This is a genomic window from Pacificibacter marinus, from assembly GCF_018860505.1.
Classification (GTDB): Bacteria; Pseudomonadota; Alphaproteobacteria; order Rhodobacterales; family Rhodobacteraceae; genus Celeribacter; species Celeribacter marinus_B.
Genome location: NZ_JAHKPU010000019.1, coordinates 173015 through 229594 on the forward strand (window position 1 = coordinate 173015; position 56580 = coordinate 229594).

A 56580-nucleotide genomic window follows, 5' to 3' on the forward strand; every position below is an offset into this window, starting at 1 on the left:
GCCTCAGCATACAGACCCACGCACAAGGTACACGCAGGTCTGTTGGGGTCATGAGGTCTTAGGCATTAGGCCTTATCGTGGGGTCTCATCGTGCCTCAGGACACAGGGCCAGAACACAGAGGTCATAACACGGGCTCAAGCCGCCGCAGGAGCGGTTTTCCAAACAGGAAATGGATCAGGCAAATCTTGCCATTGTTCTGCGATAAAGTCCTCGTCTTCGACCAAGGCCGCGTCCAAAGCTGCAATCAATGCGGCCTTGTCCATATCCGCCCCGATGAACACCAGTTCTTGCCGACGATCCCCGAAGGGTTCTTGCCAATGTTGTGCAAAATACTGAACGCCCTGTTCATGGGTTGGCCAACGATCTTGCGGCACTGTCGCCCACCACTGCCCCAGCGGTTTCACCGTGCACAGCGTGCCTGCCAGTGAATATTCCAGCAACCAATCGGGGCGTGTTGCCACCCAAAAATGCCCCTTGGCACGCAACACGCCCGCCAAATCGCTTTGCAGTAAATCATAAATTTTCTGCGGCTGAAACGGACGGCGCGCGCGGTAGACAAAGGACGAGACCCCGTATTCTTCGGTCTCTGGGATGTGATCCTCGAACCCGTAAAGTTCTTTGGCCCAAAGCGGATGATCATAGGCGGTTTCGAAATCGAACAGCCCCGTGTCAAAAATACGATCGGCCGGTACATCGCTGTAATCGGTCTCAATGATCTGCGCGTCAGGATTGAGTGCGGTGATAATGGTGCGCGCAACCCTAAGACGTTCCGGCCCTGCGGCGCTGATTTTGTTCAGCACGACCACGTCGGAAAACTCGATTTGATCCACCAGCAAATCCACCAGCGTGCGCTCGTCTTCCTCGCCCAGCGACTCGCCGCGATCACGTAAGAAATCTTGACTGCCGTAGTCTTTAAGCAGGTTCACCGTATCGACCACCGTCACCATGGTATCCAGCCGCGCCACGTCCGCCAAGCTGTTGCCGTCCTCGTCACGAAAATCAAACGTCGCGGCCACGGGCAGAGGCTCGGAAATGCCCGAAGATTCGATCAGCAGATAATCAAACCGATCCTCTTTGGCCAAGGCGCGCACTTCCATCAACAAATCGTCGCGCAGAGTGCAACAGATGCAGCCGTTCGACATCTCGACCAGCTTTTCTTCGGTCTGGCTGAGGTTTGCCCCGCCGTCGCGCACCAGATCCGCGTCGATGTTCACCTCAGACATGTCGTTGACAATCACGGCGACGCGACGCCCTTCGCGATTATTTAGGACCGCATTGAGCAGCGTCGTTTTGCCTGCCCCCAAGAATCCGGACAACACGGTCACTGGCAGGCGCTTATCTATTGCTGGCATTTTTATTCCTCACGTAAGTTGATATGTTATAACATATCAATCAAAGCCAAAGTAACAATCCCTATTCTGATCCTAATATGGAGCTAAAAACACGAAAACCGTTACCGCTAACACCCAAAGTGACCTTATGTTAGCGCTCAATTGTTGACGCCTCGTTCTGGGGTGTTATCAAGCCTGTGATTGGCCTGTAACCAACCTCTTTCAAAAGGGACGCCCACATGAGCACCATCATTGATATCCTCGGTCGCGAAATTCTTGACAGCCGCGGCAATCCAACTGTCGAAGTCGACGTTATCTTAGAAGACGGCACAATTGGCCGCGCTGCTGTGCCCTCTGGTGCCTCAACTGGCGCGCATGAAGCGGTTGAGAAACGCGATGGCGACAAAGCCCGCTACCTTGGCAAAGGCGTTTTGGAAGCTGTCGCAGCCGTGAACGGCGAAATCGCCGAAGCGCTTGTTGGCATGGACGCCACAGAACAAGAAGCCATCGACGCCGTGATGATCGAACTAGACGGCACACCAAACAAAGCCCGCTTAGGCGCCAACGCGATCTTGGGCGTGTCTTTGGCTACGGCTAAAGCCGCTGCTGACTATTCCGCCTTGCCGCTTTACCGTTACATCGGTGGGTCTTCTGCACGCGTATTGCCTGTGCCTATGATGAACATCATCAACGGCGGCGAACACGCGGACAACCCGATCGACATCCAAGAATTCATGATCATGCCAGTGTCGGCTGCGAACATCCGCGAGGCCATCCGCATGGGCGCTGAAGTGTTCCACACGCTGAAAAAGGAACTCACAGCAGCCGGTTACAACACGGGTATCGGTGACGAAGGCGGCTTTGCCCCTGCGATCAACTCCGCACGTGAAGCCCTTGATTTCATCATGAAATCCATCGAAAAAGCAGGCTACACCCCAGGCAAAGACATCTACCTTGCCCTCGATTGTGCCTCTTCTGAGTACTTCGAGAACGGCAAATACGAGCTTAAAGGCGAAGGCAAATCTTTGTCCTCTGCTGAAAACGCTGACTACTTGGCTGCCCTGTGCGACGACTACCCGATTATCTCTATCGAAGACGGTATGGACGAAGACGATTGGGACGGCTGGAAACTTTTGACCGACAAAATCGGCGATAAAGTCCAGCTTGTGGGCGATGATCTTTTCGTGACAAACCCAGTGCGCTTGGCAGATGGTATCAAGCAAGGCGTGGCCAACTCTATGCTGGTCAAAGTGAACCAAATCGGCTCTTTGTCTGAAACATTGAAAGCCGTCGATATGGCCCACCGCGCGCGCTACACCAACGTGATGTCGCACCGCTCCGGCGAAACCGAAGACGCAACTATCGCTGATTTGGCTGTCGCCACAAACTGTGGTCAGATCAAAACAGGGTCGCTTTCACGCTCTGACCGTATGGCGAAATACAACCAGCTGATCCGCATCGAAGAAGAACTCGGCGCAACAGCAGAATACGCCGGCACATCCATCCTCAAGGCCTGAGGCCGCGAGCCGCGGCAGGCATTATTGGTGCCATGCTGAAAGCCTGCGTTTTCTACCGTGCTGAAACGGATTGACCAAACACAAAAGCCCCGCCAAATTGGTGGGGCTTTTGCTTTGGCTTTCTAGACGTCAGATTGCGTCACAAAGGCTTAGTCACCTTATCTGCCACAAACGACCGGTGCTGCACCGCCAGCCACATGATTGCGCAGATGATCCCGACAGAGAGCAGCAGAATGCCGTAATTGCGGATCAGATCGTGCGAGCTGGTCGATACAAGCTGCACGCCGACGGCTCCCATCAAAGTCCCACCAAATTGAATAAGCGCTGCCGCCGACCCCGTGTCCTTATCTTGCTGATCCAACAATAGGTTAGCCCCAGGTATCCGCAAAACAATGACGGAGGTGGTTGTCACGGCGGCCCCTGCTGCGAATATCCACAAAGACTGTGCCGCAAAGACCAACATCACCAAACCACTGAGAACTATCACAGCAAAACAGCTCAAAATGATTGATTGAACGCGGATGAAACCAGACAGACGCATGTAAATCATCGGCCCAAGACTCGCACAGGCCGCATTGAACGCGAAAATAAAGCTAAAGGCCTGCTCGGACAGACCAAAACCGTCGATATAAACATAAGCCGCCGTGCCCAAAAAGGCCATCAAACACATCGGCACCAGCGAGAAGAGCAACAACAGGTAAGCGAAGCGCGGGTTCATCAACACAACCGCCAAACGGTTCCATGACTTCGCAATTGGCGCTGTAGATTTTTCTGTCACAGTTTCACTGTACAAGGACACAAGCACGCCCGCGAGGCAGCCAAACAGCGCCAGCACCACAAACACCATACGCCATGACGCGATTTGCAACAAAAACGCGCCAAGTACAGGCGCAACCATTGGTGCAATGATCACCAAAGACATCACCGTTGCCATCACCTTTTCGCGCTCGCGCCCGTCGTACAGATCTTTAACAATAGCTGTCCCGACCACAGTCACCCCACCGCCCGACAGCCCTTGTATCACACGAAACCCGATCAGGCTTTCGATGTTAAACACCACGGCGCAGAGCAGACTGGACACAATGTAAATCGCCAACGTGGTGAACAAAATCGGCTTGCGCCCCGTTCTTTCGCTCAATGGTCCCCAAAACAACATGCCGACCGCAAAAGCGACCATAAACGCCCCAAGGGTCATGTTGACCATAGCGTGACGGGTCTCAAAACCTTCCGCCATCTGCGGCAAGGCGGGCAGATACATATCCATCGTCAGTGGCGGAAAGGCTCCTAAAATAATCAACAAAAACAGCGTCCCACGCCGCCCTAATTTTGGCTGCTCAACATTCATTATAAAATATCCTATTTCGCTGATCCTATTTTTCAGATCAACCTGCGCCGAGTTCTAAGCAACACATGCTGCGTCGTCCAGACATCGACACGCAATGGCAAACGGGCCGTATAGCAAAGCACAAAGGCGGTTTCACAAATAAATCACAAGCGCGCTGCCAGTTCACAACTCCACGGGGAAAAATCTAAACTTTTCCCCCTAACTGCAACCCGTTCAATTCCAAAAGGAAAAGGACGAGGACGCAATCACATCATCTTGAATGGCTTGCGTCATCACCGTCCAATCAACGGACAGGCTGTCGGATGCGGGCAAGGTCTCTGGGGGTGTGCTGAGGGCATAGGCGGTGATTTTGTATTCATGGCGCGCGCCCGCAGGTGAACAGGGTGGCGTGTAGCCGGTAAAGCGCCCGTCTTTATCCGCCCCCTCATCGCCCAAAGACGCAGGATTGCCGCGCGGCAAATCGGTAGTCTCGGGCGGGATGTTCCACAGCAACCAATATTGGCTCGGCGCATCGACACCCTCAACCCTACCCCGCGGATAATGCTGCATAATCACGGCTAGGCTTTCGGTCCCCTCAGGCATGCCAGACCACGCCAACGGTGGCGACAATCCATCGCCGCCATCGCGCGAACATTTCATGTCGGCAGGCAAATCGCCACCATCCGCAATTGCGGGGCTTGTCAGGATGAAAGTGTCTTGGGCCAAGACCGGACCTGCTGCTGCGGCGGCGGTGCAAAGCGATATCGCAACAAAGCTGAAATCAATTCGGAGCATAGTCATCTGTTGGGTATCCTTGGCAAAACGCAGAACTGCGGGAAAGTTGACATAAAGATGATACGCGCACATCGCGGTTTTCCGTCGCAAATACCCGCAGCAGGCTCCACACTGCGACAAGGTCGCTGCACCAATGCAGCCAAAGATCTTTAAAACATGTAAACCGAGACCCGCGCCAAGGTTTAAACTGTTTAAACCTCACGCCGAATTGTCGTTAAACCTTTGCCCCGTCTGGCGTGGAGACCTGTCCCCCGCCCACAGCCGCCGCAACCCCGGTGGTGCTTGAGCAGCTCGTCGGCAAACCACGTTTGACCCGCACGGCAAGGTAAGCAAAGGCCTGCGCTTCCAACATGTCGCCGTCCAAATCAACGACTTCGATCGGCTCCACAGGGCAATCCAAAGCGGCAGCAATCATCGCCATCATCACAGCGTTTTTGCGCCCGCCACCAGAGACCAAAATCCGCTTGGGCGCGCTTGGACAATGCTCCATCCCTTGCGCGACAGAGGCTGCGGCCATAGCAGTCAACGTGGCTGCGGCATCTGCATCACTCAAGGTTTTCACTTGCGACAACACATTATGAAAATCATTTCTATCCAGTGACTTAGGGGGAATTTTTGCAAAATACGCATGACGCGAGAACGCGTTCAAAAGGTCTATATCCACGGTTCCTTGAGCGGCCAGATCACCGTTTTCGTCAAAAGATTTACCAAAGCGCACCTGCATCAAATCGTTGATCGGCGCATTGGCTGGCCCCGTATCAAAGGCCAAAACAGCATCAGTCTCAGCCGGATTGACTATAGCCGGATTGACCCACGTCAGATTGCCCACGCCGCCTAAGTTCAAAAAAACCAACGGTGTCTGCGCATCAATATAGCGCGCGCAGGCATGGTGGAAAAACGGCGCCAGCGGCGCACCTTGCCCCCCCATCGCCACATCATTCGAGCGAAAATCCCACACAACGGGCACATCAAAAATCTGCGCCAAAACCGCGCCAGAACCAGCTTGATAGGTGCCTAAACCTCGTGGATCATGCGCGAAGGTTTGACCGTGAAATCCAATACAATCAAAGCCTTGCAACTCACTCAAAGCCTGTGCATGGGCTGTTTCGATCAATTCGACGGCCTCATCAGAGGCTTTCCAAAGACCTAAATTGGCACGCAAAATTCCCTGTTCAGCCTTTGAATAGGGGCGAAAAAAACTGTCGCCAAATTCGAAAATCGTCTCGCCATCGGTCAAGACGAGCGCCACATCAACGCCGTCAAGCGAGGTGCCAGACATGCAGCCGGCGACCCAAATTGGCTCTGCTTTGTTTTTCACGGCCATGACACTCTTTCCCTTTGGCGTTTGGCCAGATATATCAGGCATTGCTAACCCTTCAAATGGATAAAAATTGCAATGACATACCACCCCAAATCAGACTTTATGGCAGTGATGATCGAGCGCGGCTTTCTCGCCGATTGCACAGACTATCAAGGCCTTGATGAAGCCCTGAGCAAAGGTGTTGTTTCAACCTATATCGGCTATGACGCCACTGCGGCCTCGCTACATGTAGGGCATTTGCTAAACATCATGATGCTGCGCTGGCTGCAAAAAACGGGTCACCAGCCGATCACTTTGATGGGCGGCGGCACCACGAAAGTGGGCGACCCAAGTTTTCGCGCTGATGAACGCCCGCTTTTGACTGACGCAAAGATCAACGAAAACATCAACGGTATGCAAAAGGTCTTTGCGAAATACCTGTCGTACAATGATGACACGCCCACAGGCGCGAAGATGTTGAACAACGCGGAATGGCTGGATGGGTTGAACTATCTTGAATTTCTGCGCGACATCGGCAAGCATTTTTCGGTCAACCGGATGCTGTCATTTGAAAGTGTAAAATCACGACTTGATCGCGAACAATCGTTGTCGTTCCTCGAATTTAACTACATGATTTTGCAGGCTTATGACTTTTTGGAACTCAACCGTCGTTACGGTTGTTTGTTGCAAATGGGCGGGTCGGATCAATGGGGCAATATCATCAATGGTATTGACCTGACACGCCGCGTTTTGGACCACGAAATCTATGGGCTGACCTCGCCTTTGTTGACCACATCTGATGGCAAAAAGATGGGCAAATCTCAAGGTGGCGCCATTTGGCTGAATGATGAAATGCTCAGCTCTTATGAGTTCTGGCAGTTCTGGCGCAATACGACGGACGCGGACACAGGACGGTTCTTGAAGCTTTACACAGAGATTCCAGTTGACGAATGTGATCGTCTGGGCGCGTTGCAAGGGTCTGACATCAATGAGGCCAAGATCATTTTGGCCAATGAAGTGACCGCCCTTTTACATGGGCGCGCAGCGGCTGAGGCAGCTGAAAAGACCGCACATGAAGTTTTCGAGAAAGGTGGCACGGGTGATGACCTGCCAACGCTTGAATTGAGCGCAGATGACATTGGCGATGGCATTTCCATCGTGCAATTGTTTGTACGTGCGGGCCTGTCTGGCACGGGTAAAGAAGCCAAACGCCTGTTTGCAGACAACGGTGCGAAAGTAAATGATGCAGACCACAAAGACGCTGGCGTCTTGGTGACAGTTGCGGATTTGGCAAGCCCGATGAAGCTATCGGCAGGTAAAAAACGCCATGCGTTGATCGTTCTAAAATAGAACTTATCGAACATTTAGATCGAATTGGGGCTGCATTTGCGGCCCCTTTTTGCATTTACACAACATCAACGCAAAAGGCCCCGCAGATGCGAGGCCCCTTACATATCTTTTCGCAAAATCGTTTAGTCTGTGACCGTCACAGAGACCATTTTGTCAGGATCGCCAATGACAGCGCCGTTGGCGCCACGACCTTTTTTGATCGCATTCACAACATCCATGCCTTCGGTCACGCGACCAACAACGGTGTACTGACCGTTAAGGTGCTGCGCGGGTTCGAACATGATGAAGAACTGCGAATTGGCGGAATCTGGGTTCTGACTGCGAGCCATACCCACGACGCCTGTGTCGAAGTTTTCGTTTGAAAACTCAGCTTTCAAATCAGGATAGTCCGATCCGCCCATGCCCGCACGGGACATGTTGAAATCTGCGCCGCCGGTTTTCCCGAATTGCACGTCACCTGTTTGCGCCATGAAGCCATCGATCACGCGGTGAAACACCACGCCATCATATGCGCCCTCAGAGGCCAGTTTGGTGATCTGCGCGACATGACCAGGGGCCACATCTTCAAGCAAATCGATTTTGATCACGCCATTGCTTTCGCCCGCAACAGTGATCTCAAGACCTGTCGCAAAGGCAGGGGCACTTGCGAGCAAAGCCAAAGCTGCAACAGTTGATTTAAACATCAGCAGCCACTTTCACAGAGATCATGCAATCAGGGTATTGAGCAGGCTCGCCGCGGGTGATTTTGTCGACAGCCTCCATGCCAGAAATCACACGGCCATAGACAGTGTACTGGTTGTTGAGGAAGTGGTTGTCGGAAAAGTTGATGAAAAACTGCGAGTTCGCAGAATCAGGGTTCTGGCTGCGCGCCGCACCCAATGTACCACGATCATGTGGCAAGCTGGAAAATTCTGCTGGAACGTCAGGCAAATCAGAGCTGCCTGTGCCCGCACGGCGGATTTGGAAATCTTTGTTTTGGTTGCCAAACTGAACATCGCCTGTTTGCGCCATAAAGCCCTCAATCACGCGGTGAAAGACAACACCGTCATATGCACCAGAGCGTGCGAGTTCTTTCATGCGTGCACAGTGCTGTGGAGCAACATCAGGCAAAAGCTCAATCACGACTTGGCCGTGCTCAAGCTCAACAAGGATTGTGTTTTCTGGGTCTTTGATATCGGCCATGGTGTGGTTCCTTATCTGAAAAATATATCTGTTTGGCGCGCAACCTAAGGTGCAAAACCGCCAAGGGAAAGGGCAAGTTTGCGTGAACGGCTTTGGTTGGCCCGATATGCACCCATTGACCTTGAACGCGAGGGCGGGCAAACAAGAAGAAATTCATCAAACGCCCCCGCGCAAGGATACCCTCATGGCTTGGAAAACGCTCGACGACATGGATTTGAACGGCAAAATTGTGCTCACACGTGTGGACATTAATGTGCCTATGAAAGACGGACGCGTCACTGACGCATCGCGTATTGAGCGCATCAAACCAACGATTGACGAAATCGTTGCAAAAGGCGGTGTGCCCGTGATGTTGGCCCACTATGGTCGCCCGAAAGGCGCATATGTGGCTGAACTGTCTTTGTCGCATGTTTTGCCTGCGGTGAATGAAACGCTGGGCCGCGATGTGACATTTATCGAGAAACCGTCTCGCGAGGCGCTGGAGGCTTTGCCTGCAGGGTCCGTTGTTTTGGTTGAGAACACCCGATTCACCAATATGGAAACAGACAACGACCCCAAAATGGCGCAGTTTCTGGCCTCACTTGGTGACATCTTTTGCAATGACGCGTTTTCTGCGGCCCACCGCGCTCATGCCTCGACCACTGGCGTCGCGCATTTGCTGCCCTCTTGTGCTGGTCGCTTGATGCAGCAAGAACTGTCTGCCTTGGAATCCGCTTTGTCCAAACCTGAGCGCCCCGTTGTGGCCGTTGTTGGCGGCGCGAAAGTGTCGACCAAGCTGGACCTGTTGAGCAACCTTGTGCGCAAAGTCGATCATTTGGTGATTGGCGGCGGCATGGCCAATACGTTTTTGGCGGCGCAAGGCATCGATGTGGGCAAGTCCTTATGCGAGCACGATTTGGCAGATACCGCACGCGACATTTTGAAAAAAGCGGATGAGGCAGGCTGCGAGATTATCCTGCCTGTGGATGTGACCATCGCTTGGGAATTTGCGGCAAACACCAAACATGAAACGGTGGATGTGGCCGCCTGCCCTGCTGACGCGATGATTTTCGATGCAGGCCCCAAATCTGTTGAACGGATCAATGCGGTGATCGCCGCCTCCAAGACCTTGATCATGAACGGACCTTTGGGCGTATTCGAGCTAGAGCCCTTTGGCACGGGCACCTTTGCGATGCTGGCTGAAATTGCCAAGCAAACCGATGCAGGCGCTTTGATTTCTGTGGCAGGCGGTGGTGACACTGTGGCGGCAGTGAATGCGGCAGGTGTGGCAGATAGCTTTACATATATTTCGACCGCAGGCGGTGCTTTCCTTGAATGGATGGAAGGCAAAGAACTTCCAGGTGTGGCCGCGCTTGGCTAAGCCTTTTGCACGATCAAGACTTTCAAAGACGCCTGCCTCACATCGAGTGCAGGCGTTTTTTATTGGCCTGACCGCAATGATCGAACACATATCTTTTTTAGAAACGATGAAAGGACCGACCTGTTAGCGCCAACACGCACCGCGTTAGCGCAACCATTTCTCATGTTAGCGCGACCACAATTGCACGAAAATCAAAGCCACGCTAATCACAGCATAGACCCATGACCAGTCCCGCCGACGGGACTCAGATGAATGAGGAATCTCCATGTCGATCCAAGAAATGACAGCCAAAATCCGCGACGGCCAAGGCTTTATCGCAGCCCTTGATCAATCAGGGGGATCTACTCCAAAAGCACTGGCGCAATACGGGATCGAACCTAACGAATACAATGGCGACGAACAAATGTTCGACATGATCCACGCCATGCGGTCGCGCATCATGCAGTCCCCTGCCTTTACCTGTGACAAAGTCATCGGCGCGATCTTGTTTGAAATGACAATGGATCGCCAAGTGGCTGGCAAACCCACCCCGCAATATCTGTTCGAAGAAAAGGGTGTTGTGCCGTTTTTGAAAATCGACAAAGGCTTGGAAGCCGAAGCTGATGGCGTGCAGTTGATGAAGCCAAACCCCGGTCTGGATGAGCTTTTGGCGCGCGCAGAAAGTTTAGGTGTGTTTGGCACGAAAGAACGCTCTGTCGTTAATGCGGCCAATCCAGCGGGCATCAAAGCTGTCGTCAAACAACAGTTCGAGATCGGCGAACAGGTGATCAAAGCGGGCCTGATGCCAATGCTTGAGCCTGAAGTGACCATCACAATCGCAGACAAAGCCGAAGCCGAGGCGATCTTGCGCTCTGAAATTTTGGCCGAGCTGGACGCGCTAGATGAAAGCAAACAGGTGATGTTGAAACTGTCACTGCCGACTGAGGCGAATTTCTACAAACCCCTGATCGACCACCCACGGGTGTTGAAAGTTGTGTCTTTGTCTGGTGGCTATTCACGCGAAGAAGCCAACGCCAAGCTGGCTAAGAACACCGGCATGATCGCGTCGTTCTCGCGCGCGTTGATCCAAGGGCTGAACGCCAAACAAGCGGACAGTGATTTTGATGCCATTCTCGGCACAGCGACAACGGAAATCCACGCGGCCTCTGTCGCGGGCTAAACCCACTACATATAGACATTGCAAAGGGGCGCGGCGCGATATGCTGCGCCCCTTTTGCGTTTTGCATATCGTATCTCGTAACAGATTGATTCAACGGCATGAATCCAACGTCAAAAAAATGAAAAAGTGATTCGAAAAGGGATTCACAAAGCGATTCGCCTATGACATAGTCCCTCTACGGATCACCCATAAGAGGTGGCCGTGGCAGTAACTACAGGTAACACTCCTATCATGGCGTCCATCCGCAAACGTCCTTCTATCGCTGTTCTGATATATACAGCCATAATCGTCACACTTGGCGGTTACTTCACCTTTGCCTCTGTGCAGGGTGAGTACGGGCTGTTCCGCCGCATTCAAATTGAGGCGGAGCTTGAAGACCTACAAGCGAAGAGTGCGACACTTGCGGCAAATCTTGAAGTTATGCGCAACAAAACGTTGCGTATGTCTGATGGCTATTTGGATCTGGATCTTCTCGACGAGCAAGCGCGAGATGTTCTGGGTTATGTCCGCGCCGATGAGTTGGTCATTCGCTAAGGGTGCATCTAAAGCGTTGCAAGTTAGACGTGAGTCACATGTTTAACTTGAAGCGCAAGCAACAAAATGATGTTGCGCACGCTTCGAAATCAAGCCGTGACTCGGCTTCGTTTCGAAACACTTTAGAGCACGCTTAGCGAACCCAATCCCCTCCACTACCCAACCCAAGCAAGCCCGCATCACAGCTAAGGCACATGAACTGCTTGCCATAACGCACATCAGATCATAGCCTTGCATGGAACGCATAGCAGCTGCACGCAGCGCATAGTAAATTCTTGATGCAATTGCAGGCAGAACTCTATATAATATAGTTTAACACTAAACTATATCTGCGACTTTGGAGGAGGAAGCCGTATGGCGCCCAAAAAGACCACCGCAAATACCGCGAGCAAAGCGAACGTTTCAAAAGACGAATTGCTCACGTATTACAAGGACATGCTCCTTATTCGCCGCTTTGAAGAAAAGGCAGGCCAGCTCTATGGCATGGGCCTGATCGGCGGCTTTTGTCACCTCTACATCGGCCAAGAAGCCGTTGTTGTCGGGCTTGAGGCCGCGACCAAAGAAGGCGACAAACGTATCACATCTTACCGCGATCACGGGCACATGTTGGCTTGCGGCATGGATCCAAACGGCGTTATGGCCGAATTGACCGGTCGTGAGGGTGGTTACTCCAAAGGCAAAGGCGGCTCCATGCACATGTTCTCGAAAGAGAAACATTTCTATGGTGGCCACGGCATCGTTGGCGCGCAAGTGCCGCTTGGTGCTGGCTTGGCGTTCTCTGATAAATACAAAGGCAATGACAATGTGACTTTCGCCTACTTCGGCGATGGCGCGGCCAACCAAGGTCAGGTTTACGAGACCTACAATATGGCGCAGCTTTGGGACTTGCCGGTGATTTTCGTCATCGAGAACAACCAATACGCCATGGGCACATCTGTTCAGCGCTCAACCAAATCCCCATCCTTATGGGAACGTGGTGCAGCTTACGGCATCGCAGGCGAAGAAGTCGACGGCATGGATGTGCTGGCGGTGAAAGAAGCCTCTGAAAAAGCTGTGGCACATTGCCGTGCGGGCAAAGGCCCGTATATTTTGGAAGTGAAAACATACCGTTACCGCGGTCACTCCATGTCTGATCCGGCCAAATACCGTTCACGCGAAGAAGTGCAAAAGATGCGCGAAGAACGTGATCCGATTGAAGCGATCCGGTCTTTGTTGCTCACAGGCAACCACGCCACTGAGGACGATCTCAAGGCCATCGATAAAGAGATCAAAACCGTGGTCAACGCCTCTGCCGAGTTTGCCAAAGAGAGCCCAGAGCCCGCTTTGGAAGAACTCTGGACAGACATTTACGCCTAATTCGAGGGAGGAATTCACTCATGGCTATTGAACTACTTATGCCCGCCCTCTCTCCGACAATGGAAGAAGGCACACTTGCGAAATGGCTCGTCAAAGAAGGCGACACCATTTCATCCGGCGATATCATCGCTGAAATTGAAACCGACAAAGCGACGATGGAATTCGAAGCTGTGGACGAAGGCATCATGGGGAAAATCCTCGTGGCTGAAGGCACAGAAGGCGTCAAAGTCAATGAGGCCATCGCGATCATGGTCGAAGAAGGCGAAGACGCATCGAACTTGAGCGCCTCTGCTCCTGCGGCAACAGCACCTGCTGAAGCAGCCCCAGTTGAGGCAGCCGCCGCACCTGCTGCTGCAGCGGCTCCAGCCTCTGCACCAACACCTGTTGAGCCTGATTACCCTGAAGGCACAGAGCTGAAATCCACCACAGTGCGCGAAGCATTGCGCGATGCGATGTCCGAAGAAATGCGCAAAGACGACACCGTGTTCTTGATGGGCGAAGAAGTGGCCGAATACCAAGGCGCTTACAAAATCTCCCAAGGCATGCTGGACGAATTCGGCGCAAAACGCGTCATCGATACGCCAATCACCGAGCACGGCTTTGCCGGTATCGCAACTGGCGCGTCTTTTGGCGGGTTGCGTCCAATCGTGGAATTCATGACATTCAACTTTGCCATGCAAGCGATCGATCACCTGATCAACTCTGCCGCTAAGACATTGTACATGTCCGGTGGTCAAATGGGCGCGCCTATGGTGTTCCGTGGCGCAAACGGCGCTGCCGCTCGCGTTGGTGCTCAGCACTCACAATGTTACGCCGCTTGGTACATGCAAGTGCCTGGTCTGAAAGTGGTCATGCCTTACTCGGCTGCTGACGCCAAAGGCCTGATGAAAACAGCGATCCGCGACGACAACCCTGTGATCTTCCTTGAGAACGAAATCATGTACGGCAAATCATTCGATGTGCCTGTGATGGATGACTTCACCATTCCGTTTGGCAAAGCGAAAATCGAACGCGCAGGCGACGATGTGACCATCGTATCCTTTGGCATCGGTGTTGGATATGCGTTGGAAGCGGCTGAGAAATTGGCCGAAGAAGGCATCGCGGCTGAGGTCATCAACCTGCGGACTTTGCGTCCAATGGATACCGAAACTGTGCTGGCCTCTGTGCGCAAAACCAACCGTTGTGTGACTGTTGAGGAAGGCTGGCCACAAGGATCTGTCGGCGGATATGTCAGCAATGTGATCATGCAAGAAGCGTTCGATTACTTGGACGCGCCAGTGATCAATTGCACAGGTAAAGACGTGCCGATGCCCTATGCTGCGAACCTAGAAAAACATGCTTTGATCACCATCGACGAAATCGTTGATGCGGTTAAATCTGTAACCTACCGTTAAGGAGACTGACACATGGCTATCGAACTTCTCATGCCCGCGCTTTCTCCCACAATGGAAGAAGGTACATTGGCCAAATGGCTGGTGAAAGAGGGTGATACAGTCAATTCCGGTGACGTGATCGCCGAGATCGAAACCGACAAAGCCACGATGGAATTCGAGGCCGTCGACGAAGGTGTGATCGGCAAGATCACCGTCGCCGAAGGCACCGAAGGCGTTAAGGTCAACGCGCAGATCGCGATTTTGCTCGAAGAGGGCGAAGATGCCTCTGTTATGGCAGATGTTGGCGCGGCAGCTCCGGCTCCTGCGCCCGCAAAAACAGCGGCCCCCGCTGAAGCGCCAGCACCAGAAACGGCTGTTGCAACCCCTGCCCCATCGGCACCTGTTGCAGCCACAGGCGAGCGCATCTTTGCCTCGCCTTTGGCACGCCGTATCGCAGCTCAAAAAGGCTTGGACCTGACAGGCATCGCGGGCTCTGGCCCCAAAGGTCGCATCGTCAAAGCTGACGTTGAAAATGCGACAGCAGCACCAAAAGCCGCAGAGACCACACAAGCAGCTGCCGCACCCGCGCCAGCCGCTGCCCCTGCGGGCCCATCAGCGGACGCTGTTGCGAAAATGTACGAAGGTCGCGCGTTTGAAGAAATCAAACTCGACGGCATGCGCAAAGTTATCGCTGCGCGCTTGTCCGAAGCGAAACAGACCATTCCGCACTTCTATCTGCGCCGCGACATCAAACTTGATGCGCTGCTCAAATTCCGCTCTCAGTTGAACAAACAGCTGGAAGCACGCGGCGTGAAACTGTCAGTGAATGACTTTATCATTAAAGCCGTTGCCAATGCGTTGCAGCAAGTGCCCGAGGCCAATGCTGTTTGGGCAGGCGACCGCGTCTTGCAGATGAAATCGTCTGATGTAGCCGTGGCTGTTGCGATTGAAGGCGGGTTGTTCACGCCTGTATTGGAAGACGCAGACATGAAATCGTTGTCCGCTTTGTCCACACAGATGAAAGACATGGCCAAGCGCGCACGCGAGCGCAAATTGGCCCCCCAAGAGTACCAAGGCGGGTCTTTCGCGATCTCTAACTTGGGCATGTTCGGCATCGACAACTTCGACGCCATCGTGAACCCACCACATGCCGGTATCTTGGCGGTTGGTGCAGGCAAAAAGCAGCCTGTGGTTGGCGAAGACGGCGAATTGACAGTGGCGACAGTGATGTCTGTCACGATGTCCGTCGATCACCGCGTGATTGATGGCGCTGTGGGTGCAAACCTGCTCAATGCCATCGTCGACAACTTGGAAAACCCAGTGGCGATGCTTGCCTAAGCCTTCTACACAGGGATTATTTGGACCTGAAAGATAAAACATTAAGGCCACTGAAACCAGATTTCGGTGGCCTTTTGTATGTAAAATTATTGACCTGAATACAGCTAGGATCGCTATCGTGAGTTTTTATTTCAACCTGAAAACAGAGAATAAAACCTCAGAACAAGCCATTTTGAATGCGCTTGAAGATCAAGCTGTGCGCGTCAAAAACAACCCTTACGGCGCAGTTTATTTCATTTCCGGCCAGTCTCTTAGAGGCGTCATGATTTATGAAACAAAGCGTGGTTATGACATTGGATTAAATGCATTTTCTACCCGTGAAGATATCAAGCTTTGCCGCAGCCTGGCTGCCACCATCGGCTCTCTCACGCAGGCGACAATTAAGGCCCAAGACGATGATGCCGAGTTGTCACCTACGAGTGTCGCCAACTACGGTGGCGATGCATGGGTCAAGGCCCGTTGGCATGAGGCCAAGGCTGTAGCCTCAATGCTTAAAAATGACAAAAGCACCGCGTGCATTGACGGATATCAGGTGCCTTTTGGCATCTCGCGCAAGGACTTCCGAAACGCTAAAGAAATTTCTAAGGCCGAGATTTCGGCGATACAAGCGGATGGGATTGAGCTTCAAACCCTCGCAGAACAAGACGATATTCATCATGCTGAGTTGTTTGAAATCAAGCTCCACGCTTTAAGTGTTTTTAGAAAACTTACGCGATTGTTGCGTGCCAAAGGTGCAGGAAAATCAAACAGCTTCGAGCATTTTGGAGTGGTGGAAAACACACGCACCCTGACGCCACTGTTGACCAAGCCGGAGCAAGCCTCACGCGTTTATTTGATATCTGCTTCGGGCGAAAAGAGATGGGTGCCCTTTGACCAATTCACAGCGCACCTGCGTGCTCTTTCACATCGGGAATTTGGTACAGGCGTTTTCGACACAACGCTCAGTGGCAATGATTTTTACAAGCTGTTCCAAAATGGATCGATAGATTAGACTTGCACAAATCGAACAAAAACCCCCATCACAATGATCTGGTAGGGGATTTTCTATTTCAAATCCAACAATTCGTGTTTTATTTCTCGCGCGCGCCAATCAACTGGTTCATCGACACCGATGGCTGAGAGCACCCAGCCTCGCCAACGATTTTGGCAGGCACGCCAGCAACAGTTTTACAGTTCGGCACTTCGCTTAGCACAACAGATCCAGCAGCAATGCGCGAACAGGCGCCAATTTTTATATTGCCAAGAACGCTCGCCCCTGCACCGATCAAAACACCATCGCCAATTTTCGGGTGACGGTCTTCGTCCTCTTTGCCAGTGCCGCCAAGGGTCACGGAATGCAAAATGGAAACGTTGTTGCCAATCACAGCCGTTTCGCCAAAGACAAGTGAATGAGCGTGATCCAAAAACAGGCCTTGGCCAATTTTACAGGCGGGATGAATGTCGATCGAGAACTGTTCTGACACACGCATCTGAATGAAATAGGCCAGATCTTTGCGTCCATGCCGCCACAGCCAGTTGGCAATACGGTAGGCTTGGATGGCCTGAAAGCCTTTAAAAAATAACAAGGGCTGAATGTAACGGTGGCAAGCAGGGTCGCGATCAAACACCGCTACGATATCGGCGCGTGCGCATTGGCCTAGCGTTGGATCATCAGCATAGGCCTCATCAATCAACTCCCGCAAAAGCTGTTCGGACATATCCGCCGAAGCCAGTTTTTGTGCGAGACGATATGCCAACGCGTCTTCCAGCGTGGTGTGATGTAGGATGCAGGCATGGACTAAACCACCCAAAAGCGGTTCAGCATCAACAGCTTGACGCGCCTCGCTGACGATTTGCGTCCAAACGGGGTCCAGTTCTGAAAGTTTAGTACGGGTTTTGGCCATCACGCTGATCCTCTTTTCTTGAGAATACTATAGATAGGCTCGAATTCCAAAACGCAAGTAAACTTGCTGCTGAATCAGCGCACAATGGCGTCAAAAAAGCCAACACCCTCACGCCATAAGGCACAAGGGCATTGATTTTGTTATATTTTTATAGACGATAGGCCCGCGTTAGGCTGTAGGCAAAGAGAATTGCGCATAGTGGATCGCCAAACGGATATCACCTGCAGCGAAATCCCCACCTTCTGCAGTCAAAATCAAATCTTCGTCGCTATAATAGGTCAATGGCGCGCCCGTGAGACCGCGCATCCAACTGCCAGACGACAAAGAAAGCCCCGCACCATAACGGTTACTCGACCCTGAAACGCCGACTGAAAACCCTGTCAGCGTCCCCGTAATGTCGCTCAAGACACGCCCTGTCACACCGTAAACGACGGCTTGCCCCGGAAGCGCAAGTGTCACAGCAGACGTCGCTCCTGCGGCAATTGGATGATCAATTTCCTTGACCAAAATTTGCATGCCAGCACCATGGCTGGACAAAGATTGCAAGCCCATTTGCCACGTTGTGCCGTCAAAAGCAGCCCAGCCATTTTGATCTACGATATAGGCACGCATCCCTAGCGTAACGGGAACAAAGACCCACCCACCACTGACATACAGTGCGAGATTGCCCTCAAAGCCAGCCCAGTCATTCACCGCAGAATTGGCAACACTGTAAGCGTCGCCTTCTTGCGGCGTCAAAGGGGGCGTATTTTCAGTGACAGACTGCAACCGCAGCTGCATCAACCCGTCAAGGCGCGTTATAGCCTCGTTGACGGTGACATGTTTTTGCGCCTGTGCGGCCTGCAAAAGGGGCAGTGAAAAGCGGGTTGTATCACTCATTGAGGTCAATCCTTTTGAAAAGGCCCGCGCCGAAACTATCGGACATCTGGGCAATTTGAATGGTGTAGAGGCCCGTCAGGCCATCTGCGGTCTTTTGTGACGCTGCATAGGTCCAAGACGGTGACGTCACATAGTCTTCGCGTAGAACGCTGCCCCCTTGCACGACCTGCACGAGGTAGTTTTCCGATGCTTCACCCAAAGGGACTTCTGACGATTGCCAGCTATCTCCATCGATGCGCGTGCGCCGAACCCAAGTGACCGACGTGTCACCCGATGCCGAATGCGATGCCCGCAAATGGGCTGGCGCATAAGGTCGAAGCCCGATGCCATCAAAGGCTTCCACAACGTGGGTATAGCTTGGGTCATCATAGGGTCGTTGCGATGGGCCAATACGGTAATGCCGCGCGAGCCCCCGCGCGGATTGCGCAATGTCGATTTGGCGCAGGGCATCGTTGATCAATACAAAACGCGACCCTACCGGCCATGACGCCGCGAGACCATCGGTTCCCGCCTGCCCGCGCAAGCGCAACGAGATTTCATAAGTGGAGGGGCCAACAAGTGTCGCATTGGCAAACTGGAACACTTCCCAATTTGACGCAGACCCATCGCCGATGGCGGCCACATTGGCCCCGTTCAACACATCAATCTCGGACGCTGAACTCAATTCACCGCGCACAAGTTTCACGCGCAGCACAGGACCCCGATCCCAAAGCGCCGGATCTGCGGCGCTCAAACTTGTTTGCGTGATCCCAATTGTGGCCCAAGCTGGCAGCAGGCTATTAAACCCATAACCACTATCAGAACTGGACGCATAAACAGCCGCCGATCCAGGCCATGGGCTTGCTGTTGCTGCGATATACGGTGCATATGGCGTCTCATCGCCAGTCAAAAGTGGCAGGTCCATGAATTGGGACAGCACAGGAACAGGCGCTGAAAACGGTTGAGATGTTACAATTTCCTCAACCATGTCAGAGGGTTCATAGATTTCCTCCTCCACGCGAACAGCTTCGACTTCGCGCGATGTTCCGAGGGTCGCATGGTCAATACGGTAGCGCGTTTTGCCAGTGTCGCTGTCCAACGCGATCACATCGCCAGCGCCAAGCGCAAAGTTAGACGGAGGCAAGGCAAACCGCGCCGTGTCCCGTGCGATCCGCGCCTCGGCCAACCAGCGTTCAACGATCTGGCGGCCTTCGGTCCGCGTCAGCGCCAAAGGCAACTCAGATTGTGAGACCAAGCGACTTTGCTCGTCAGGGAACAGAGCCTCCTCGGCACGCGCGCCATAGTCGGCATCGGCATCGACAAAAGTCAGCCGGACTTTGCCTGCCACTTCAGCCTCTGGTGCCCGTGTAAGTTCAAGCGCGCCCTCTTTATCCGACGACATGGCCAATATATCTTGCGCCACATCAGCCTGTGATTTGCCATCACGCGACCTAAAGGTCAAAAGACCATCGCGCTCAATCGCTTCAAACCCGAAAGCCAACATCAAGGGTTGCAACGCGGATCGTGCGCCTGAGATTTCCCCAACAGTGTAGCCGCGCACAATGCCGTAGAGCTTGGACACATCCACACCGGTCACGCCAGAGCGCGCGCAGATTTCAGTTACCACATCCGACAAAGACCGTGCGGTGGAACGCCCATTGAGCCAATGACCCTTGGCGTAATTACCGCCGTCGTTCCACAGCGACGTAACCGTTGGAAACGCCGGATAGGGACGCCCATCCCAAGCCCAAACATGAGCCCGCGACATATCAACCATCTGCGATCCGTAAACTTCAGAGACAGGGTTGGCCTCGCTTTCCGTCCAATACTCCGTCAATGCGCGTACATATTGTAATTGAATGTAATCATCGCGTCGCCCGTTTGAATACTTGGGCAAAGAGCTTTCAGATGACTTCGCATCGATAAATTTATTAGGTTGGTTTGTGCCTTTATCTATCGCCGCACAGCCAATTTCAGTAAACCAAATTGGTTTTGATTGAGGCTCCCATAGGGTTGGCGTTTCGACGCGCACACCTGCAATACGTTCATGATGGTCGTTTTCCCACCAACTGCGAATATCTTTGTAACGCCAAACCCAATCTTCGCCATAAGCGCCATCTTGAATCGGTGTACGAATTTGGGCGTCGGCGTGTTCATCATAAGCGTAGTACCAATCATAGCCCTCGCCGCCCTCTATATTGGCTTTGAGGTACTCAAGATTGTAAATCGACCCATAGGCTTCATCTGCATGGCCTTCGTCATCGCGCCAGTCAGACAAAGGCATATAGTTGTCGATACCGATGAAATCGATGTTGTCATCGGCCCAGAGCGCATCCAGCGGGTAATACAGGTTCCCGTTCAAAGAATACCCTGAATATTCGGACCAATCGGCAGCATAGCTGATCTTACAACTCGCCCCTAAAATGACCCTCACATCGGCAGCCAATTGAATTAGCGCATCAACAGCTGGAAATCCGTTTGCGCCCCGAATACGAGTGAGCCCGCGCATTTCAGACCCGATGCAAAACGCATCCACGCCGCCAGCAGCCGCACAGAGATGCGCGTAATGCAAAATCATCCGGCGGTATGAGGCTTCAGCCGGTCCCGAATATAGCACAGCACCGTCTGAGATTGAAAAATCGCTAGCCTGAGCCGTTCCCATAAAGGCCGCGACCTCCGCCTCTGCAGCGGCTGTGCCATCTGTCGTACCAGTTTGATCAGGTGCAAACGACGTCGTGATGCGACCACGCCATGGCAAAGCGGGCTGATCATCAGCGCCACTCCACGGGTCCATCAGGCCATTGTCGGCCAATTGATCCATCAGAATGAAAGGATAGAACATCACCGCTTGGCCAGCATCTTGCAGAGCAATGATGGCTTCAATCACGGATTGATCCGAAGGCGTGCCCCCATAAATCACACGATCATCAATATCAGTGGGCACGATGGACGCCGTTGCACGGGAAAACCCGCCGGCCGTCCATGGCATAGTGTTACCATCGACATCGGCCTGTTCCACCTTCGGCATAAGACGACAATTGCCAACACGCAGATCATCACCGAACCAAGACACAACCAAAGAGGTCGATCCGCAATTCGGCAATTCGTCTTTTAACGCGTCAACAGAGGTTTCAAAATCCGTTTTACCAGAACCGGAGTTCAAATTTGCTGCAACCGTCTCCCCCACATCGCCTGTCAGATAGACTGGCGTGGTGGCCAACGCATATTCACCTGTGCCAGGGATCATCGCCACAGCATTGACCAAATGAGTCATATCGCTTTTGAATTCAGTCGATTGATCGGGACGCATCACTTCAAACGTGAACTGCGGCACACGATTGCCAAAGCTTGACAGATCCAAATCCTCAAACACAACATAAGCGACGCCACGATAGGCTGGGACGAGGCCTGAGCCCTCAACCGCTTCCATTTTGGGGTCCGGCATTTGATCATCCGCGCCCGTATAGACCCGCATGGTCACATCTTCTGGCGCAATTTCAATACCGTCGGCCCAGATGCGACCAACGCGTGAAATCTCGCCTTCGCACAGCGCGATCGCCAATGAAATCGAATAGCTGTATTCTGTGACTTGCGGCTGCGACGATGTTCCTTTGCCACCACCACCTGTTGTGGAAGAGTTTTCTTGGAATTGAGTGGCCCAGATGACCTGCCCGCCCACACGCATGCGACCATAAACCTGAGCGATTCCAGTGCCCTCAGAGGCACCGGTCAGCCGGAAACGATCAATTTTACCAGTCTCAACAACTTGGCTGCCTACGCCCATGACACGTTGATCAATAGCACGCCCGATGGTGGCCCCAATAGCACGTCCGATGACCACGGATGACAGGCCCAATATGCCGCCGCCAACAGAGGCCCCAGCCGCGGCCCCTACTGCAGATAGTACAATCGTCGCCATGACTTAGCCTCCGTAATCCGGGAATGAAAAACAAGCCGCCACGCGACGGCACCAAGGCAATGTCAGCGCGTTTTCCACAACGCTGTGCCCGCTATAGGCGTGAATAAAGGTCGGGGCTGCGCCCGCCTGCCCGACAACCCCCAGATGTTTGGCCACGCCATTTTTGCGCATCCGAAAGAGCAAAACATCGCCTTGATCCATCTCGGCGATCGGCTTTTGCAACAGGTGGCGTTTGGCGGCGAAAAACAGGCGTTCTTCACGCTGCGGCTCTGACCAATCGGGCGTATAGGCTGGCACCAACTCTGGCTCTGTACCGTACAGCTCGCGCCAAAGGCCTCGCAGCAAACCTAGGCAATCCGTACCAGCCCCCTTGCACGAAGCTTGATGAACATACGGCGTTCCAATCCAAGCGCGCGCATGTTGCGCTATTTTGGCCCTGCTCATCATGCGTTCCCCTCTGTGTTCGCGCTGCTGGCATTCATACTGCCCCCCTCATTGAGATCACTCGACACAGGATATGATGTCAGCCAGTCCTCGCCTGGGATGTGGGGAAAGCCTTGAAAATTCAGAAAGTTGTCAAACTTCAGACGGCAGGTCTCAACGCGTCTATCACAACCGGCCTCAATGCGAATTTGATCGCCAACGTCAATCTCGGCACGCAGAGATTCCCAAAGTTCAATCGTGCGACCGCCTGACGAAAGACGGTCATTTTTGACAACGCCAACAAGACCTTGGGCTCCGCCTGAGAGTACAACAACTCTGCCACTTTCGAACCAACGATCATCAAACCCCTCTAAGGCTGAAAAGGAAAAGAGTTTTGCGTCATCAATGGATTCAACAGTCACCTCAGTGCTATATCCAAGTGAAGTCCTATCAAAGCCGCAACCAGCCCCGCCCAAAACAGCCGAACAACTGGATTGATACACACGACCTTGTGGCTGATTCAGCGCCTCAGTAAGCCCGCGCAACTCGGCGCGAAAGCCGCCCACAGCGCGGGTGATTTCACCAAACGACCCACTGAACTGCAACACACGTTCCGACGTATTAGCCCAGTTGATCAACCACGCCTTCACAGCTGCACCATCAAAACGACCCGCTTGGATGTCTGCTTCAGTCACCACAGCGGATGACAAAGCCCCCAAAGCTTCGGTGTTATCGACCGATAACCCCGTGGATTGCTCAAGCGCGTTTGCGGTCAGCCCTGTGCCTGCCGCAAAAACAAGACCATCGAACTCAAGATCTGTATCATGGTCGGTGAACCCATAGGTTTTACCATCTTTACGAATGACGGCCCAACAGCGGCAGACAGTCGTCGTACCACTTGCCAAATGTGTATAAAGTGCGTCGCTATCGGTCATCACACACGCACCTCCACCACAGGTACGTTTGGCACTTCACCCGCCTGAAAAGACGACACAGACGTCGCTATTCTATCGGTATCAAAACGCACGGGCACGTCAAATTCAAACCCTGCGGTGATCGAAATGCCCTCTTCTGGCGGTGTCTCGAACGTGATGAGCCCCGTCGTGACGTCAACATCCCATGAAATTGTTTCCTGTAGTTCAACGCCTTGCGTGCCGACCTTAACGGTTCCCAAAACCGGTTTTGTAATGGGACGAATATAGGTGGCCGCGCCTGAGCTGTAGTTTTTATTCAACTGAAACACCGCTGTTTCACCGTCGCCAGTTCCAATCACTTGATCTTCAAAACTCACGTCTTGGGACGCCTTGGACGTCTTAAAATCCGACCAATCTTTCCACCGAAAGCCGTATAACTGGCCTTGGCGCGCTTCAAAAAACGCGATCAAAGCTTCGATATCATCAAGCGACCGCATGCCAAGGCCAGCATCATAGCGGCGCCGCGAATGCGCCCAAGGCGTGTTGCGCTCTTCAAACCCGTTGGCCAAGGTGACAACTTCGGTGCGCCGCTCAGGGCCACCTACAGAGCCAAAGCTCAGGTTCGCCGGAAATCTTACGTTATGAAAACCCATGTGGTCCCCCTCCATCGGTGGTGCTGCGGGCGCTTTGGCCCGAAAATTCGAAATGTCGTGTTATTGGTTACGCGATCCGCGCCCCAAAGCGCGGCTGAGCTGTGCTGCAACCTGCGACTGGGATCTTGTGAAACCTTGCACATCTGGCGTAGTAATATTCATCGTGACGTTCACGCTTTTCGATCCACCAGATGCGACCACCCCAAGTTTGCCATTGGCACCACGCGACAGTGGCATAATAGCCTCAGGGCCGGCTTCTCCCATCAAACCAGCACCACCGCGCATCGGGAAATAAGTCGGACTAGAGACAACCCCGCCTGTGGCAAAGGGGGTCACGCGGCCTTGGGAAAAGCTGCCGCCTTTCTCAAACGGCAACAGCCCTTGGATGATGGCTTCAAGCCCATTGCCCAAGGCTGAGCCGACGTGATTTGTCACAGGGGTCACAGCGGCATTATAAGCCGCGTTCAACATCGACGTTCCTACGCCGCGCATAACTTGTGCCAATGTATCACCATCAAAAACCAAACCGTCGATGGCGCGTTTTAAACCTTTGGAAATACCACGCTCAAGCGTGCCAACTTCGCGCTGCGTCTCGGCAACAGTCGCTTGAAGGCGCACCATTTCTTGGTTGAACGCGGAGGCCATAGCCTCGGCACCGCCCATAGAGTCTTCCATCTGAGACAGCTGGTCTTCGAATTTGTCTAGACCATTAATATCAGCCATTGTCTTGCCCTTTCACATCCGTCTTATGTGGCGCCTTGTCAGGATAGGCTTGTGCCAATTCATCAAGTCGCGCGCGACTTAGCGGTGCTGCCCCTGACCCAGCCCCCAGCATCAAAAGCAGCTCGGCAGGGGTCAGCGCCCAAAATTCAACAGGCCTCAAGCGCAGCCCGTTGATGCCAGCACGCATCAAGGCTGGCCAATCAAACCCACCCTTTAAAATCAAAGACATATTGCCCCCTATCCAGGCACGGTGAACGCGCGCGCAATCAGCGCAGCCCCCACCCGTGCCGCTTCAAATGGACCACCAGAGATTTCAGCGACAAGGATGTCATCGTACCCGCCAGTCCAGCCGCCCCCGCGCAGACCAGCGACCACAAGACGCAACACATCGCTCGTGGAAAAATTGCCCGCCTCATAGCGTTCGACCATGGCCACAAGCGTGTCTGTTTCCAGACCTGCTTCGAGTTCGGCCAAAGCACCCAGCGTTAATTTCAACACATAACGTTTGCCATCCAGCGTCAGCGCCACTTCGCCTGCGAAAGGGTTTGCCATAGGTTACACCGCCGTAAAGGTCAGCTCGCCCGCAGACGACATGGACAACTCATAGGTTGCCTCGCCGTTGTGCGACCCAGCATATTCAATCGAGGTCAATTGAAACGCGCCTTCGACGGTGCCAAAATCAGGGATGATCACCTGAAAATGAGGCACTTCGCCGTCGAAGAAAATCTGACGCGCACGCTCGTCGGTGTTCTCATCTTTGAACACGCCCGAACCTGAAATAGACGCGGATTTCACCCCAGCACCGCCCAAAAGTTCGCGCCAACCACCCGAGCTTTCGAGCGAGGTCACATCAACACTTTCAGTATTGAACGAAATGCGCGTCGCCCGTAGGCCTGCGATGGTTTCGAATTGACCAGCGCCGGTCATGTCGAGTTTGATAAGAAGATCTTTTCCGTTTTGAGCAGCCATTGCCTAAGCCCCTTTGTGAAAAATTGCAGCGTTTCTCGTAAGACTTGCTTCGCAAGCTTGGATCGAAGCGCTTTAGGTATCTTCGACGCGCGCCATGAACCGAATATCGATCCTACGCACATCACTGTCTTGAACGCGCCGCGCTTTCGCGGACACGAAATAAAGCCCGATCAGACGACCACGGGACAGCGTCAAATCGGCATCAACCAACACATCAGAAATCGCAGCTGCGACCCCTTTGGCCGTCAAGAAACCGGCCGTGTCTGACACAACGCTGATCACGAATTCATGCCGCGCACCGTGACCTGTTTTGTCTGAGGCATCAGTGACATCCTCTGGCCCAAGGCTGACGTAAAGTGAAGGCACAGTGCCCGTCGGCGCCGCGTCATAGATCGCGCTGCCAACCAACCCCGTGAAGGTCACATCAGCGGAAAGTGATTGAAAAACAGCCGTTTGCAAAGCTGCGGATACGCCATAACTCATGATGCAACCTCCTCACGCGATTGACAGGCCAAATAATGTCCCTGCGCGTCCAACTCAGTGACAGACAGGATACGAAACACGCGCCCGCCCTCAAGAAAACGCTGATCCGGCTTGGGGCGTCGCGGCGATCCGACAGGTGCGCCACGCACAATCACTTTCATTGGAACACGAGAAACGGTCAGAAAATCCTCAGAGCGCTCTGTCCCTGTACCGGCTTGAATATTGGCCCAAAGGGTTCCAAGCTGCGTCCATGTTTCCACATAGCCGCCCGCCCCGTCAGAGCTCCGCAAAGCCTCCTCCAGCACCAGTTTGCGATTGAGGTGAACCACTACAGACATCAGCCGCGCCCCCCGAACAACCGCACATTGCGGTAGCGTTCCAGCAGCGCGCTCACGCCAAAAGGCATCGCACTGCTACTGACCGCTGTTTCATGGCGGTGCTCGTAAAAATGAGCCGCCAAAAGCATCACGGCATGTGCCAAATCAGCGGGTAGATCCCCCCAAGCGGGGCCATATCCAGCCGTAAATTCGATACGCGCCTGTCCCGCAACGGGCACAGACGGCAAGACAAAACTGCTGGACACGATCCGCGGGCGGTGTGTGTCTTTATCAAGCAGATATTTGCCCGCATCGACAACAGTTTCAGCACCCAAACGATCCACGATCACCAAGGCAGTAATCGCGCCCACGGGGGCCACTGGCAGCGTTTGCGCACCAAGATCGCGCCACGCCGAGACGGTCCAAGCAAAGTCTCGTTCGATCAATACTTTGTCCGTGCGCGCTTCAACTGCAGCCAGTGCTGCACGCAAGTATGTCTCAAGAACCCCGTCCTGAACCCCGTCGTCGCCAAAGCCCGTGCCCAGCCTCAAATGCTCTTTGAACTGCGCAACCGGGAGCACCGCTAAGGGTACTTGGCTTTGCTCCATTAACATCATGGTACATCTCCGATTTCCGGGTCCCCCTGCCACTTGTGATGATGGATGCGCGCCCCCGTGTTGCTCGGACGGAGGGGGAGCAGCTAGACAACACGTCAAACGAGACGCGCACCCACCGCTCGTGCCTGACCTCGAAAGGTCACACACGAACTCGTTCAGTTACGAATTACGCGACCGAGAACTTCAGCAATTTGATCGCCGCAAAGTCACTCACATCACCACCGACACGCTTTGTTGCGTAGAACAGCACATGGGGTTTGGCTGAAAATGGATCACGCAAGATGCGCAAATCAGGGCGTTCGGCCACAGTGTAGCCTGCAGCAAAATCACCAAAGGCGATGGCCGCTGCATCAGACGCGATGTCTGGCATGTCTTCTGCGATCAACACAGGGTAGCCCATGAGACGCGCAGGTTCGCCCGCGGCCAAACCATCAGACCACAAGAAGCGGCCATCAGCATCCTTGAGCTTGCGCACTTGGCCAGCTGTTTTCGAGTTCATCACAAATGTACCGTTTGCGCGGTACTGAGCGCCCAAAGAGTACACAAGTTCGACGATCGCATCCGCCGGATTGGTCACGTCAAAGCCAGCATCAGTGCCTGTCGCGACATATCCCAATGAACCCCAAGTCCAACCATCGTTGTCAATCTGAGCATGTGCCAAAATGCCTGTTGGCTTATCGATGCCGTCACCGTTGATAAAGGCTGAGGCCTCTGAGGCTGCAAATTTATCCGCTATACGACCCGCCAACCATGCCTCGATATCAAAGGCTGCATCATCCAAAAGACGCTGGGATGCCTTAGGCAACGCAGACAGTTCAAACAACGGAATAGAGATACGATCAATCGTTGACGTTCCTGTTTCAGAAACAGACCCCGTCTCCGTGACCCAGCCTGTGCCCACGTCAGTTGTGTCGATCAGAACATCGTAAGATGTCGCCTCGACGTTGACCACATTGGCGATGGACCGAATAGAGGCTGTGGATTTGAGCACTGATTTGATCGTCTCCGCAGTTTGCGGGTCCACCAAATAGCCGCCATCGCCATTCACGGCTGTGGACATGGATTTGCCTTCAAGGGCCAGACCACGCAACGCGTCATCATCGCCGATACGCACATAGGCGCCAAATGCTGATTTATGTGACATATCAACCTCTTGAGATACGGAAAGGGCCGGACGGCCGAAATTGTGTGATTTACGATCAAGCATGTTCAGTCGCTCTTCTTGTTCATTAAGCTTCATTTTGATATCGGTCTGAAAGTCTTTGAGATCACTCATGAAACCGGCCAGCGCGGTCTTCACCTCAGTGGCAGGTCCAGCCGTGGACGACACTGTGTGGGCCGACATATCGGACACACCGGTACCGGCCCGAGCCTTTGTCTCGGTTTTGCTCATCCAAACAATCCTTTGTGTTTTGTTGGTTAGAGGGTGAGAGCGCTGGCCTTAAATGCGAGCCAGCTGCTTGCGTGCGCCGGTTAAGGCATCCGCGAGTTCACGCATCATGGTCTCAGCATCAAAGGGATCGCTCCCCTTTTCCTCTGTCACCAATCGCGCCTCAGGAAGCATCGGAAAGGTCACCAAAGACACTTCCCACAGCTCCAGTTCAGACAAAAGCCTTGCAGCTTTGCCATCAGTTTGGTCGCGCAGCTTTTGTGCACGCACCGTGCGGTAGCCGATCGACAACCCGTCAATCGCCCCCGCTTGTATCAACGCCACAGCTTCACGGCCTTTATCAACATCCGTCAGCAAACGCCCTTTGACATAGAGGCCCCGCGCATCTTCTCGCACCTCATCCCAAATACCGATGGGCTGAGCCGGATCGTGCTGCCAGAGCATTTTCACAGAGCGCCCTTTGACTTTCAGCGCGGCCAAAGATTTGCGGTAAGCGCCTTCTTGAACAATGTCGCCACCTTGGTCACGACGTCCAAAAAGCGAGGCATAGCCTTCGATTTCGACACCATCAGTGACCTTAATCTCGTCACCCAAACGCATGAATTTATGCTCTAGCCCACTGTCATTTTGCTTATACATCGGGTGTCTCCTCAATTTGCTCATCGCTCTCGTTTGAGGTAAAATCATCGTCTTCGAACACTTCTGCATGGGCTTCAGCGTTCAAAGGTGGCAGACCCAACATGGCGCGTTTTTCATCCGCTGTGAGAAAATCGGCCTTGGCCACGCGATTCCACTGCGCATCGCGTTCTGGTGCCAACGCGGAAACCTGATCCAGATCTGGTTTCAACCCGACAGCCTCACCCGTCATCTCAGACAGCCAATGGCCGATTGCGCCCGTGACCTTTTGCACCAAAGGCAGCACCGTCAGGCGGTAAAAAGCGCGATTTGCCTCTTGGTAATTGCCATAAGTCGCATCCCCAGGAATACCCAACAGCATCGGCGGCACCCCAAATGCGAGTGCGATTTCGCGCGCGGCGGCCTCTTTGGTCTTTTGGAATTCCATATCAGAGGGGCTAAAGCCCATCGGCCTCCAATCCAAACCGCCTTCTAACAACATCGGGCGGCCTGCATTGCGCGCGCCTTGGTGATGACTTTCCATCTCGCTCAACAGGCGATCATCAGGCGATCATATTGATCTGAGCTCATCGACGATTGCCCGTCAGAGCCGCCATAAACAATCGCACCTGACGGACGCGCTGCGTTATCAAGCAGACCTTTTGACCAGCGCGACGCCGAATTATGCACATCAATCGCCGTGGCCGCCGCTTGGATCGGAGACAACCCGTAATGATCATCGCTCGGGTGGAATGATTTGATATGACACACTGGCGATTGCCCATCGATCACGTCAAAACGGTGTTTGCGATTGCCCACAGCATATTCATAGGCCACGGGCCAACCGTCTTCTCCGGGCACCAATCCCATGCGATCAGAGCGCAAGACATGCAGTTCAACGGGCACCTGCCCCCAGTCGCCGACAGCTTCCAAATAGCCGTTGCCAGACAACAGGATCTGCGCGTAAAGCGCTTCAAACAGGTCCGCGCGACCCTGTACCGGATTGGGACGCGAAATGACCGACAAAAGCGGATGTTCATCGAAACGCGCATCGCGATTTTGCAAGATCATCGGCAAAGCAGCGGCCGCTTCGGCGATCAGTTTCACAGACCGGAACCCTACCGGATTCCCCGTAAAGCCAACCCGTGTCAGCGTCGTCGTATCACGCGGGCTCCATGCCACACGGCCTGCGCTTGAATAAGCGATCGCGGGACCCGTGGCTGAGGCTTTCACCTCAGGCTGCGCTTGTGCGCCTCGCTTCATAAAGTCAAACACCATATCCGTGTCTCTCCTTAAACGTCTTGCAGATGCCAAACCGCACCCCGCTATATGACGACGCTTGAACACCTCGTGTCCCACGCCCTCATGGCTCATCTCTCAACTCAAACTTTGGCCCTCGGGGGCCGCCACTGGGGCTACTCCGCGAGGGCCTGGAAAGGGGACATGATCCGCGATCTCGCGCATCAAAGCCCAAACGCGGTGTCCGCGCCTTCCCAAAAATCGTCCCAACTGGCGGTCTGTGCAAAGCCTTGGTTGCATCTGCTCGCCTTCGGTAAAAACAGTTTTAGGGGATAGGTTAAAACATCTTACTAGCAGCGCGTACGGTGCTGCGCGCGCGGCGCAACACCTGCTTGAAGGCTAACCCAGCGTGCGAATACGCGGGCGCGTATGGCCTGCCGCAGGTGCGATCATCACCTCATAGATGGCCCAGACAAGCGCATCCAAACGGTCGGGTGACCCTGAGGCTTGAAACCCCTGCGACGTCATCTTGACCATTTGATCCTCTAAGTCGCCAAGCCCACGGGTATGAAAAACCCGCCCCTGATCATACAAAGCCGCCACAGGTTCTGCGCGCGCCGCTTTGCCGCGTGTGGCCCGCACAGATTTGTAAGGCACCATAGGATCAACTTGACGCAGAACGCTTTCAACCAAATCCCCACCTTGGTTGACCTCCGCCACGATTTTATCGGCTTCCCAGCGCTCAAGCGCATCGATTGCACCCTTGGCCCAAGCCGTAGGGGATGCCGCTGACATCGTTGCATCTTCCAAAACATATGCGCGCCAATCTTGTGGTGGACCTTGCGTCACAGCCCCCACGACAATAATCCCGCATTCATCAGACCCCTTGTGCGAGGTCACAGGTGGATCAACAGCAACAACGATGCGATCAAAATCGGGTAAGCTATCTGCGCGCTCTTCTTCCAACTTCGCCAATGACCACAAGGCACCGTCTTCCTCGTCCAGTAAGACCCCATCCAATTCTTGCCGCCCCAGCCGCGTGCCGGCATAGCGCCTGCGCACCTCTTCTAAAAACGAGGGCGCTAAATTCGCTGCGTTGGCCTCGGTTGGCGCACGCGTGACAATGCTGGAGTCCAAATCCAATATTTCTTTGAGAATGCTCACATTGCGCGGCGTCGTCGTCACCACTTGGCGCGGATCATCGCCCAAGCGCAGACCGAACTGTAGCATGTCCCACGCCTCGCGCGGCTTTTTCCACTTTGCCAATTCATCAACCCATGCGGCATCAAACTGCGGGCCCCGCAGCGCTTCGGGATCATTACCAGAAAACACCATAGCCTCTGCCCCGTTGGGCCAGACCAGCGCACGACGCGTGGCAATCCATTTGGGGCGGCGATCAGGCGGCGAACAGGCCAAAATACCGGAATCGCCAAAGACCATCACCTCGCGTGCTTGATCATAGGTCTCGCCCACCAGCGCCACGCGTTTGGCACGACCCACCTCAAGCGCGCGCGCGCCTTCCACCATAGAGCGCACCCATTCAGAGCTCGCTCGTGTTTTGCCCGCACCGCGTCCGCCCATAATCACCCATGTGCGCCAATCGCCCGCCGGCGGCAATTGATGGTCCAAGGCCCAAGCCTCGAACAAAAAAGGGAGCGCCAGAAGCGCTCCCTGATCGTTGCTTTCCAGATCATTCAAGAACTGGGTCTGCACCGCGAGATCTTCGGACGCGATCCAAGCTATCAAGGATCGCAGCCCGGGCGGCGTCAAAGTCGATGGCTCCATCAATGGTCGCAAGTTCGAGTTTTCGTCTGTCGTCATCAACTTTCTGCCTTTCTCTGAGCGCCGTATCTTGGGCTTTTCGCATCTCTGCGATTGCCTTTTGAACGTCAACTCCGGTGCCCACGTCTCCGCTTTCCAATCGGCACATGGCCGTTTCAAGCGCATCTATGGTGCGTTCGAGGTTTCGATTTGCAGACCCAAGAATAGATTTTGGGTCAAACTCATCCCCCACAGATGAATGCAAAGTCATGTGTTACCTGCCTCTCATGCTTTCTCCGCACGAGAAACGTGAGACGGGCTCACCCCGTAAAAAACGATCGGTAAAAAGCGGCCCCCTCAGACCGCGCCAATACATTTCCACACGTCTTCTAGCATGACCAAGCAATGTCACGAGATAAGCAAAAAGTCAAGTTATTTAATGTTTTCAATAAGTTAACGACAAGCTCGTGCAAATTGAAAAATTCTTAACGCCACTTTATCAAACCCGGTTTGCCCTTTGAAAATCAAAGAAAAAACGTTCATGACTTACGTAAAGATCAGCGTAATGCGCAAATTCGTATCAATGCTGACGCGCTGTATTTCACGACCCCGCCTCTGACGACAACAAACGGCACGTCTACGCGTATGCAGCTTATTGCCGTAATTTGCTTTGGCATCCCCTTATTTTTACGATTAGCGCTGGGGCTGTTTCGCCTGACCAAAGTGCGTATTGAACCCAAAGGACAACATGAGCAGCCCGTCCAAAGGTGTTATTCAACGGCAGCGCCAAAGATTGCAATCACCGCGCAAAGCATTGCGATGACGCAGAAAAACACCATTTTGGTGATCCCTGCACCATCGCGTTTGGCTAAACCAACCGCGATCAGCGCTTGCAGCGTGTAATAGACGGCGAAAGCTTTTGACGCCCACGAAATAATCAAAAACACATCCGCGCCCCATGTGATGGCAACGCCAAAGGCCACCAAAATAACATAGCCAAGTTTGACTGATATCCGCCCCTTTGTGAGTTCATAAATCAATCCACCTGCCCCTGAGGTGTCCGCCACAGCGGCTGAAAACTGCGCCGCTAAAGCGGCAAACACCAATAGGATTGGCAGAATAGGCGCAACCAAAGCCATCATATCAATGATCGCCGTTTCCGAAGGCTGGATCTGATCTGCTTCAAACACATAAGCGATAAACACTACATAGATCATATAGATAGCTGTAGAGACACCCTGGGCAATCCGCATAGAACGGACCCGCATCTTTGCATCATACTCTTGGCCCAAATAACGCGAGGTCTCAAACCCTTGCACGGTGACCAACAGGCCAAACAGCAGGCTCACACCAGCCCAACCTGTCGTAGCAACAGGGGCAAATACCATTGCATCTTGCTGTACAGTCTCGGCCAAAAACCACCCCAATCCGAACAAAAGTCCCCCAATGATCGCAAGCTTTAGGCCAACCGACAGCTGTTCTAATCGCTCCAAAGCGGTGAAGCCTTTGGTCCATCCAACAGTCAAAATCACCGCAAAAACAGCCGAGGTCACGATCCGCCCTGCCAGTGCAGTGTCCCAAGGCGTCAAGCTGACTGCAAAAGACCCAAGCAAATTGAGGTAATAAGCAACCGAAATAATATAGGCAAAAGACAAAGCCCATGAGGCCAAGGTTTCAATGTATTTAGAAATCGGTCCGTGATCACGTTGATCCACAGCCACGATATTAAATCGAATGACCCCGCCAATCGCGTAAGCCATCGCACAAAGCGCTGCCATCGCAAGAGGGGTCCCTGCCCCGTAAGCCTGTGCGAGGATTGGTCCAAGCACCAAAAAACCGCTGCCAATGATCGAGGCCAAAGGGGTCGCAGAGGCGCGCCAAAGCTTTGCCTTGGCCAATCGGGGCCAAGCTAAAATAGCCCCCACAAGTGCAGTCACAATAAGAATGCCTATGGTTTGCATGGTCGTCCCTCAACGCGGCCGGCAGTCGCCCTTTAATAGAGAAAGGGCGCGAAAGCCTCCGCGCCCTTTTTAAATATTTTCACCTGAACTCAAACACTCAGTTGGCGCTTTCAATCTCGCGCCATTTGGCGACATTGGCGTTGTGATCTGCCAAGGTAACCGCAAAGGCGTGCCCGCCCGTGCCATCTGCCACAAAGAAGATATAGGGCGTATCATCAGGGTTCACAGCAGCTTGCAACGATGCAAGACCGGGGTTAGCAATAGGGCCAGGCGGCAAAGCTGGGATTCGATAGGTGTTATAGGGGCTATCAGATTGCAGTTCAGATTGACGCAATCCCCGTCCCAACACACCATTCCCATTGGAGACACCGTAAACCACTGTGGGGTCGGTTTGCAGGCGCATACCTTGGTTCAAGCGATTAACAAAGACGCTGGCCACTTGGCGGCGCTCTGTTGGAATGCCCGTTTCCTTTTCAATGATTGATGCCAAGATAAGCGCTTCTTGCGGTGACGAAATCGGTAAATCATCGACGCGATTTTCCCAAATTTCAGCAATACGGTTTTCTTGCGCCTCGACCATCCGCGCGATCAGATCATCCACATCTGAGGCGACTTGCACTTCATAACTATCAGGCGCAAGCGTGCCCTCAGCAGGCACCTCATCTGTATCTATAGAACCGGTAAGGAAATCGACACCTTTAAGACTTTCCAAAACACGCCAAACGGTTGTCCCCTCGGCCACAGAAATACGGAACCGTGTATCGGCAGCGCCGCGCACTTCGGTATATTTTTCAGGAACGTCTGTCGGCTCGTTGCCGGTTACATCAGGGAAGAACTCGGCCACACGCACATAGCTTTGCGTCGCAGGATCAAGTTCACGCACCAACACATCTGTCCGGTTTACACCGATGCGATAGACAACTTCCGTGCCACAAGACGAGGCTCCACCACGCGTAACAATATCGACGATTTCTTCCATCGATGCCTTTTCAGGCACCAAGAAGGCCCCAGCTTTAAGCTGGCTCACCTTATCGGTATAATCCGCGCCTATGCGAAAGATTGATCCGCTACTTACGGCACCTTGCTCTTCCAATTGTTTGGACACCTTCGTCATGGTCGACCCAGAGGCCACCCGCAAACAGATCGCAGAGGACAAAGGCCCTTCAGCCGTGTATTGACCTTTGCCCCAAGCAATTGCCCCTGCCAAAATGACAAGGGCAACAATGAGCAAACTCAAAGCATTAGAAGCGATAGCTCGCCACATTAGTCGGTCACTTTCTTAAGCACCAAAGATGCATTTGTGCCGCCAAAGCCAAAGGAGTTGGACAAGACAACGTTGATATCGCGTTCCACTTTTTTGTTGGGCGCAAGGTCAATCGGGGTCTCTACAGCTGGGTTATCAAGGTTGATCGTGGGCGGTGCAACTTGGTCACGAATGGCCAAGATTGAAAAAATGGCCTCAACAGCCCCAGCAGCCCCCAAAAGGTGACCGATAGACGATTTGGTTGATGACATGGTCGCCTTGTTTGCCGCATCGCCCAAAAGACGCTCAACAGCCGCCAATTCAATCGTGTCCGCCATGGTCGATGTGCCATGCGCGTTGATGTAATCCACTTCGGATGGCGCGATACCTGCACGCTCCAAAGCCGCCGTCATCGCGCGAAACCCGCCATCCCCATCAGAGGCAGGTGCCGTGATGTGATACGCATCGCCAGACAGGCCATAGCCCACGACTTCGGCGTAAATCTTGGCACCGCGCGCTTTGGCGTGCTCGTATTCTTCCAATACGACAACTCCAGCGCCCTCGCCCATAACAAACCCATCACGGTCATCATCATAAGGACGTGACGCCGCTTTGGGGTCATCCCGACGTTTGGTGGACAGCGCTTTACAGGCGTTGAACCCTGCAATGCCCAAATCACAAATCGCCGCTTCAGCGCCACCTGCAACCATGACTTCCGCATCGCCCCATTGGATCAGACGCGCCGCATCACCAATGGCATGTGCGCCCGTGGAACAGGCGGTCACAACCGAATGGTTCGGGCCTTTAAAGCCGTATTTGATCGACACTTGACCAGAAATGAGATTGATCAACGCGCTTGTGATAAAGAAAGGCGACACGCGGCGCGGACCTTTTTCTTTCAACAAAATCGAAGTGTCGGCAATAGATGACAACCCGCCGATCCCTGACCCAAGCAATACGCCTGTGCGCAGACGGCTCTCCTCGTCCTCAGGTTCCCAGTTGGCATCAGTCAACGCCATAGATGCCGCCGCAATTCCAAACAAAATAAAGTCATCAACTTTCTTTTGCTCTTTGCGGGGCAACCAATCATCGGGATTGAATGTCCCATTGGTGCCGTCGCCGCGCTTCACTTCGCAGGCGTAATTCGTGGCCAAATGGCTCGCATCAAACCGTTGAATCGTGTCAGCAGCAGATTCACCCGCCAACAAACGCGTCCATGTTTCCTCAACACCACACGCAAGTGGTGATACCATTCCAAGTCCTGTGACAACTACTCGGCGCATTTCGGCCCCCTCATTTTTAATCTCTCTCTCAATACACGCCCTTGGCGAGTGATGAAAGACCCCGCCGCATGTCTAACACCGTTTCGGCGCATCGTTGTAAACCAGATATTGACTGTCACCCCATAATATCAAGTCACGTCACGCTTTTTCAAACTGGAGAGATCGATTTGCCCCGCCAGCGCACCGGTGCAAGAGCAACCCTTTTCCGACTTGCGTCACAGCTGCGTCTGCGCGCCTGTGACGTCCTGACGGGATTGATATTTCTATCACGACCTTTTCCCCCACTTTTGAATCTTGGTCTTGCCTCGATTTTTATAATCATTTTCAGCCCATTAACCGCTCAATCGGCTCCATCTTGCAACCTTGAAAAATGGCTAACCTCTCTCAACACTGCGGCAAACTCCTATGTCAATGCGGTGGGAACCCCAAATCAACTATCAGCGGAACGCGCATTTCGCGCACAAATGGAACGCTATTCGCGTGGGCAGTTGGTGAACCAAATTAACGCAGCAGATCTGGGGGCCAACAAGGCCGCTTTAGAATCATTTATTGTGGCGCGGCGGCACCTTTACGACCTGTCACAGGACAATTGGACGCAAATGGCCACGCGATTTGGCGCCGATCCAAGGTTTGCGTCACAAAGCCAAGCCATGAGCACTTTCCTGCAAGAAACCGAATGTGACCCTTTCGCTGAGGATTTTTTAAACGATGATCTCGCCAAACCTTCTGTTTTAGAGCGCATCAGAAACGCGGCTTCAAGCTTAACGTCCCCTTCCAAGGCGCCAGCACCAACCGACAAAGCCCTCTCATCCCTTACGTTTGACCCTGACAATTTCGACGCGTTCAGGGCACCGCGCTATCAGCCGAAAACCGAAAACATTACCATCCCTATATCACCGTCTCAAAATGCGCCGGTGTATTTGGGCCTGTTCACATTTTTTGCGTCAGCCTCGATTTGGGTCTGGATGCGTGTCGGCCTCGCTCAAAGACGTGCAATCCGCTACCCGTGCACCTTGCCCATCATGATTTTCGATGGCAGCGCACCGATATTAGGTGAGTTGCGCGACCTAAGCCAAATTGGTGCAAAACTAGAAACCAGCCTGAACGTTAAAGTTAAATCCAAATTGCTCATCACGATGAGCAACACCAAGCGCCAAGCCCGTGTGACATGGAAAAACCAGCATTTTATCGGCATCAAATTTGAAAAAGCACTCTCGGCAATCGAAATGACCGACATATTAGAGGTATTTTCCGCACGCGTCGTTGCAGCGCATGAGACAGCCGGTGGGTTTGACGCCCTTGTCGACGACACCTACGGGGCCTCAGCGACAAAACTTACGGATCACATTGCACGCATAGATCAAATCGGTCACGAACACCTCGGCCTCGCTGAACTCAATGACGCCGATAAGATAGAGATTAATAGTGTATTCACGCCGCAGCCGAATCCATCGCCAAGCGGCAAAAATGACAGCCCCTTGCACAAACAAAACGGCTCAAACGTCACGACATAAAAAAACGGCGCCCCATAGGACGCCGCTTCAATACCTGTTCTAAGTCTAAAACTTAGGACGCTTCAGTGATGAATTTAACTGCATCGCCGAATGTTTGGATGGTTTCAGCTGCATCGTCAGGAATTTCGATGCCGAACTCTTCTTCGAACGCCATAACCAGCTCAACAGTGTCAAGGCTGTCTGCGCCGAGGTCGTCGATGAAAGACGCTGTCTCTGTCACTTTGTCTTCTTCAACGTCGAGATGCTCAACAACGATCTTTTTCACACGATCTGAAATGTCGCTCATGTTATTTCCTCATAGTTATATGGGCCCGATGCCCAATTAAAGTGGCCCTCGGGCCTTTCAAAATATCGAAATCTCCGCAAGGACATCACGACATTCTATCGCGGCGACACATTGTCCCCGCTGCGAATTCTTGGCTGCTAATAGCACAATCTTTACCAGTGGCAAATGATTTGTCCCTATTTGTGCGTATCGCCTGCAGTGTTCAAGTCCCGCCCCTAAAATAGAGGCCATTTGGCATCGAAATTCTACTGAAAACACCGCACACAGACCAAGTGCCTGTTAAAGCATCGCCATGCCGCCATTCACGTGAATCGTGGCCCCTGTGGTATAGCCCGCCTCATTTGATGCAAGATATAGCACTGAAGCTGCGATTTCTTCCGGTGTACCCATGCGCGCTGCGGGAATTTGAGTGTTAATTTTCTCTTTTTGATCATCCGTCAGCTTATCGGTCATCGCCGTTGCGATGAACCCAGGGGCGACACAGTTCACAGTGATGCCGCGTGACGCAACTTCGTAAGCCAAGGATTTCGACATGCCGATGACACCCGCTTTGGACGCCGCGTAATTGCCTTGACCTGGATTGCCAGTCGCACCAACAATGCTTGAGATATTTATGATCCGGCCCCAACGCGCCTTCATCATCGGACGCAAAACACCTTTACACAAGCGCATGGTCGAGGTCAGGTTCACGTTCAAAACACTGTCCCATTCGTCATCTGACATACGCATGAACAGATTATCGCGGGTGATGCCTGCGTTGTTGACCAAAATATCCACAGACCCCATGGCCTCTGCCGCCGCTTTTGGCAAAGCCACAACACTGTCTTTGTCGCTCAGATTGCAGGGCAAAACATGTGCGCGTTCACCAAGCTCAGCTGCCAAGGCTTCGAGCGGCTCAACACGAGTGCCCGACAGGCCAACAGTCGCACCAGCCGCGTGAAGCGCCTTGGCAATCTCACCGCCAATTCCACCTGATGCACCGGTGATAAGTGCATTTTTACCTGTAAGATCAAACATATAGTATTCCTTATTCACAAAGAGCACCAAGCCCTCATCCAAGAGTTGGGATTAACTTTTAAGTTTTTCAATGTCAGTCGGTGTGCCAACAGCACGACACGCGATCGACTTATCAATACGACGGATCATGCCCGACAAAGCCTTGCCGGCGCCCACTTCAAAAACCTCGGTCACGCCATTTGCAGCCATATAACCCACGCTTTCACGCCAACGCACCGAGCCCATAACCTGCTCAACCAACAAAGAACGTATCTCAGTGGGGTCCGTGACAGCCGCTGCGCGTACATTAGCGACCAAAGGCACGCGTGGCGTCAGAATTTCAACTGTTTCAAGCGCTTCTGCCATGACTTTCGCGGCAGGTTCCATCAAGACACAGTGGAAAGGGGCTGATACCGGCAACAACACAGCACGCTTTGCGCCCTTGGCTTTGGCAATGTCACAAGCGCGTTCGACAGCCGCTTTATGCCCAGAGACAACCACTTGCCCCGGATCATTGTCATTGGCAGCTTGAACAACTTCGCCCTCGGCAGCCGCTTCAAGCGCCACCTCTTTGACGGTGTCAAAATCGAGCCCCAGCAACGCAGCCATAGCGCCCACACCAACAGGAACAGCCTGCTGCATGGCCAAACCACGGGTGCGCAAAAGACGCGCCGTGTCAGAAACAGTCAAAGCGCCAGCGGCCGCCAAGGCCGCGTACTCACCCAAAGAATGACCCGCCACATAAGAGGCCTGATCAAGACCAAAGCCTTCAGCCTCAAGCGCACGCATCGCGGCCAATGAGGTTGCCATCAAAGCGGGTTGCGCATTTTGCGTCAGGGTCAGCGTTTCCACATCACCCTCCCAAATCATCGCAGAAAGCTTTTCACCCAGCGCCTCGTCAACTTCATCAAAAATGGCTTTTGCCTCTGGGTATGCGTCAGCAAGTGCCTTGCCCATCCCAATCGCTTGGGCACCCTGTCCCGGAAAAACCAATGCGCGCGTCATACTTGACCCCTTATTTATTTCATACCTAGGTCAAAAGACCGTTTTTACGGGTCTAACGACCTGCAAGCGGCGCGGCAAGCTCAACTGAACATAGCGCGTTATACTTTGCAAAGGTTTGTCTGTGGGCCTCCAAGCCTTTAAACGCGCTTTACCCGTTGAATGCTTCAATTTAAACGCCGCAACACTCCCCAAAGCCCTTGCGCTCTTGGCTCTGGTCCGTATAAGAGCACATCCTTTCCGCATGGATATGAACCAGCGCAGTCTCTCGTGGTCGGGCTCGCGGAAAAGGACAATGCCCCGACCTATGAAATGCGCTCGAAAATAGCACTGGAGCTTTCATGCCACTATACGAGCATGTCTTCATTTCGCGTCAGGACTTGTCCAACGCACAAGCCGAGGGTCTCGTTGAGCACTTCTCGACTGTTCTCGCAGACAACGGCGGCAAAGTCGTTTTCTCTGAGTACTGGGGCGTCAAAACGATGGCCTACAAAATCAACAAGAACCGCAAAGGTCACTACGCGTACATGCGTACAGATTCGCCTTCTGCTGGTATTCTTGAAATGGAACGCCTTATGCGCCTGCATGACGACGTGATGCGTATTTTGACCATCAAAGTCGACGAGCACGCGGACGGCCCTTCCGTTCAGATGCAAAAACGTGACGAGCGCGAACCGCGCCGTGAACGTCGTTAATCGTCAGATCAGGAAAGGACCATATCATGGCCGCTAAACCATTCTTCCGCCGCCGCAAAGTCTGCCCATTCTCTGGCGACAATGCACCTGCGATCGATTACAAAGACACACGTCTTCTGCAGCGCTACATCTCTGAGCGCGGCAAAATCGTTCCATCCCGTATCACTGCAGTCTCTGCGAAAAAACAGCGTGAATTGGCTCGTGCCATCAAACGCGCTCGTTTCCTCGCACTTCTGCCATACGCTGTTAAGTAAGGGAGCTTAGACAATGAAAGTTATCCTTCTTGAACGCGTCGCAAAACTCGGCCAAATGGGCGATGTTGTTGCAGTAAAAGACGGCTACGCGCGCAACTTCTTGTTGCCACAAGCCAAAGCTCTTCGTGCGAACGATGCAAACATCGCATCCTTTGAAGCACAAAAAGTTCAGCTTGAAGCCCGTAACTTGGAAACCAAAAAAGAAGCAGAAGCAGCTGCTGCGAAACTTGATGGCCAACAGTTCATCATCATTCGCTCTGCCTCTGACTCTGGTGCGCTCTACGGTTCCGTCACACCACGTGACGCGGCTGAAGCTGCTGAGGCCGAAGGCTTCACAGTGGATCGCAAACAGGTTGCTTTGAAAGCCCCGATCAAAGATTTGGGTCTTCACGAGGTTTCTGTTGTTCTTCACGCTGAAGTTGAAGCGACTATCGTTCTCAACGTTGCGCGCTCGACTGAAGAAGCTGAACTGCAAGCTGAAGGTAAATCCATTCAGCAACTCGCAGCAGAAGCTGAAGCAGAAGCAGAATTCGAAATCTCTGAATTGTTCGACGAAATGGGCGCTGCCGCTTCTGAAGACTTTGGTGATGACGATGCGCCTGCCGCAGAAGAAGCCCCTGCTGAAGAAGAGTAATCTTCCAACGCATGACGATTTAGAAAAGGCCTCGCATTTGTGGGGCCTTTTTTTCATGTATTTTGCGTATACAGAATGGCCTGCAGTTTGCGATATATTGCCGATCTCATTTTTTAAGCTTCCCTTGAGCGGCGCTTGCGTGATCATAGGGGCAACATTTTTGGAGCCCCCAATGCCAGCACCCCTTTCCCGTCGCGCCTTTGTCATAGCCGCAATTTCATCCCTAGCCCTGACAGCCTGCGGGCGCAAAGGTACGCCTGTGTCGCGAAGTGGATATAATCCACCGCTGTTCCCCAATGAAACACCGGAACTGCGCGCACTGATCAACAAATGGGCTGATTTTTATGAAATCCCGCGCGAGTTGATCCATCGCCAAGCCGTGCGTGAAAGCACGCATCGGCCATGGGCTTATGCCGCGCCTTACTATGGCCTGCTGCAAATCCTACCACAAACAGCCCGCACCATGGGACATCGCGGTCCTGCAAGCGAATTACTGGATGCAGATGTGAATCTGAAATACGCAGGCAAGTATTTGAAAGGCGCCTATTTGGTCGCGGACGGCGACATAGATGATGCGATGAAGTGGTACGCCCATGGCTATTACTATGAGGCCAAGCGTCTGGGGCTTTTATATGAGACGGGTTTACGCAGCTAATCCTGCGGCACGGACGCTGCTGCACAATGGAACGGCAGAAATGATCCCGTCGCACCCTCAGCGACAGCCATAAGCGATAACATATTGGCCAAGTCATATTCTGGCTTGGTCATCGGGCAAACCGCACCGCGAATGGTACAGCCCGAGTCTAAAAACGCGTCGTGGTCTGCGATAAACCTGTCAGACAGAATGCCTGTCGCCAGGCCCTCCGTCGCCATATGCCACGCGCGCGTGTAACGATCGCATTTTTCCGCCGTCCATTCTGGCGAAATCGCATGTGCCGCCACGGGCGCAACCAACAAACATAGACTAAAAAGTCGCATCAACTGTCTCGATCTAAAAATTACAAAGGCCGCCCCTATTGCTAGGAGCGGCCTTAATATCAACCTATGAGCATGGTACCTCAAATGGCCACCATGTCTCGCAGTTACTCAGCGTCGAGGGCTTCGACGGCTTTTTCCAAGTCTTCTTTAGTGACTTCTTTTTCTGTTACGTCAGCGTTTTCAGCGATCCAGTCGACAACTTTGTCTTCAAAGATTGGCGCTTGAAGTTGCTGGCGCATTTGTGGGTTTTGTTGAACAAATTCAAAGAACTGACGCTCTTGACCTGGGTACTGACGCGCTTGGGTCATAACCGCTTGGGTCAGCTCAGCATCGGTAACTTCGATCTCTTGCTTTTGGCCCATATCAGCCAACAACAAACCAAGGCGCACGCGGCGTTCAGCCAAAGATGTGTGCTCTTCAGTTGTTTCGATCTCTGGGTGATCGTGGCCTTCGACTTCTGGGTTTTCTTCATGCCACAGCTGATGCGCGATTTGGTTTGCTTCAGCTTCAACAAGAGAAGGTGGCAATTCGAAGGAGACTTTGCCGTCAAGCTGATCAAGCAACGCACGCTTCATGATCGCGCGAGACGCACCAGCGTATTCGCCCTCAAGGCGCTCAGTCACTTGAGCTGTCAAAGCTGCCAAATCTTCTGAGCCGAATTTTTTAGCCAATTCGTCATCAATTGCAGCATCTGCAGGGGCTTTTACGTCTTTGATTTTGCACTCAAAAACAGCCGCTTTGCCAGCAAGATTTTCTGCGCCATATTCCTCAGGGAATGTGACTTCAACGTTTTTCTCTTCGCCAGCTTTTACGCCAACAAGTTGATCTTCAAAGCCAGGGATGAAAGAGCCTGAGCCAAGAACAAGTGGGTAATCTTCAGCCGCGCCGCCGTCGAATGCCTCGCCGTCAACTTTGCCCAAGAAATCAAACACAACTTGGTCGCCGTCTTCTGCTGCACCGTCTTTGGTTTCAAAGTTCTGAGCCGTTTTCGCGAGGTTCTCAAGAGCTTCAGTCACTTCAGCCTCAGAGGCTTTCACAACGAGCTTTTCGAGTTTCACGTCGGACAGGTCAGCTTCTGGAATTTCTGGCAGTGCTTCGTAAGTCACATTGACGACAACATCGTCGCCCTCTTTCCAATCTTCGCCGCCATCCATTTTCACATCAGGCTGGCCTGCTGGGCGATCGCCGGATGTCTCGAAGTGAGATGTCATCGCCGCATCAACAGATTCCTGCATCGCTTCGCCAAGAACTTTTGGGCCGAATTGTTTTTTGAGCATCGCCATAGGCACTTTGCCTTTGCGGAAACCCTTCATTTCGATTTCTGGCTGCGCGTCTTTGAGCTTGGCATTTACTTTTTCGTCAAGCTGAGCTGCAGTGATAGTGATCTGATAGCCGCGCTTCAGACCTTCGTTGAGGGTCTCGGTGACCTGCATGTTGGCGTCCTTTATTATACGTCTAGACTTTACGTCATCGTTAGACCGCCCCCAAAGGCAGCCCTATAAATCAGGGGTTCTTCTAGGGGGTCAACTGCGCGCATGCAAGACGATTCCATAGGATAGGGGCGGAACATGGCACCTAAGGGCTATTTGTCGAAGTGTTGAAAGCAGGGCACAGTCGCCATTTGGCAAAAAACGCCAGACGATTTGAGTCCCATCGCCATCCCAAAACTGCTAAACGACCCAAAACGAAAGTATTAAAAATTTGGTACTAAGTCGTGGCCGCCTTTTATTTTGAAGGCGCCACGTTCCATACCCAACGAGGCGTAGCATGAAACACACTCTTTTATATTCTCTGGTTCTCTCCGTATCTTTTTTAAGCGCATGTGATGTTTCAACAGGCACTGAGACAGACGCTGAGGATGACGTAAACTCAGGTAGTAGCGCAGGAGACCAAGCGAATTACAATGAGTATGTCGCAAATCGTAACGATGCGATCTCAGTTTTGGATGAGTTCGAGTCCGATGCGGATTTGGAGGCTGCGCTGTTGGAGGATGCGCCAGAAAACGCGACAGCAAGCCTTCAAGGCACTTATGCGATCAACGCTATTGATGAAACATTTGATGATGACGACGACGACGACGACACTAGACTGGTCGGGGACATGACCATGGACGTCGACTTTGGCGACGCAACCGTTTCAGGGTCGTTGACAAACAACTTTTTAGACTCAGATGCTACAGATGAAAGTAAAGTCACCGAACTGGATGGCAGTGTCGCCTTTGCGGGAACGCTAGACTTCGATGATGGTTTTTACGACAGCACCAATACAAACCAATGGCAGCTAGAAGCTTCGGGCACAGGTACATTAACAGACAATACAACAGTAGCATCAGATGGCGCCCAATACCGGCTCGACATTGATCTCAACGGGAATTTTTATGACACCTCAGACATAGGCAATGTTGCTGGCGTTGGTGAGCTAGGCGATGTAGCAGCAGGTGGTCTTATTGAAGGCAACATAGATGTGACCACAGATGGTGACACAGTTATTTACGACATCACCGGTTCTGAACTCTACGGCACGGATGATGACTCAAGCGGTTTCCTTGTCTACGAGCTTGAAGACTAAGGGCCAAGATCACTTGTGCGACCTAAGCTTTACGTATTCAAAGCCAAACCATCTTTTAAAGGTGGTTTGGCTTTATTCTTTTCTACACCCCAAAGTTTCTATGCCCTCAAATTTTAAAATACTCGCGTGTACCTGCGTGATCTTTTCCGCCTTCACACTCTTTAATCGCTGACGCCCCAGCGTCATCTTGGGCGGTTACAAAAGCTTCACCAGAATCACACATTAGTTAAACACGCCATGCGTATCGATCCCCTTAACACGGGAGTACGTGATGCTGCGTTTTGAATCTGTAACGAAATCTTTTGGCGCCAATACCGCCGTCCATGCGGCAAGCTTTGTTGTCGAAAAACCGATGATGATTGGTATTATCGGGCGCTCTGGCGCAGGTAAATCCACCTTGCTGCGCATCCTGAATCGCCTCAATGATGCGACATCGGGCGAGATCACTTTTGAGGGTCTTAATGTCACAGCCCTGCGCGGCACGGCCAAGCGCAACTGGCAATCGCAATGCGCGATGATCTTTCAACAGTTTAATCTGGTGCCGCGTATGGATGTTGTATCGAATGTGTTGCACGGCACGTTGAACCGTCGTTCAACCCTGTCCACGATGTTTAACCTATACCCAGATGCAGACATCCATCAGGCCATTTCCATTCTGGATCGCTTGGGCATCGCAGAGCACGCCCCCAAGCGCGCCGAAGCCTTGTCTGGCGGACAGCAACAGCGCGTCGCGATTGCCCGCGCCTTGATGCAAGACCCGAAAATTATTCTGGCCGATGAACCCATCGCCTCGCTTGATCCGATGAACGCGCAAGTGGTCATGCAATCCTTGCGCGATATTCACGAACAAGACGGGCGGATGGTCATCGCCAACCTTCACACCCTTGATACAGCGCGTCGCTATTGCGACCGCGTGATTGGCATGCGGGCTGGACGTATCGTGTTCGACGGCACGCCAGATCAATTGACCACAAGCATGGCACGCGAAATCTACGGTGCTGATGCAAGTTTTTCTGAGGCGACCACGTCGACCCAGATTGAAACGACCACGGCGGCACAAACTCTAATAGATGACGTTGCGGCCCTATAATTTTTCCCCTTCTGCCTCGCATGGCGGGGCTGTTTCAACCAAAGAGAGACTTCAGATGAAAAAGATCATCGCACTTGCACTTATGACAACAGCCATCTCTGGTTCAGCTTTTGCTCAAGAGATCACAGAATTCCGCATCGGCATCTTGGGCGGTGAAAACGCGCAAGACCGCATGAACAGCAACCAATGTTTGGCTGACTACGCGACCGAAGCTTTGGGCGTTCCAACAAAATTGTTTGCGCCAGCTGACTACAATGGCGTGATCCAAGGCTTGCTCGGCGGCACAATCGACATGGCGTGGCTCGGCGCATCTGCTTATGCAGCTGTATACTTGGCTGACGAAGACGTTGTTGAACCCATCTTGGTCAAAACCAACCTTGATGGCTCATTCGGCTACCACTCCATCGGTTTTGCACGCGCAGACAGCGGCATCACATCTTTGGAAGACATGAAGGGTAAAGTCTTTGGCTTTGGCGATCCGAACTCTACATCCGGTTACTTGATCCCCTCCATCGAAATCCCCCAGTCCAGCGATGAAATCACAATGGAATCTGGCGATTACTTTGGCGAAGTTAAATTCACCGGTGGTCACGAGCAAACAATCGTTGCTGTGAACAACGGCGACATCGACGCTGGTGTGACTTGGGCTGACGGCCAAGGCGAATGGGAAGACGGCTACAACTCTGGCGCGTTGCGCAAGGCGGTTGATGCAGGTCTCGTTGACATGAACGATCTGGTTGAAATCTGGCGCTCTAAAACGATCCCAGAAGGTCCAATCGTTCTGCGTTCGACTTTGCCTGCTGATGTAAAAGAAAAAATGACCGAAGTTGTTGGTTCATTGCACAAAAATGACCCAGATTGTGCCTACAGCGTTGCAGCTGGCGAAACGGCTGGCTTCTTCCCAATCGGTCATGACGCTTACCTGTCTATCATCGCGGCACGTTTGGCTAAAAACAACTGATCCCAGTTACTTTGACATAGAAAGCAGGCCCTGAAGGTTCAGGGCCTGCTTTTTTAAAGGAAAAAAGATGACAGATATCAGCGAAATCCATACGCATTATATGGCGCAAGCACGCCGAAAACGGGGGTTGAATGGCATATTGCTGATCCTGTTTGTGGCACTTTTGGTTGCCGGTTTCATGACCGCAAATGATCGCAACGCTGGCGGTTTCTGGGACGGTTTGCCCAATGCTTTAGATTTTCCTGCCGATGTCGCAAGCGAAGCCATCGCGCGCATCGCTTACTTACCTGGCTATTTCGTTAAATACCTTCCTTCGATGATTGAGACGATCAACATCGCAGGAGCTGCGACCCTGTTTGGCGCAATTGGCGGCTTGATGGCCTCGCTGATGGTCACTCGTGGCTTGGCGCCATTTCCATGGTTGATCGGCCCACTGCGCCGTGTGCTGGATATCTTGCGTGCTGTCCCTGAAATTGTCGTCGCATTGGTGCTGATTTTCATGCTCGGCGGCGGCCCTATTCCGGCGATGATCGCAATTGCCTTGCACACCGTTGGCGCATTGGGAAAACTGTTTTCCGAAGTCAATGAAAACGCATCGCTCAAGCCTGTCGAGGGGCTCGCGTCAGTTGGGGCAAGCTGGACCCAACGCATGTGGTTTGGTGTGATACCGCAAGTGGCCCCGAACTATATTAGCTATGCGCTGCTGCGCTTTGAAATCAACATCCGTGCCTCGGCCATTCTGGGCTTTGTTGGCGCAGGCGGCATCGGCTATGACCTGCGCAACACAATGTCTTGGGGCCAAGGTAAATTTGACGAAGCCGCAGCCATTTTCTTGTTGTTGTTCATCACCATTGTCGTCGTCGATCAAGTGTCAAGCTGGGCGCGTGACCGGTTGACTCACGGCAAATCATCAGAGCGGAAGGTCGCGTCATGACTGCCAGCACCACCGATATTCACACCAGTGTTCTGCCACTCTTCCAACGCAAGCGCGTGACCGCAATCGCTTGGCCTTTGGTCATCATACTTTATCTGTGCTACACGCTTTTTTCTTTTGATATTCTGGGCCTTGGTGAACGTGTAAATCTAAAGAACGCGCAAACCTTGGTCAGCGATGCCTATAGTTACAAAACCCATGTGACACTCGACAATCGCAACGGCGCGACCTCTGTGTCCATCGAAGGTGAGCGCAAAGGCACATACCCCGACGGCACAGCCCCCGAATGGGTCACGCTTGGGGCCGATCAAACAGCAGATACATTGGTTGATTTGGGCGACGGGTATCTTGTGACTTTGGGCGAAACTGTACGGTTCGAAATTCCTGATTATGGCACATTTACCGCCACACCGGGCAGAACCGGCGTCAATGCAACCTTTCCAGCAGGCGACCTGCCCAACTGGATCAGCGCCTCCAAAAACCGTGTGGCCATCACAACAGACGCAGGCCGCCTGAGCGTCACGCGCAATCGTGCGGAAGTTTTCAAATATGCCTACGGTTGGGAGTTGTTCTTTTTCACTCTCGATAGCCCCTATCACGGTATGGGGATTGCGACATTGGCCAGCCATGCCTTTTCAGGCGAAGCGGGCGCCATCGCCAATGATTTTTGGACCAATAAAATGTGGCGTCACGGCGACGTGGCATGGGCCTTGGTCGAAACTGTCTTGATGGCCTTCCTCGGGACGTTTGGTGCGGCCATCATCGCCCTGCCCCTTGGCTTTTTAGCCGCAAGAAACTTTACCCCTCTGGGCAGCCTGCGGTTTGCCGCGCGTCGCGTGTTTGACTTTTTGCGTGGCGTGGACGGATTGATCTGGACCATCATCCTCAGCCGTGCCTTTGGCCCCGGCCCCCTCACAGGGTCTTTGGCGATTTTGCTGACGGACACAGGATCATTCGGCAAGATGTTCTCAGAAGCGCTTGAAAACGTCGACGAGAAACAGATCGAAGGCATTTCCTCAACCGGCGCGAAACCTTTGCAGCGCTACCGTTTCGGGGTCATCCCACAAATCACGCCGGTGCTGTTGTCACAAGTGCTCTACTATTTCGAATCCAACACACGTTCGGCCACAATCATCGGTGCGATCACCGGTGGCGGTATCGGATTGTTATTGACCCAAGCGATTGCCACGCAAAAAGACTGGGAAGAAGTGAGCTACTACATCGTTTTGATCATCTTGCTGGTGATGTCGATGGACAGCCTCTCTGGTTGGTTGCGCAACAAGTTGATCAAAGGCGACGAGGGCGGTCACTGATGCCAACGGCTTTGATCACGGGGGCCAATCGCGGCATTGGAGCCGCTCTTGCAACCGCCGCTGAAGCCCAAGGCATGACAGTCATTCGTGCGACGCGCGCAGGCCAAGGTGGCGATATTTGCTTTGATCTGCGCGCCCCCGAAGATGTGCGCAGATCAATCGCTGCACTTGACCAGCCAATAGATCTGTTGATCAACAACGCTGGTATCATCGGACCAAAGCGGCAATCCACGACAGACATGGATTTCAACGGCATGGCAGAAACATTCGCGGTGAATGTGGCCGGTCCGCTGAGTGTCAGCAACGCCTGTCTGCCACTGCTCCGTCAAAGTTCAAACCCGCGTATTCTCACCATGTCCAGCCAAATGGCATGGATGGGCTACGCAAAGTCTGATCGCATCGCCTATCGCGCCTCCAAAACAGCGGTGAACAAAGTGATGCAGGGGTTGGCCACGGATTTATATGCTCAAGGCATCACAGTTGGCCTGATTGATCCGGGCTGGGTCCGCACCGAGATGGGAGGGGATGACGCCGAGTACAGCCCCCAAGAGGTGGCGCAAGGTGTCATCGACGTGGCTCAGACGATAAGCCTAGAGCAGACTGGAAAGTTCTTCAAATGGACGGGCGAAGAAAGAGCATTTTAGCATGGCACGTTTAAGCGAGAACACACCGTTCATTCACTCTGACTGCGACATCAATGACAGCACCTTTGGCGCATACGTGGAAATCGGGCGCGGCAGTCGTTTGGCGCATTCAAGCTTGGATGATTATTCCTATTGCGACCGTTTTGCAGACATCGCCAATACCTCTGTGGGTAAATTTTCAAACATCGCCGCTTTCGTGCGCATTGGTGCCACGGATCATCCGATGGACAAAGCCAGCTTGCACCATTTTCATTACCGCTCAGCCGATTACTTTGAAGATGCGGGCCATGATGACGCGTGGTTCGAACACAGGCGGTCGCGCCGTACAACAATAGGCCATGACACTTGGCTGGGCCACGGCGCGCAAGTGCGCCCTGGTGTCACCATAGGCCATGGCGCGGTTGTGGCAGGTGGCGCGATAGTCACCAAAGACGTGCCACCCTATATGATCGTCGCCGGCCTGCCCGCCACGCCGATGCGCCCTCGATTTTCAGATGATATTGCCGCGCGTATGATCGCGCTGGCGTGGTGGGATTGGCCGCATGACCAGCTGCGCGAGACTTTGGATGATTTCCGCAATCTGTCTGCCGAGGCCTTTCTTGAGCGCTACGAATAGCGTCACTTTTAATCTCGACGGCTAGGTGTCAGCCAAGGTCAGTGTCACCTTATCGCCCGCAAACCACGTGCGCCCCACCTCAATCGGCACGCCATCGGTATCAACATTGACGCTGATGGTGCGCAGGATCGGCGCGTGCTCAGAGATTTGCAAATGCAAGGCCTGCGTCGCGGTCGCAAGTTTGGCATTTATCCGCGTTGAGGCCCGCGTGTAATCCGTCACGCCAAACTGCGCGAGCGCCGCAGTGACAGAAGAGTTATCCGTCAGATAGCTCAACAACTCAGGAAAGCGCTCGGCGGGAAACACACTGCGAAACAAGGCGATGGCTTGATTGTCGGACAGTGACAGCCCCTCATACATATGCACCAAGGCCCCCTCGTCCAATTCAAGCGCTGCGCGCTCTGCTGCATTGGCGGGGCGGGTTTCGCGGGACAAAACGGTTTTGGCGGGGGTCCGCCCTGCGGCTTTCAGATTTTGGTGATACCGCACTCTTGGCCCGATGGGATAGTCGGTGGGGGTCGTTTGCACAAACACGCCCGATCCGCGCCGTCTATAAATAAGCCCCTCATCTGCCAATGCCGACATGGCGTGACGCACGGTGTGACGGTTGACGCCGAAACGCGCCGCCAAGGCCGTTTCCGTCGGAAGCTTATGCCCCCTCGCATAAACGCCTTCAGCGATGTCGTTGCGCAGCGAGGCTGCGATAGCTTTCCAGATCGGGGTGCGTGGCGGCATGTCACTAAAACTTCACAGTAAAGGGGATTGGAATGAACGGGGCACTTCAGTATTATTTGTATAGTTGTATAGTATATCTCAAAAGGTGTCTAGATGAATGTCATGACCGACCCAAACGCCGCTCGCAAGGCGTGGCTGGGACTGCTGGCCAAAGCGCCCGCCCGCGATGTCGCCCAACATTGGGCCGCCCTTGATTTGGCTGCGCCACACCAGATTTTGCGTGCCCCTGAAATCGGTGGCGTCATGGTGCGTGGCCGCGCTGGCGCAATTGGCGAAGCGTTCAATTTGGGCGAAATCACCGTCACCCGCGCCTCAGTCAAACTTGAGGATGGCACGGTTGGCCATGGCTATGTGCAAGGGCGCGACAAGAACCATGCACTGCAAGCGGCCTTGATTGATGCGTTGATGCAAACCGATGCCGCCGCACGCGTGCGTGACGGTGTTCTCACCCCACTCAAAGCGACAATGACGCAAAAGAAATCCACCCGCGCCGCCAAGGCTGCCGCGACCAAGGTCGATTTTTTCACCATGGTGAGAGGAGAAGATTGATGCAAGCCCATGTTTTAGAAGGCGGCTTTGACAATCATGCCGTTGACTCGTCTCACGCGTTTCGTGCTGTGATGACCGCGATGGCCCGCCCGGGTCAGATTGCAACGCTGCAAGGCGCATTGCCTCCTGCGCCTTTATCGAAGGCCGCTGGCGTGGTATTATTGACGCTTTGCGACCCTGAAACACCCATTTATTTGGCCCCAAGTCACGACTCGCAACAACTGCGCGATTGGATCACATTTCACACCGGCGCGCCTTTTGTGACGGCTGAGGCAGCGATCTTTGCGGTTGGCACATGGCAAGACCTGCCTGTGTCCGCCTTTGCCATTGGTACGGCAGAATATCCAGATCGCTCTGCTACTTTGATTGTCGAATGCGAGTCCCTGTCCAATACAGGCGCAGTTTTACGCGGCCCCGGCATCAAGGATCAAACCGCACTGTCTTTACCAAAGACCGACGCCTTCCAATCCAACGCAGCCTTGTTCCCGCTGGGCCTAGATTTCATTTTCACCTGCAGCGACCGCCTTGCGGCGCTGCCACGTACAACGAGGGTCGGCTGATGTATGTTGCTGTCAAAGGTGGCGAGCGCGCCATCGATAATGCCCACGCTTGGCTTGCTGAAGAGCGCCGTGGCGACACGGATGTGGCCGAGCTGAGTGTCGCACAAATTCGCGAACAAATGGCGCTTGCGGTCAATCGCGTGATGGCCGAAGGATCGCTTTATGATCCCGACTTGGCCGCCCTTGCGATCAAACAATCGCGTGGCGATTTGATTGAGGCGATTTTCCTGATCCGCGCTTACCGCACCACCTTGCCTCGGTTTGGCGGGTCTAACCCGATCGACACTGACACTATGCAATGTGATCGTCGTGTATCGGCCACATTCAAAGATGCGCCGGGGGGGCAAGTGTTGGGACCAACCTTTGATTACACCCACCGTCTTTTGGATTTCAAATTGGCCGCGGATGGCGAAGCGCCCAAAGCCCCATCGACGACGGCCCCGACCGAGCCAACGCCACATATCATGTCATTTTTGGATCGTGAAAACCTGATCCAACCCGAAAAAACAAGCGACGCCACGCCAGACGATTTGACGCGCAAGCCCTTGGAATTGCCCGCCAGCCGAGCGCTGCGATTGCAATCTTTGGCCCGCGCCGATGAAGGATTTATCCTTGGCATGGCCTATTCCACCCAGCGCGGATATGCGCGCAACCACGCCTTTGTGGCCGAGCTGCGCATCGGTGCTGTTGCGGTCGAAATGGACATTCCTGAACTGGGATTTGCCATCGATATTGGCGAGATCACGGTGACAGAATGCGAAACAGTGAACCAATTTCAAGGGTCGAAAACCGAACCACCACAGTTCACCCGTGGCTATGGCTTGGTCTTTGGCATGACCGAGCGCAAGGCAATCTCGATGGCTTTGGTGGACCGTGCCTTGCGTTGGAAAGAACTTGGCGAAGACAATCTTGGCGCGCCTGCACAAGACGAAGAATTCGTTTTGTATCATAGCGATAACATCCAAGCGACAGGGTTTTTAGAGCATATCAAACTACCCCATTACGTGGATTTCCAATCCGAACTTGAACTGATCCGCAAGCTGCGTCGTGAGGCGCAAGACGCCATGTCACAGGAGGCCGCCCAATGAGCGATTACAACTTTGCCTATCTGGATGAACAGACCAAACGCATGATCCGCCGCGCGATCTTAAAAGGCTTGGCGATCCCTGGGTATCAAGTGCCCTTTGCCAGCCGCGAAATGCCGATGCCTTATGGTTGGGGTACAGGCGGCGTGCAGGTTTCAGCCGCCATATTGACGCCTGATGACACCTTTAAAGTGATTGATCAGGGCGCCGATGACACCACGAATGCGGTGTCGATCAGACGGTTTTTCCAAAAGACCGCAGGCGTTGCCGTGACTGAGGCCACAACCGAGGCCAGCGTCATTCAAACCCGTCACCGTATTCCAGAACAAGACCTGCGCGATGATCAGATTTTGGTCTATCAAGTGCCGATCCCTGAACCTTTGCGGTTTTTGGAACCCTCCGAGGTGGAAACCCGCAAGATGCACAGTCTCGAAGAATACGGATTGATGCATGTGAAATTATACGAAGACATCAGCCAACACGGTGATATCGCCACAGCCTACGCCTATCCGGTCAAGGTTGAAGGGCGCTATGTGATGGACCCCTCGCCTATTCCGAAATTCGACAATCCGAAATTGGAAATGGCGGGCATTCAACTGTTTGGCGCAGGGCGCGAGCAGCGCATCTATGCGATCCCGCCCTACACACAAGTCGTGAGCCTTGATTTCGATGACTATCCATTCCAGCCGACCAAAGCCGATCACGCCTGTGATCTGTGCGGCGCAGAGGATAGCTATTTGGACGAGCTGATCGTCGATGACGCAGGCGGACGCATGTTCATGTGTTCAGACACGGATTACTGCACGAGCCGCCGCAAAAACGGCCATGTGGGCGCGCAAGGCGTACCATTTAAGGAGGACGCAGCATGACGCCCCTGTTGCAAGTTGAAAACATCGCAAAATTCTACGGCGCACGGATCGGCTGCACCGATGTGTCCTTTGATCTTTACCCTGGCGAAGTCATGGGGATCGTGGGCGAGAGTGGCTCTGGCAAGTCCACTTTGCTGAACTGTTTGGCAGGACATCTAACACCAGACCAAGGCGCTGTGCGCTTTGACACGCGCGCTGAAGGGCTACGCGATACCATAACCATGTCCGAACCCGAACGCCGGATGCTCAGCCGCACTGATTGGGCCTTTGTGCATCAACATGCCCGTGACGGATTGCGCATGAATGTCAGCGCTGGCGGTAATGTTGGCGAACGTTTGATGGCCGTGAATGCGCGCCATTATGGTGATATCCGCGCTGAGGCCATCGATTGGCTCGGACGGGTGGAAATCACCGAAGACCGGATTGATGATCGTCCCACGGCGTTCTCAGGCGGCATGCAGCAGCGGTTGCAGATCGCACGCAATCTGGTGACAGGCCCGCGTCTGGTGTTTATGGATGAACCCACGGGCGGATTGGATGTGTCGGTGCAGGCGCGTCTGCTGGATCTGTTGCGCGGTCTTGTGCGCGAGATGAACCTCAGCGCGATCATCGTCACCCATGACTTGGCTGTTGTACGCCTTTTGGCGGATCGGCTGATGGTGATGAAAGACGGTCATGTGATTGAATCGGGCCTGACAGATCAGGTGCTAGACGATCCGCAACATGCCTATACGCAACTTTTAGTTTCTTCCGTTTTGCAGGTGTAACACAATGATTTCTATTGAAAACGTTTCAAAGTCCTTCGTATTGCACAACCAAGGTGCCGCAGAAATCCCAGTGATGCGCGAGGCATCCTTGCAGGTGGCCGCTGGCGAATGTGTGGCCCTGATCGGTCAATCGGGTGCGGGCAAATCCACGCTGATGCGAATGATCTACGGCAACTATCTGACCGCATCAGGCCGGATCATGATCGGTGATGTTGATGTGGCAAAAGCCGCCCCGCGCGAGATCATTCAACTGCGCCGCCGCACGCTTGGCTATGTCAGTCAGTTTTTGCGCGTCGTACCGCGCGTATCGACTTTGGATGTTGTTTCCGAACCACTGTGGTCCACAGGCACCGAACGCG

The 56580-nt window shown here is 53.3% G+C and carries 59 protein-coding genes and 1 pseudogene (1 of these 60 running past the window's edge); 27 read left to right on the forward strand and 33 right to left on the reverse strand.

Translation table 11 applies throughout. The features are described from left to right. Positions 1–135 precede the first annotated feature (135 nt). The gene (zigA, locus tag KO503_RS05950) at positions 136–1353 is read right to left on the reverse strand and encodes a zinc metallochaperone GTPase ZigA (RefSeq protein ID WP_215990643.1); all 1218 of its coding nucleotides are present in this window, start codon (positions 1351–1353) and stop codon (positions 136–138) included. A 218-nt stretch (positions 1354–1571) separates the two neighbouring features. Here zigA and eno point away from each other — a divergent pair, with 218 nt between their 5' ends. Then, positions 1572–2849 carry a phosphopyruvate hydratase gene (gene eno, locus KO503_RS05955; RefSeq protein ID WP_215990644.1) on the forward strand — a complete coding sequence of 426 codons (1278 nt, stop codon included), beginning with the start codon at positions 1572–1574 and terminating at the stop codon, positions 2847–2849. A 139-nt stretch (positions 2850–2988) separates the two neighbouring features. On the opposite strand, the gene KO503_RS05960 is transcribed toward eno, so the two are convergent. From KO503_RS05960 to KO503_RS05970, 3 genes are all read right to left on the reverse strand, one after another. Continuing rightward, the gene (locus KO503_RS05960) at positions 2989–4194 is read right to left on the reverse strand and encodes a multidrug effflux MFS transporter (protein ID WP_215990645.1); all 1206 of its coding nucleotides are present in this window, start codon (positions 4192–4194) and stop codon (positions 2989–2991) included. 213 nt (positions 4195–4407) lie between these two features. Further along, positions 4408–4974 carry a YbhB/YbcL family Raf kinase inhibitor-like protein gene (locus KO503_RS05965; RefSeq protein WP_215990646.1) on the reverse strand — a complete coding sequence of 189 codons (567 nt, stop codon included), beginning with the start codon at positions 4972–4974 and terminating at the stop codon, positions 4408–4410. Positions 4975–5182: 208 nt separating this feature from the next. Further along, positions 5183–6292: an anhydro-N-acetylmuramic acid kinase gene (locus KO503_RS05970; RefSeq protein WP_215990647.1), complete on the reverse strand. Its 1110-nt coding sequence runs from the start codon at positions 6290–6292 to the stop codon at positions 5183–5185. 72 nt (positions 6293–6364) lie between these two features. Here KO503_RS05970 and tyrS point away from each other — a divergent pair, with 72 nt between their 5' ends. Beyond that, positions 6365–7618, forward strand: a complete 1254-nt coding sequence (tyrS, locus tag KO503_RS05975) for a tyrosine--tRNA ligase (protein WP_215990648.1) — start codon at positions 6365–6367, stop codon at positions 7616–7618. Between the two features lie 122 nt (positions 7619–7740). Here tyrS and KO503_RS05980 read toward each other — a convergent pair whose 3' ends face one another. Both KO503_RS05980 and KO503_RS05985 read right to left on the reverse strand, forming a co-directional pair. Then, positions 7741–8301 (reverse strand): peptidylprolyl isomerase, encoded by a 561-nt coding sequence (locus KO503_RS05980; protein WP_215945488.1) that lies wholly within the window; start codon positions 8299–8301, stop codon positions 7741–7743. After that, positions 8294–8800, reverse strand: coding sequence for a peptidylprolyl isomerase (locus KO503_RS05985; protein ID WP_215990649.1), 507 nt, complete (start codon positions 8798–8800; stop codon positions 8294–8296). Before KO503_RS05985 ends, KO503_RS05980 begins: the two co-directional genes overlap by 8 nt. Before the next feature lie 184 nt (positions 8801–8984). Between KO503_RS05985 and KO503_RS05990 the strand changes: the two genes are divergently transcribed. From KO503_RS05990 to KO503_RS06020, 7 genes are all read left to right on the forward strand, one after another. After that, complete coding sequence (locus KO503_RS05990) at positions 8985–10160, forward strand: phosphoglycerate kinase (RefSeq protein WP_215990650.1); 1176 nt, start codon at positions 8985–8987, stop codon at positions 10158–10160. A gap of 265 nt (positions 10161–10425) precedes the next feature. Next, positions 10426–11319, forward strand: a complete 894-nt coding sequence (locus tag KO503_RS05995; protein ID WP_215990651.1) for a fructose bisphosphate aldolase — start codon at positions 10426–10428, stop codon at positions 11317–11319. Positions 11320–11550: 231 nt separating this feature from the next. Then, positions 11551–11853: an FtsB family cell division protein gene (locus KO503_RS06000; RefSeq protein ID WP_215945547.1), complete on the forward strand. Its 303-nt coding sequence runs from the start codon at positions 11551–11553 to the stop codon at positions 11851–11853. A 354-nt stretch (positions 11854–12207) separates the two neighbouring features. Beyond that, on the forward strand, positions 12208–13209 hold the full coding sequence (gene pdhA, locus KO503_RS06005) for a pyruvate dehydrogenase (acetyl-transferring) E1 component subunit alpha (protein ID WP_215945492.1): 1002 nt from the start codon (positions 12208–12210) through the stop codon (positions 13207–13209). Positions 13210–13229: 20 nt separating this feature from the next. Then, complete coding sequence (locus KO503_RS06010; protein ID WP_215990652.1) at positions 13230–14603, forward strand: pyruvate dehydrogenase complex E1 component subunit beta; 1374 nt, start codon at positions 13230–13232, stop codon at positions 14601–14603. A 12-nt stretch (positions 14604–14615) separates the two neighbouring features. Continuing rightward, on the forward strand, positions 14616–15920 hold the full coding sequence (locus KO503_RS06015; protein WP_215990653.1) for a pyruvate dehydrogenase complex dihydrolipoamide acetyltransferase: 1305 nt from the start codon (positions 14616–14618) through the stop codon (positions 15918–15920). A 118-nt stretch (positions 15921–16038) separates the two neighbouring features. After that, a complete protein-coding gene (locus KO503_RS06020; RefSeq protein ID WP_215990654.1) occupies positions 16039–16911 on the forward strand; it encodes a hypothetical protein in 873 nt (290 codons plus the stop codon). 79 nt (positions 16912–16990) lie between these two features. Here KO503_RS06020 and cysE read toward each other — a convergent pair whose 3' ends face one another. From cysE to fabF, 21 genes and pseudogenes are all read right to left on the reverse strand, one after another. Beyond that, positions 16991–17803: a serine O-acetyltransferase gene (gene cysE, locus KO503_RS06025; protein WP_215990655.1), complete on the reverse strand. Its 813-nt coding sequence runs from the start codon at positions 17801–17803 to the stop codon at positions 16991–16993. Positions 17804–17971: 168 nt separating this feature from the next. Then, positions 17972–18682, reverse strand: coding sequence for a DUF2793 domain-containing protein (locus tag KO503_RS06030; protein ID WP_215990656.1), 711 nt, complete (start codon positions 18680–18682; stop codon positions 17972–17974). Then, positions 18675–22580, reverse strand: coding sequence for a baseplate multidomain protein megatron (locus KO503_RS06035; RefSeq protein ID WP_215990657.1), 3906 nt, complete (start codon positions 22578–22580; stop codon positions 18675–18677). Before KO503_RS06035 ends, KO503_RS06030 begins: the two co-directional genes overlap by 8 nt. A 3-nt stretch (positions 22581–22583) precedes the next feature. After that, positions 22584–23027 (reverse strand): peptidase, encoded by a 444-nt coding sequence (locus KO503_RS06040; protein WP_436836511.1) that lies wholly within the window; start codon positions 23025–23027, stop codon positions 22584–22586. Then, positions 23024–23938, reverse strand: coding sequence for a DUF2163 domain-containing protein (locus KO503_RS06045; RefSeq protein ID WP_215990658.1), 915 nt, complete (start codon positions 23936–23938; stop codon positions 23024–23026). Before KO503_RS06045 ends, KO503_RS06040 begins: the two co-directional genes overlap by 4 nt. Then, positions 23938–24570, reverse strand: a complete 633-nt coding sequence (locus KO503_RS06050) for a DUF2460 domain-containing protein (RefSeq protein WP_215990659.1) — start codon at positions 24568–24570, stop codon at positions 23938–23940. Before KO503_RS06050 ends, KO503_RS06045 begins: the two co-directional genes overlap by 1 nt. 60 nt (positions 24571–24630) lie before the next feature. After that, entirely contained in the window at positions 24631–25293 is a 663-nt protein-coding gene (locus KO503_RS06055) for a phage tail tape measure protein (protein WP_215990660.1), read from the reverse strand. Further along, positions 25286–25522: a rcc01693 family protein gene (locus tag KO503_RS06060; protein ID WP_215990661.1), complete on the reverse strand. Its 237-nt coding sequence runs from the start codon at positions 25520–25522 to the stop codon at positions 25286–25288. Before KO503_RS06060 ends, KO503_RS06055 begins: the two co-directional genes overlap by 8 nt. A gap of 8 nt (positions 25523–25530) precedes the next feature. Then, positions 25531–25845 (reverse strand): gene transfer agent family protein, encoded by a 315-nt coding sequence (locus tag KO503_RS06065; RefSeq protein WP_215990662.1) that lies wholly within the window; start codon positions 25843–25845, stop codon positions 25531–25533. 3 nt (positions 25846–25848) lie between these two features. Beyond that, entirely contained in the window at positions 25849–26262 is a 414-nt protein-coding gene (locus tag KO503_RS06070; RefSeq protein WP_215990663.1) for a phage major tail protein, TP901-1 family, read from the reverse strand. Between the two features lie 72 nt (positions 26263–26334). Beyond that, positions 26335–26745: a DUF3168 domain-containing protein gene (locus KO503_RS06075; protein WP_215990664.1), complete on the reverse strand. Its 411-nt coding sequence runs from the start codon at positions 26743–26745 to the stop codon at positions 26335–26337. Further along, positions 26742–27083, reverse strand: coding sequence for a head-tail adaptor protein (locus KO503_RS06080; protein WP_215990665.1), 342 nt, complete (start codon positions 27081–27083; stop codon positions 26742–26744). The genes KO503_RS06075 and KO503_RS06080 overlap by 4 nt, the downstream gene beginning before the upstream one ends. Then, entirely contained in the window at positions 27083–27679 is a 597-nt protein-coding gene (locus KO503_RS06085; protein ID WP_215990666.1) for a head-tail connector protein, read from the reverse strand. Before KO503_RS06085 ends, KO503_RS06080 begins: the two co-directional genes overlap by 1 nt. 166 nt (positions 27680–27845) lie before the next feature. After that, entirely contained in the window at positions 27846–29072 is a 1227-nt protein-coding gene (locus KO503_RS06090; protein ID WP_215990667.1) for a phage major capsid protein, read from the reverse strand. Between the two features lie 48 nt (positions 29073–29120). Next, positions 29121–29708, reverse strand: coding sequence for an HK97 family phage prohead protease (locus KO503_RS06095; RefSeq protein WP_215990668.1), 588 nt, complete (start codon positions 29706–29708; stop codon positions 29121–29123). Then, a pseudogene (locus KO503_RS06100) lies at positions 29701–30962 on the reverse strand (phage portal protein). The gene KO503_RS06095 and the pseudogene KO503_RS06100 overlap by 8 nt, the downstream one beginning before the upstream one ends. A 360-nt stretch (positions 30963–31322) precedes the next feature. Beyond that, a complete protein-coding gene (locus KO503_RS06105; protein ID WP_215990957.1) occupies positions 31323–32708 on the reverse strand; it encodes a DNA-packaging protein in 1386 nt (461 codons plus the stop codon). Beyond that, positions 32614–32955, reverse strand: a complete 342-nt coding sequence (locus KO503_RS06110; RefSeq protein ID WP_215990979.1) for a hypothetical protein — start codon at positions 32953–32955, stop codon at positions 32614–32616. The genes KO503_RS06105 and KO503_RS06110 overlap by 95 nt, the downstream gene beginning before the upstream one ends. Positions 32956–33454: 499 nt before the next feature. Then, a complete protein-coding gene (locus KO503_RS06115) occupies positions 33455–34645 on the reverse strand; it encodes a hypothetical protein (RefSeq protein ID WP_215990669.1) in 1191 nt (396 codons plus the stop codon). Positions 34646–34742: 97 nt separating this feature from the next. Beyond that, a complete protein-coding gene (mltG, locus tag KO503_RS06120; protein WP_215990670.1) occupies positions 34743–35909 on the reverse strand; it encodes an endolytic transglycosylase MltG in 1167 nt (388 codons plus the stop codon). Continuing rightward, positions 35909–37171: a beta-ketoacyl-ACP synthase II gene (gene fabF / locus KO503_RS06125; RefSeq protein WP_215990671.1), complete on the reverse strand. Its 1263-nt coding sequence runs from the start codon at positions 37169–37171 to the stop codon at positions 35909–35911. The genes mltG and fabF overlap by 1 nt, the downstream gene beginning before the upstream one ends. Before the next feature lie 491 nt (positions 37172–37662). Here fabF and KO503_RS17995 point away from each other — a divergent pair, with 491 nt between their 5' ends. Further along, positions 37663–38685: a PilZ domain-containing protein gene (locus KO503_RS17995; protein ID WP_215990672.1), complete on the forward strand. Its 1023-nt coding sequence runs from the start codon at positions 37663–37665 to the stop codon at positions 38683–38685. 52 nt (positions 38686–38737) lie between these two features. Here KO503_RS17995 and KO503_RS06135 read toward each other — a convergent pair whose 3' ends face one another. The 3 genes from KO503_RS06135 to fabD form a co-directional block, all read right to left on the reverse strand. After that, positions 38738–38971: an acyl carrier protein gene (locus KO503_RS06135; protein WP_215945513.1), complete on the reverse strand. Its 234-nt coding sequence runs from the start codon at positions 38969–38971 to the stop codon at positions 38738–38740. A 279-nt stretch (positions 38972–39250) separates the two neighbouring features. Beyond that, complete coding sequence (gene fabG / locus KO503_RS06140; protein WP_215990673.1) at positions 39251–39988, reverse strand: 3-oxoacyl-[acyl-carrier-protein] reductase; 738 nt, start codon at positions 39986–39988, stop codon at positions 39251–39253. 51 nt (positions 39989–40039) lie between these two features. Beyond that, positions 40040–40972: an ACP S-malonyltransferase gene (gene fabD / locus KO503_RS06145; protein ID WP_215990674.1), complete on the reverse strand. Its 933-nt coding sequence runs from the start codon at positions 40970–40972 to the stop codon at positions 40040–40042. A 338-nt stretch (positions 40973–41310) separates the two neighbouring features. Between fabD and rpsF the strand changes: the two genes are divergently transcribed. The 4 genes from rpsF to KO503_RS06165 all read left to right on the forward strand — a co-directional run bounded on the left by rpsF (position 41311) and on the right by KO503_RS06165 (position 43207). After that, positions 41311–41664: a 30S ribosomal protein S6 gene (gene rpsF / locus KO503_RS06150; RefSeq protein WP_215945516.1), complete on the forward strand. Its 354-nt coding sequence runs from the start codon at positions 41311–41313 to the stop codon at positions 41662–41664. A gap of 26 nt (positions 41665–41690) precedes the next feature. Beyond that, positions 41691–41918 carry a 30S ribosomal protein S18 gene (gene rpsR / locus KO503_RS06155; protein ID WP_005852865.1) on the forward strand — a complete coding sequence of 76 codons (228 nt, stop codon included), beginning with the start codon at positions 41691–41693 and terminating at the stop codon, positions 41916–41918. Between the two features lie 13 nt (positions 41919–41931). Continuing rightward, entirely contained in the window at positions 41932–42552 is a 621-nt protein-coding gene (gene rplI / locus KO503_RS06160) for a 50S ribosomal protein L9 (protein ID WP_215990675.1), read from the forward strand. Positions 42553–42724: 172 nt separating this feature from the next. Next, entirely contained in the window at positions 42725–43207 is a 483-nt protein-coding gene (locus tag KO503_RS06165; RefSeq protein ID WP_215990676.1) for a lytic transglycosylase domain-containing protein, read from the forward strand. Here the strand turns inward: KO503_RS06165 and KO503_RS06170 are convergent. After that, positions 43204–43530, reverse strand: a complete 327-nt coding sequence (locus tag KO503_RS06170) for a hypothetical protein (RefSeq protein ID WP_215990677.1) — start codon at positions 43528–43530, stop codon at positions 43204–43206. The two genes, KO503_RS06165 and KO503_RS06170, sit on opposite strands and share 4 nt — an antisense overlap. 104 nt (positions 43531–43634) lie before the next feature. Continuing rightward, complete coding sequence (tig, locus tag KO503_RS06175; RefSeq protein ID WP_215990678.1) at positions 43635–44963, reverse strand: trigger factor; 1329 nt, start codon at positions 44961–44963, stop codon at positions 43635–43637. Between the two features lie 334 nt (positions 44964–45297). On the opposite strand from tig, the gene KO503_RS06180 reads away from it, so the two are divergent. The 7 genes from KO503_RS06180 (at position 45298) to KO503_RS06210 (ending at position 51656) form a co-directional block, all read left to right on the forward strand. After that, entirely contained in the window at positions 45298–46098 is an 801-nt protein-coding gene (locus tag KO503_RS06180) for a hypothetical protein (RefSeq protein ID WP_215990679.1), read from the forward strand. Positions 46099–46369: 271 nt separating this feature from the next. Continuing rightward, the gene (gene phnC / locus KO503_RS06185; protein ID WP_215990680.1) at positions 46370–47188 is read left to right on the forward strand and encodes a phosphonate ABC transporter ATP-binding protein; all 819 of its coding nucleotides are present in this window, start codon (positions 46370–46372) and stop codon (positions 47186–47188) included. A gap of 55 nt (positions 47189–47243) precedes the next feature. Then, complete coding sequence (gene phnD / locus KO503_RS06190) at positions 47244–48149, forward strand: phosphonate ABC transporter substrate-binding protein (protein ID WP_215990681.1); 906 nt, start codon at positions 47244–47246, stop codon at positions 48147–48149. A gap of 67 nt (positions 48150–48216) precedes the next feature. After that, positions 48217–49083 carry a phosphonate ABC transporter, permease protein PhnE gene (phnE, locus tag KO503_RS06195; protein ID WP_215990682.1) on the forward strand — a complete coding sequence of 289 codons (867 nt, stop codon included), beginning with the start codon at positions 48217–48219 and terminating at the stop codon, positions 49081–49083. Further along, entirely contained in the window at positions 49080–50396 is a 1317-nt protein-coding gene (gene phnE, locus KO503_RS06200; protein ID WP_215990683.1) for a phosphonate ABC transporter, permease protein PhnE, read from the forward strand. Before phnE (KO503_RS06195) ends, phnE (KO503_RS06200) begins: the two co-directional genes overlap by 4 nt. After that, positions 50396–51040 (forward strand): SDR family NAD(P)-dependent oxidoreductase, encoded by a 645-nt coding sequence (locus KO503_RS06205; protein ID WP_215990684.1) that lies wholly within the window; start codon positions 50396–50398, stop codon positions 51038–51040. The genes phnE (KO503_RS06200) and KO503_RS06205 overlap by 1 nt, the downstream gene beginning before the upstream one ends. Position 51041: 1 nt before the next feature. After that, positions 51042–51656: a chloramphenicol acetyltransferase gene (locus KO503_RS06210; RefSeq protein WP_215990685.1), complete on the forward strand. Its 615-nt coding sequence runs from the start codon at positions 51042–51044 to the stop codon at positions 51654–51656. A 21-nt stretch (positions 51657–51677) separates the two neighbouring features. Here the strand turns inward: KO503_RS06210 and phnF are convergent, their stop codons facing one another. After that, positions 51678–52391 carry a phosphonate metabolism transcriptional regulator PhnF gene (gene phnF / locus KO503_RS06215; protein ID WP_215990686.1) on the reverse strand — a complete coding sequence of 238 codons (714 nt, stop codon included), beginning with the start codon at positions 52389–52391 and terminating at the stop codon, positions 51678–51680. A 93-nt stretch (positions 52392–52484) separates the two neighbouring features. Here phnF and phnG point away from each other — a divergent pair, with 93 nt between their 5' ends. The 6 genes in view from phnG to phnL are tightly spaced (at most 4 nt apart) and all read left to right on the forward strand, a layout consistent with a single transcriptional unit that may run on beyond the window. Beyond that, positions 52485–52940, forward strand: coding sequence for a phosphonate C-P lyase system protein PhnG (gene phnG / locus KO503_RS06220; RefSeq protein WP_215990687.1), 456 nt, complete (start codon positions 52485–52487; stop codon positions 52938–52940). Next, a complete protein-coding gene (gene phnH / locus KO503_RS06225) occupies positions 52940–53500 on the forward strand; it encodes a phosphonate C-P lyase system protein PhnH (RefSeq protein WP_215990688.1) in 561 nt (186 codons plus the stop codon). Before phnG ends, phnH begins: the two co-directional genes overlap by 1 nt. Further along, positions 53500–54588: a carbon-phosphorus lyase complex subunit PhnI gene (locus KO503_RS06230; protein ID WP_215990689.1), complete on the forward strand. Its 1089-nt coding sequence runs from the start codon at positions 53500–53502 to the stop codon at positions 54586–54588. The genes phnH and KO503_RS06230 overlap by 1 nt, the downstream gene beginning before the upstream one ends. Then, the gene (locus KO503_RS06235; protein WP_215990690.1) at positions 54585–55454 is read left to right on the forward strand and encodes an alpha-D-ribose 1-methylphosphonate 5-phosphate C-P-lyase PhnJ; all 870 of its coding nucleotides are present in this window, start codon (positions 54585–54587) and stop codon (positions 55452–55454) included. Before KO503_RS06230 ends, KO503_RS06235 begins: the two co-directional genes overlap by 4 nt. Next, positions 55451–56221 carry a phosphonate C-P lyase system protein PhnK gene (phnK, locus tag KO503_RS06240; RefSeq protein ID WP_215990691.1) on the forward strand — a complete coding sequence of 257 codons (771 nt, stop codon included), beginning with the start codon at positions 55451–55453 and terminating at the stop codon, positions 56219–56221. Before KO503_RS06235 ends, phnK begins: the two co-directional genes overlap by 4 nt. Positions 56222–56225: 4 nt before the next feature. Then, positions 56226–56580, forward strand: the 5' portion of a protein-coding gene (phnL, locus tag KO503_RS06245; RefSeq protein WP_215990692.1) for a phosphonate C-P lyase system protein PhnL. 329 nt of this gene lie beyond the right edge of the window; only the first 355 of its 684 coding nucleotides appear in the window; it begins with the start codon at positions 56226–56228; its stop codon lies off the right edge, out of view.

Coding starts and splice junctions, on each gene's coding strand:
- zigA (WP_215990643.1), bottom strand. CDS start 1,353: ATGCCAGCAATAGATAAGCGCCTGCCAGTGACCGTGTTGTCCGGATTC.
- eno (WP_215990644.1), top strand. CDS start 1,572: ATGAGCACCATCATTGATATCCTCGGTCGCGAAATTCTTGACAGCCGC.
- KO503_RS05960 (WP_215990645.1), bottom strand. CDS start 4,194: ATGAATGTTGAGCAGCCAAAATTAGGGCGGCGTGGGACGCTGTTTTTG.
- KO503_RS05965 (WP_215990646.1), bottom strand. CDS start 4,974: ATGACTATGCTCCGAATTGATTTCAGCTTTGTTGCGATATCGCTTTGC.
- KO503_RS05970 (WP_215990647.1), bottom strand. CDS start 6,292: ATGGCCGTGAAAAACAAAGCAGAGCCAATTTGGGTCGCCGGCTGCATG.
- tyrS (WP_215990648.1), top strand. CDS start 6,365: ATGACATACCACCCCAAATCAGACTTTATGGCAGTGATGATCGAGCGC.
- KO503_RS05980 (WP_215945488.1), bottom strand. CDS start 8,301: ATGTTTAAATCAACTGTTGCAGCTTTGGCTTTGCTCGCAAGTGCCCCT.
- KO503_RS05985 (WP_215990649.1), bottom strand. CDS start 8,800: ATGGCCGATATCAAAGACCCAGAAAACACAATCCTTGTTGAGCTTGAG.
- KO503_RS05990 (WP_215990650.1), top strand. CDS start 8,985: ATGGCTTGGAAAACGCTCGACGACATGGATTTGAACGGCAAAATTGTG.
- KO503_RS05995 (WP_215990651.1), top strand. CDS start 10,426: ATGTCGATCCAAGAAATGACAGCCAAAATCCGCGACGGCCAAGGCTTT.
- KO503_RS06000 (WP_215945547.1), top strand. CDS start 11,551: ATGGCGTCCATCCGCAAACGTCCTTCTATCGCTGTTCTGATATATACA.
- pdhA (WP_215945492.1), top strand. CDS start 12,208: ATGGCGCCCAAAAAGACCACCGCAAATACCGCGAGCAAAGCGAACGTT.
- KO503_RS06010 (WP_215990652.1), top strand. CDS start 13,230: ATGGCTATTGAACTACTTATGCCCGCCCTCTCTCCGACAATGGAAGAA.
- KO503_RS06015 (WP_215990653.1), top strand. CDS start 14,616: ATGGCTATCGAACTTCTCATGCCCGCGCTTTCTCCCACAATGGAAGAA.
- cysE (WP_215990655.1), bottom strand. CDS start 17,803: ATGGCCAAAACCCGTACTAAACTTTCAGAACTGGACCCCGTTTGGACG.
- KO503_RS06030 (WP_215990656.1), bottom strand. CDS start 18,682: ATGAGTGATACAACCCGCTTTTCACTGCCCCTTTTGCAGGCCGCACAG.
- KO503_RS06035 (WP_215990657.1), bottom strand. CDS start 22,580: ATGGCGACGATTGTACTATCTGCAGTAGGGGCCGCGGCTGGGGCCTCT.
- KO503_RS06040 (WP_436836511.1), bottom strand. CDS start 23,027: ATGATGAGCAGGGCCAAAATAGCGCAACATGCGCGCGCTTGGATTGGA.
- KO503_RS06045 (WP_215990658.1), bottom strand. CDS start 23,938: ATGACCGATAGCGACGCACTTTATACACATTTGGCAAGTGGTACGACG.
- KO503_RS06050 (WP_215990659.1), bottom strand. CDS start 24,570: ATGGGTTTTCATAACGTAAGATTTCCGGCGAACCTGAGCTTTGGCTCT.
- KO503_RS06055 (WP_215990660.1), bottom strand. CDS start 25,293: ATGGCTGATATTAATGGTCTAGACAAATTCGAAGACCAGCTGTCTCAG.
- KO503_RS06060 (WP_215990661.1), bottom strand. CDS start 25,522: ATGTCTTTGATTTTAAAGGGTGGGTTTGATTGGCCAGCCTTGATGCGT.
- KO503_RS06065 (WP_215990662.1), bottom strand. CDS start 25,845: ATGGCAAACCCTTTCGCAGGCGAAGTGGCGCTGACGCTGGATGGCAAA.
- KO503_RS06070 (WP_215990663.1), bottom strand. CDS start 26,262: ATGGCTGCTCAAAACGGAAAAGATCTTCTTATCAAACTCGACATGACC.
- KO503_RS06075 (WP_215990664.1), bottom strand. CDS start 26,745: ATGAGTTATGGCGTATCCGCAGCTTTGCAAACGGCTGTTTTTCAATCA.
- KO503_RS06080 (WP_215990665.1), bottom strand. CDS start 27,083: ATGTCTGTAGTGGTTCACCTCAATCGCAAACTGGTGCTGGAGGAGGCT.
- KO503_RS06085 (WP_215990666.1), bottom strand. CDS start 27,679: ATGATGTTAATGGAGCAAAGCCAAGTACCCTTAGCGGTGCTCCCGGTT.
- KO503_RS06090 (WP_215990667.1), bottom strand. CDS start 29,072: ATGAGCAAAACCGAGACAAAGGCTCGGGCCGGTACCGGTGTGTCCGAT.
- KO503_RS06095 (WP_215990668.1), bottom strand. CDS start 29,708: ATGTATAAGCAAAATGACAGTGGGCTAGAGCATAAATTCATGCGTTTG.
- KO503_RS06105 (WP_215990957.1), bottom strand. CDS start 32,708: ATGGAGCCATCGACTTTGACGCCGCCCGGGCTGCGATCCTTGATAGCT.
- KO503_RS06110 (WP_215990979.1), bottom strand. CDS start 32,955: ATGACTTTGCATTCATCTGTGGGGGATGAGTTTGACCCAAAATCTATT.
- KO503_RS06115 (WP_215990669.1), bottom strand. CDS start 34,645: ATGCAAACCATAGGCATTCTTATTGTGACTGCACTTGTGGGGGCTATT.
- mltG (WP_215990670.1), bottom strand. CDS start 35,909: ATGTGGCGAGCTATCGCTTCTAATGCTTTGAGTTTGCTCATTGTTGCC.
- fabF (WP_215990671.1), bottom strand. CDS start 37,171: ATGCGCCGAGTAGTTGTCACAGGACTTGGAATGGTATCACCACTTGCG.
- KO503_RS06135 (WP_215945513.1), bottom strand. CDS start 38,971: ATGAGCGACATTTCAGATCGTGTGAAAAAGATCGTTGTTGAGCATCTC.
- fabG (WP_215990673.1), bottom strand. CDS start 39,988: ATGTTTGATCTTACAGGTAAAAATGCACTTATCACCGGTGCATCAGGT.
- fabD (WP_215990674.1), bottom strand. CDS start 40,972: ATGACGCGCGCATTGGTTTTTCCGGGACAGGGTGCCCAAGCGATTGGG.
- rpsF (WP_215945516.1), top strand. CDS start 41,311: ATGCCACTATACGAGCATGTCTTCATTTCGCGTCAGGACTTGTCCAAC.
- rpsR (WP_005852865.1), top strand. CDS start 41,691: ATGGCCGCTAAACCATTCTTCCGCCGCCGCAAAGTCTGCCCATTCTCT.
- rplI (WP_215990675.1), top strand. CDS start 41,932: ATGAAAGTTATCCTTCTTGAACGCGTCGCAAAACTCGGCCAAATGGGC.
- KO503_RS06165 (WP_215990676.1), top strand. CDS start 42,725: ATGCCAGCACCCCTTTCCCGTCGCGCCTTTGTCATAGCCGCAATTTCA.
- KO503_RS06170 (WP_215990677.1), bottom strand. CDS start 43,530: ATGCGACTTTTTAGTCTATGTTTGTTGGTTGCGCCCGTGGCGGCACAT.
- tig (WP_215990678.1), bottom strand. CDS start 44,963: ATGCAGGTCACCGAGACCCTCAACGAAGGTCTGAAGCGCGGCTATCAG.
- KO503_RS06180 (WP_215990679.1), top strand. CDS start 45,298: ATGAAACACACTCTTTTATATTCTCTGGTTCTCTCCGTATCTTTTTTA.
- phnC (WP_215990680.1), top strand. CDS start 46,370: ATGCTGCGTTTTGAATCTGTAACGAAATCTTTTGGCGCCAATACCGCC.
- phnD (WP_215990681.1), top strand. CDS start 47,244: ATGAAAAAGATCATCGCACTTGCACTTATGACAACAGCCATCTCTGGT.
- phnE (WP_215990682.1), top strand. CDS start 48,217: ATGACAGATATCAGCGAAATCCATACGCATTATATGGCGCAAGCACGC.
- phnE (WP_215990683.1), top strand. CDS start 49,080: ATGACTGCCAGCACCACCGATATTCACACCAGTGTTCTGCCACTCTTC.
- KO503_RS06205 (WP_215990684.1), top strand. CDS start 50,396: ATGCCAACGGCTTTGATCACGGGGGCCAATCGCGGCATTGGAGCCGCT.
- KO503_RS06210 (WP_215990685.1), top strand. CDS start 51,042: ATGGCACGTTTAAGCGAGAACACACCGTTCATTCACTCTGACTGCGAC.
- phnF (WP_215990686.1), bottom strand. CDS start 52,391: ATGCCGCCACGCACCCCGATCTGGAAAGCTATCGCAGCCTCGCTGCGC.
- phnG (WP_215990687.1), top strand. CDS start 52,485: ATGAATGTCATGACCGACCCAAACGCCGCTCGCAAGGCGTGGCTGGGA.
- phnH (WP_215990688.1), top strand. CDS start 52,940: ATGCAAGCCCATGTTTTAGAAGGCGGCTTTGACAATCATGCCGTTGAC.
- KO503_RS06230 (WP_215990689.1), top strand. CDS start 53,500: ATGTATGTTGCTGTCAAAGGTGGCGAGCGCGCCATCGATAATGCCCAC.
- KO503_RS06235 (WP_215990690.1), top strand. CDS start 54,585: ATGAGCGATTACAACTTTGCCTATCTGGATGAACAGACCAAACGCATG.
- phnK (WP_215990691.1), top strand. CDS start 55,451: ATGACGCCCCTGTTGCAAGTTGAAAACATCGCAAAATTCTACGGCGCA.